Consider the following 56162-nt stretch of genomic DNA (forward strand, 5'->3'; position numbering starts at 1 on the left):
GCACCAACCGGCCGGTTGGTGCTGGGCCTGGCGACGGGGGGTGCGCGGTTCGGCGCCGGGGTGACAAGGGTGACGCGGACAGCCTGCCTGGCGGAACCTGTGGTCGATACCGCGTGGCCATGCGAAGATGCTGCGGGCGATGTCGGCAGTGCCCGCGATTCGCAGGTGCGCGGGCCGGCGCCGGCCCGCCCGGCCATCACGCGCGATTCGCCGATCGGTCTCGGCACCTCAGGAGTAGAACAGGCGTGGTCATGTCACCGCCGTCTGTCCGTCCTGGTAGCCATAGACAACCCGTTCCAAGCGGACACCTGTCACTCCAGGTCCTCGGTCCGTTGCGGCTCTGGCGGGGCGGCGTGGAGCTCGATGCCGGACCCCGCCAACAGGCGTACCTGCTCGCGCTGCTCCTCGTTCGCGCGGGCCGACCGATCAGCACGAGCGAACTGATCGATCTGATCTGGGACGACGACGTCCCGGCCTCGGCGCTCAACATTCTCCAGAAGTACATCGGCGCGCTCCGGCGCCTGCTGGAGCCCACGCTGGCAGCCCGCGAGACCGGCTCCTACCTGCGGCGGCGCGGCAGCGGATATCTGTTCGCGGTCGGCCCAGGGGTGCTGGACCTCGTCAGATTCCGGGAGCTGGTCGACGAGGCCAGGACGCACGTCGTCCAGGGGCGCCTCGACGCGGCGCTCGACCGCTACACGCAGGCGCTGGAGCTCTGGCACGGACCCGCCGGCGACGGGTTGCTCCACGGATCGGCCGCCCTCTCCCTGTTCACCGCGCTCAACGACGAGTTCTTCGCTGCGTGTGTGACGGCGGCCGACCTCGCGGTCGCGCGGGGCCAACCGGAGCGTGTGCTCCAGCCGTTGCGCCTGGCCGCGGAGATGGCGCCGTTGCACGAGACGGTGCAGGCGAGTTTCATCGGCACCCTGGCCGCGGGCGGTCGGCAGGCGGAGGCACTGGCGGTGTTCGGGACGATCCGCGCCCGGCTCGCCGACGAGCTGGGCCTTGATCCCGGGCCCGTTCTGCTGGCCGCGCATCTGCGGGTGCTGAGCCAGCCTTCGACCGAGCCGGCCGGCACTGACGGCGACGAACCGAGCGGAACGGCTCCCGGGCCGGTGCCCGTCCGGCGGCCGCCCGGGCCACCAACGTTCGCCGGACCCGCCGAGGCGAGGCCATCCGAGCGGCCGCGGGCCTCCGCGGTCGTCGCGTCGCGCGCCGGCGGCCTCATCGGTCGAGCCGAGGAGCTCGAGGTGCTGCGGCGCGCGGTGGGCTCGGCGTTCACCGGCGGCACGGGATTGGTCATCGTCGAGGGCGAGCCGGGGGTGGGCAAGACCCGCCTGTTGGAGGAGGCGAGCGCCGAGGCAGATCGGCGTGGCGCGCTCGTCGTCTGGGGTCGCTGCCTGGAGGGCGACGGGACGCCGTCGATGTGGCCGTGGGTGCAGACGGTCGGCGCCGTCCTCGACGGCCTGCCCGCCGCGGAGCGGGAGAAGTGGCGCGCCGGCGAACTCGGCCACCTCGTAGCGCCGCGTGGCGACTTCCTCGCCGGACCGGGGCTGCCGGACGGCGGCGCCCAGTTCCGCCTGTTCGAGTGGGTCGTCGCACTTCTCGGCCAGATCTCGGCCCGGCGGCCGGTGGTACTCGTCGTCGACGACCTCCAGTGGGCCGACGTCGCCTCGCTGGAGATGTTCAGCCACCTGGCGGCCCGGCTGCCGCATGGCACCGCGATCATCGGCGCCCTCCGCGACCGCGCACCCGCGCCCGGCTCCGAGCTGGCGCGGATGCTCGCCGCGGCCAGCCGCCTGCCCAGGCACCGCCGGATTCGGCTCGGCCCGCTCGACCTGACCGAGGTGGCGGAGCTCGTTCGCCGCGAGACCGGCCACATCCCCGGCACCCGGGCCGCCTACCGGATCCACATCCGCACTGCCGGCAACCCGTTCTTCGTCCGGGAACTGTCCCGGCTCCTCGCGGACGGCAGGGTGCTCACCGAGAAGGCCGCCGCGCAGGCCGGTGTGCCATCCACCGTTCGGGACGTCGTCCGCGATCGGATGGCCGGCCTCGACGAGGACACGCGAGGCCTGGTGCAGATCGCCGCGCTCATCGGCCGGGACGTCGACGTCGGCCTGCTCGCGGGCGCGGCCGGCCTGGACACGCAGACCTGCATCGACCGTCTCGAGCCCCTGGACGCGCTCGGCCTGCTCTCGCCCCCGCCCGGCGACCCGTTCTCGTTCCGCTTCGCGCACGACCTGGTCCGCGAGTCGGTTGTCCGCACGACGCCGCCGCCCCGCGCCACCCGGCTGCACCTGCGCGTCGCGGACGCGCTGGAGCGCTCCGTCGTGGGCGGCGAGGCCGTCGACGAGCGCCTCGCCCACCATCTGTGGGCCGCCGGCCCGCTCGCGGACCCGGCCAGGACCGCGGCCGCGCTGATCCGCGCTGGCCATGGTGCCGCGGTCAAGGCCGCGTTCGAGGCTGCCGCACAGCAGCTGGAGTCGGCCGCGCGGGTGGCCCGGACGGCGGGTCTGGCGGAGCTGGAGCTGTCCGCGTTGTCGCTGCTCACCGCGGTCGTCGGAATGCGGTCCGGGTACGCCGGCTCCCCGGCCGAAATGCTGGAGCGCGCCGAGGACCTGGCGCGCGGCCTCGGCCGGGAGCGGGAGGCAGCCGACTTCCTCTTCTCCCGCTGGCTCGCCTACGCCCAAAGCATTCAGCTCGACCAGGCCGGCCCGCTGGCGCGCCGGCTGCTCGAACAGGGCGAAGCGTCCGCCGACTCGGTCGTACAAGCGTATGGCCGACATGCCTGGGGAATCCACCAGTGGGGTGTCGGCAACATCGGCGAGGCGTTCCGGTACCTGAGCCAGTCCAACCTGGCTATGCGCCTGGCCCAGCATGAGGAGGAACGGCTCCGGCACGACCTGCAGCTTCTCTCGCCGGTGATGCTCGCGTTGATGACCGCCTTGCACGGTGACGTCGCCGGTGCGCGGGCGCTACTCGACCAGCTGGAGGCTGCGGCGGGCGACAACCCCTATGCGGTCGCGGTCTGGTCCGCCTTCGCCGCGACCGTAGCGGCGCTGGCCGGCGACCCGGCCTGGGCGCTGCGCGTGGCGGAGCGAGGGATCGCGGTCGACCGGGATCTCTCCTTCGCCTTCCTCGGCAGCTACCCGCGGCTGGCCCGGTGCTGGGCGCGGGCCACGGCCGGCGAGGAGGCGGCCGGCAGGGCGGCGGCCGGCGCGGCAGCCGCCGCGGAGGAGATCATCGAAGCGACCCTGCTTGACCCGCCCCGCTCGTGCCTGGCCTCCTGGTACGGCCTGCTCGCCGAGATGTGGCTGGCGGCCGGGATGCCGGCCGAGGCCGCCGGCGCCCTCCACCGGGCGCAGGAGCTCCTCGACACCTACGGCGAACGCTACGCCGAAGGCCACATACTCCTGGTGCGCGCGCGGCTCATGCGGGTTCGCGGCGAGCCCACCGCCGCCGTCCGGGCCGCCGCCGAGCGGGCTCGCGCGCTTTCCACCGAGCGCGAGGCCCACCTGTTCGCCCACCGCGCGGAGGAACTGCTGGCCAGCCTGGCGGGGGCGGCGTACGACGGCTGATCGCGGCGCCACGACCCTTGCCGCCAGCGAACGCACGGTCATCGGTCCGCGTCCGGGCTCGGCGCGGCAGGAGGCAGCTCAGTGGGTGGACCTCACGCCGGGCCGCCGGTAGAAGGCCCAGACATGGAATCCCAGGCCGATTCCCCAGGCCACGATGGACCACAGCGGCCAGAAGAAGTGGTCCGGCGTGAGGGTAGCCCACAGCGCGACCTGGACAAGATTGGCCAGGATGTAGGAGAGAACGTGGGACCAGAGGCCCCACTTCAGCGCGGTATCGCTCTTTGTCGACCTCATGCCCGTAGGTTAGATCGGCGAACTTGACGACGAGTGAACCGCCAGTTCATCGGCGGCTCAGGTCCACTCTGACTCGTTCAGTGGCCGTCAAGAACCCGGCTCTATGTTTGGATCTCGATCGCCACCGAAAACAACGGGCATTGAAGGGTCCATATCGATGACGACAACTCGCCGGACGATCCTGGTTGGATCCGCCACGGTCGCGACCGGCGCCCTGGCCGGCGCGCCCACCGCGCAGGCACTCACCCAGCCCGCCAAAAGGCAGCGCCCCACGGTGGTACTCGTGCACGGCGCGTTCGCCGACGCCTCCGGCTGGAACGGCGTCGCCGCCCGGCTCGTCCGCGACGGCTACCCGATCATCGCGCCACCGAACCCGCTGCGCGGCGTGGCCACCGACTCCGCCTACCTGGCGAGCATCCTCGCCACCCTCAGCGGCCCGCTGGTCCTGGCCGCGCACTCGTATGGCGGGATCGTCGTCACGAACGCCGCGGCCGGCAACGCGAACGTGAAGGCGCTGGTCTACGTGGCCGCGTTCGTCCCCGATCAGGGGGAGACGCTGTTGGGTCTGCAGACGAAGTACCCGGGAAGCAAGCTGAACGAGACGGCGCTGGACATCCGTGCCTACGGTGCGGGCGTCGACGGATACATCAGGAAAGACGTCTTCCGCGACGTGTTCGCCGGCGACCTGCCGCGGCCGACCACCGACCTGATGTGGGCCGGCCAGCGGCCGAGCGACGTGCGCGCGCTGCAGGAGCCGGCCTCAGGCTCGCCGGCCTGGAAGGCCATTCCCTCCTGGTATCTCGTCGCCCGCAACGACAATGTGCTGCCCGCCGCAGCGCAGCGGTTCATGGCGCAGCGGGCCGGCGCACGCACCACCGAGGTCAACGCCTCGCACGTCGCGATGATCGCGCAGCCCGCCGTAACCGCCGAGCTCATCAAACGCGCCGCGGGCTGACGAATTACGCGGCCGCGGTGACACATTCGACCGCTTTCCGTCAAGGATGGACGATGCATCAGAGTGCATATGAAGGCCAGTGCGCCGAGGAGAAACGACACGCCTACGCCGGCTCACCCGCCCGCAGTCCCAGGATGACGTTGTTCGCACTGGCACTCGGCACCTTCGCGATCGGCACCGGCGAGTTTGGTAGCAACGGTGTCATCCAGCTGTTCGCGTTCGATCTGGCCGTGTCGATCCCCGTCGCGACCCATGCGATCACCGCATACGCCTTCGGAGTGGTGATCGGCTCCCCGGCGATCATCCTGCTTGCCGCCCGGGTCAACCGGCGCACGCTACTGCTCGGCCTGATCGTGCTGTTTCTGGTCGGCAACGGGCTGTCCGCGCTGGCACCGAACATCACGCTGCTCGTCCTCTTCCGGTTCGTCGCCGGCAGCGTGCAGGGCGGGTTCTTCGGCGCCGGCGCCGTCGTCGCCGCGTACGTCTACGGCCCGGGCAAAGGCGGCAGGGCGTTCGCCACCGTGATGGGGGGGCTCACCATCGCCACCATCGCCGGCTCACCGCTGGCCACCTTCGTCGGCCAGCACGCGGGCTGGCGGGTCATGTACTGGACCGTGGTCGGCGTCGGGCTGCTCGCCGGCGCCGCCCTGGTCGCCTGGCTGCCCCACACCGCCGACCTGAGCGGCGGCTCCATCACGAACGAGCTGAGCGCCCTGCGCCGTGTCAACGTCTGGCTGATGGTCACCGCCGCGGCGCTCGGAATCTCCAGCATCTTCGCCGTCTACACCTTCATCGGCCCGTTCATCACCGACGCGGCACGGCGCGACGCCTCGCTCATCCCGATCGCGCTCGCCGTCTTCGGCCTCGGCATGGCGGCGGGCAACTACTTCGGCGGCCATCTCGCCGACCGCTACGAGAACCGCGGGTTGCTCTGGGGCTACGGCGGCGTCCTGGCGTTCCTCGTGCCGATCGGAGTGGCCGGCGACAGCCTGGTGGTCCTGCTGCCCTGCCTGTTCGGCGTCGGCGCGACCATGATGGCCGCGATTCCCACCATCCAGGTCCGGCTGACCGGCTTCGCGCCGGACGCCCCGACCCTGATGGGGGCGCTCAACCTGGCCGCACTCAACCTGGCCAACTCCCTCGGCGCGATCGGCGGCGCCGTCGCGCTCGACGCCGGCTGGGGAACCCTGTCCACCGTCTGGGCTGGCGTCGTGCTTACCACCGCCGGTCTGCTCCTGTACGCCGCGACCATCGCCCGGGCGAAGACAACGCCCGTTCTGATTCCTGCCTGAACGGTCCGGGGCACACGAACCATGCGGCCCACAGGGCCCAAGTGAAACGAGCAGGTCTGATGAGCCCGGAGAACGAGAAACCGCGGGACGAGTTCCCGGTCCGTGCGCGCCACCTGCTGCGGCAACGGGCCGTGTGGGTGCTACCGCTGGTCCTGGCCTCGGTCGTCGTCGCCGCGATGACCGCGCTGTACCTCGGGTCGGCAGTAGATCCGCAGGTTCATGTGCGCGGCCTGCCGGTCGAGGTGGTCAACGGCGACCGCAGGGCCACCCTGGGAACAGAACACGTCGACCTCGGCAAACTGATCGAGGACGGCCTGCGGACCAGCCCCGCGGTGTCCCACCGGCTGCGCCTGGAGCTTGTGACCCTGCCCGAGGCCGAACGAGCCATGAGCCGCGGGCACGCGTACGCGACCATCGTGATTCCGCCCGACTTCACCGCCTCACTCCTGGCGAAGGCCGGCCTGCCGACGACCGGGACGACCGGCGACGGGTCACTCCAGCTGCTGACCAACCCGCGTGCCGGCACGCTGGCGGTGAGCCTGGCCACCGGCATCCTGCAACCCGCGGTCGCCCGCGCCTCGCGGGCGGTCAGCGCCCAGCTGACGGCGGCCGCCGGCGCGGGGACCCAGGACGTCGCGACGACGGCGTTCCTGGCCAACCCTGTGACGGTCACGACCAGCCAGTTCCACCCCCCGCCCGACGACAGCGCGCTGGGCCTGAGCGCCTTCTACCTGGCGCTGCTGACCCTCATGTGCGGGTTCCTGACCGGAACAATCCTGCACGGCACGGTGGACGCGGCACTTGGCTACGGCGCGTCCGAGGTCGGCCCCCGGTGGACCCAGCTCCAGCCGAAAGCGATCAGCCGCTGGCGGACCCTCCTGATCAAATGGGCGATGGTGGCGGTCCTGACCGCGGTCGTCACCGGCTTCATGATCGCGGTGGCAGCCGGCGGCCTGAGCATGGACGCTCCCCACCCGCTGCTGCTGTGGCTGTACACGTGGCTGTGCGCGGCCAGCGTCGCGGCCGGGACGATCGTGCTCTTCGCGGCGCTCGGCACCCCGGGGCAGCTGGCCGCCCTCCTGCTCTTCGTCTACGCCGGCCTCGCCTCAGCCGGCGGGACCGTGCCCATCGAGGCACTACCCCCGTTCTTCCGGCTGCTCAGCGAGGCTGAGCCGCTGCGGCAGATCCTCACCGGGGACCGGGCCATCCTGTACTTCGACGCGCAGGCCGACGCGGGCCTGACCCGTGGCGTCGTGGCGGCCGCGATCGGCCTGGCCTGCTGGCTCCTCGCGGGCACCCTGATCGTCCGCTGGTACGACCACCGCGCGATGCACCGGATGACCCCGGACCTGCTGGCCTACGTCGGCCGCGCCGTCGAGAACTACCAGCCCCACGAACGGGACGAAGCCGACCGCGCCGCAGCCAAGGCCGCCGCCGACGTCGTTCCCCGCCGCCTTCCGCCGGCGCCACCGCCACCGCCACCGGCCGACCCACCCGCTCTACCGCCTCCTGACAATCTCACGGCAGATGGTCCAGGACTCGACCCGTAGAACGACCTCGGCCGCGACACCCACAGAGCCGAGAAAGGTCGGCGAGAGGAGGGCATGCGCTCGCAGCGCACCCGCAGCGCGCAGCTCTCGTCCCCCATGAGCCAAGCCGAGCGATGTCGCTGTCAGTAGCCGACGGCCATGGTGGGGCCCGTGGCGACGGGGTGACTCGTGGCGCGCGTGGTTAGTCTGCCTTGGTCTTCCGCTCCATCTGGATCCCCGTCAAGGCGGCCATCCTGAACCTGCTGTCGATCTCCGCCGCGCTCGGCCGTGGTCTTCGCCGCTTTCGTGCTGAGCTCCGACCGGATGCTTCAGCAGTTCGAACTCGGCCTGGCCGTCGCGATCCTGCTGGATGCCGCGGTCATTCGTTGCCTCATTGTCCCAGCCGTCCTGCAGATGCTCGGTAAGTGGTCATGGTGGCTGCCCGTACCGCTCACCCGAAAGTTGCCCACGGTATCCATCGAACGCCCCGCGACCTTTGTGGACTGACGAGCCGACCAGAGTCGACACCGATCCGCGGGCCTGGCGCGATGTGCCCGTTCAATCTGCCACGTTCACATCGGTCCTCGCCGTCGCGCCACGGACCTCGTGAACACCGTTCAGAAAGAAGGGCCAGGCTGGTGAACAACGGGTACGCACACTCCGGATCAGCATCGGCCGGGCCGGAGGTCACCGGCGGCGCGGCTCAGGAAGATGCACCACCTGCAGGCGTCGCACCACTGCGTACGTCGAGGACGTCGAGGACGCCAAAGGGCACGGGACCGTATCTGCGGCGCCGCCGGCAGATTGCCGCGATCGCGCTCTGCGTCGTCAGCTGCGTTCTCTGCGTCGTGTCCGTGAGCGCCCGCTGGCTGCGCGGCGAGGTCCTCGACACCGGCCGCTACCTCGACACCGTCGCGCCGCTGGCGGATAACCCCTTGATCCAGGACGCGGAGTCGTCGACGGTGGCACCGTGGTCACTGCCGGCCTCGAGGGAGTCGACGACCTCATGGAACATCTGACCGGCCGCTGAACCTCTGCCAGCGCCACGTCCGTCAAATGCCGGCTATGCTTCTTTCCGTGACGCGCAGAGGCCGTAGACGCACAGGGCTGATCATACTTTTCTTCTGCGCGCCAGCGAGTGCGCTCCTGGTGGCCGGCTGCTCCGTCCTCTCTGATCGAGACGGGGATTGCACCGCCAGAGACCGACGCTTTGCTAAAACCCTGAACAACCTTCCCATACTCGAATTGCGCCCTTCGGACGTTCCCCTGGAGGACGACGGCGCCTATTTTGGTTGCACGGACAGCACAGGCTTCCCATACGCAGGTCGGACCTACCGTCCCGGTGACAACACGGTCAAGGATGTGGCGAATTTCTACCGCCGGGCCGCGCCGGCAGCAGATTGGAAGCTGGAGCACTTCGCCGAGATTAATCCTGATCAGCCAATCCACAGGGCGCTTCTGTGCTTTTCCAAATCCGTCGAAGGTGTCACTTCTTTTCTAAGGGTGTCGTTTCCAGGCGACATCGACAGCGGGCCGGACGATGTGCTCGGACCAGATCCCATCGACTTCAGCCTGACCGTGTCCGCGGATCCCGACGGCGGGTATATCTCCTGTTGAGGATCATCGTCCGGAGGTGACACACCTGATACCCCTGCCGTCGGCCCCTCCCACCAGACACCGCGCCGGGCGACGGCGGGCCGAGGTATCCCAGACCGGCGCCACCGGCGCGGAACAGGTCGAGGGCGCACCCGGCGTGGACCCACTGGGACAGCAGCAGGATGCCCAGCCCGGGGATGGGTCTGGTGGAGTGTGGCGGCCGCCTGCAGACCTTCGTCGGGGTGCGTGGGCGGTCGAAGTGCGTGTGCACGGCGATGTTGCGGAACCCTGTGAGGCTCCTGATGTGTCCCGCGCCTGTCGACGGCGTGATTAGGCGAGGCGGCGCGTCCTGCGGGCGGAGGGGGCGGGTTTTCCTCGGCGGCTGGCGCCGGGCCGCGCGCCGGACTCCCGGCTCGGCCGTTCGGGGCGCAGGTTGAGGGGCTGGCCAGCGATGCGGGTGCGGGTCAACGCCCGCTGGGTGTCCCTGGTCAGGTCGGCGGGAAGTTCGACGAGGCTGTGCTCGGCCCGGATGTCGATCCGGCCGAAGTCCGACCGGTCCAGGCCGCCCTCGTTGGCGAGCGCCCCGACGATCTGGCCCGGGGTGACCCGCTGGCGATGCCCGACCCCGATCCGGTAGGTGGCATAGACCGGCCGCGGTCCGCCCGCGCCGCGGGCGGGCCTCTCGCGGGCAGGCGGGGCGGTGTCCGGCGGGAGGAGGAACTCCCCCGGTTCCTGGCGGGTCATCACGGCCAGCGCTGCGGCGATGTCGGCGAGCGGTACGTCGTGCTCGTGGGTGTAGCCAAGGATCAGGTCCCTGAACACGGCGTGGGCCGGCGCGTCGAGCGCGGCGGTGATCGCGCCGTGGAACTTCGCGACCCGCCGGGCGTTCACATCCGCCGCGGTGGGGAGTTCCATCTCGGCGAGCGGCTGGCGGGTCGCCTTCTCGATCGCGGCGAGCAGGCCCTTTTCCCTGGGGGTGACGAGCAGCAGCGCCTCACCGCTGCGCCCGGCGCGGCCGGTACGGCCGATGCGATGGACATACGACTCCGGGTCGGTGGGGATGTCGTAGTTGACGACGTGGGTGACCCGTTCGACGTCGAGGCCGCGGGCGGCGACGTCCGTGGCGACGAGCAGGTCGAGAGAGCCGTCGCGGAGCTGGGCGATGAGCTTCTCGCGCTGCGGCTGGCTGAGGTCGCCGTTGATCGCCTCGGTGGCGAACCCGCGGCTGCGCAGCCGCTCGGCGACGTCCTCGGTCGCCGACTTCGTCCGCACGAAAATGATCATTGCTTCGAACGGCTCGACTTCGAGGAACCGCGTGAGCGCGTCCATCTTGCGCGGCCCGGCGACGGTCAGGAACCGCTGCCGGGTGTTCGCGGCGGTGACGGTCCGCGCCCTGACGGTGATCTCGACCGGGTCGCGCAGGTACTGCCGGGAGATGCGGCGGATCGGCGCGGGCATCGTCGCGGAGAACAGCGCGACCTGCTTGGCGTCGGGGGTGTCGGCGAGGATCCGGTCGACCTCCTCCTGGAAGCCCATCCGGAGCATCTCGTCGGCCTCATCGAGGACCAGCGTGCGCAGGCTGCCCAGGTCGAGCGTCCCGCGTTCCAGGTGGTCGATAACCCGCCCGGGAGTGCCGACGACGACCTGCGCGCCGCGGCGGAACCCGGCCAGCTGGGGAGCGTAGGCCTGCCCTCCGTAGACGGGCAGCACACGCAGGCCGGTGAGGTGGTGGGCGTACCGGCCGAACGCCTCGGCGACCTGCAGGACCAGTTCCCGGGTTGGGGCGAGCACAAGCGCCTGGGTGGCGGCGCTGTGCGCGTCGATCCTGGACAGGATCGGGAGAGCGAACGCGGCGGTCTTGCCGGTCCCGGTCTGGGCGAGGCCGACGACGTCGCGGCCCTCGAGCAGGGCGGGGATCGTGCCGACCTGGATCGGCGACGGCACCTCGTAGCCGAGTTCGGTGAGGGCTCGCAGGACCGGGGTACCAAGCCCGAGGTCATGGAACGTCGGCTGATCTTCGGACTCGGTCACACCTGAGAATACGGCTCCTGTGTGGCAGCCTGGTGAACCCGGGGCCCAGGTGGCCGGGGCAGGCCGGCCAGGATCGCGTCGATGACAGCGACGAGTTCTGCCCGGTCCAGCCCGATCCCGATCAGGGAGCTGATGCCCCGGAAGCCGACGACCAGCAACGTCGCCAGCGTGACCGGCTCGGCTGCTGGATCGAGGTCGCCGTTGCGCTGCGCGGCCCGCAGGCAGCCGGCCAGGGCCGCCCGCTGTGCGTCGAAGCCGTGGCGTAGCCGGGCCGTGGCCTCCTGGTCGCGCCCGGCCAGCTCGACGGTGAAGCGGCTGGCCATGCAGGCCAGCTGCTCGGGGTCGTTCAGCTGCCGGTCGACCGAGTCGATGAGGTAGGCCCGCAGGCGCTCCATCGCGGTCTCGTCCGGGCCTTCCAACGCGGCCGCGTCAGACGCCTCGTCCTGGTCGCAGTAGTCCCCCAACGCGGCCAGGAACAGCGCGTGCTTGTCGCCGAAGGCGGCGTAGAGGCTGCCGCGGCCGAGCCCCGTCGCGGCCGAGATGTCATCGAGAGTCGTCCCGTCGTAGCCGCTCTTGCGGAACTCACGCTCGACGGCCGCCAGCACCTCCCGCCGGTCAAAGCCAGGTGGGCGCCCCATCGGGCGATGGTATCCACGGATCTGGTTGTTGGCGGAATAGTCCAGAACCGTCAGGGTTCTTTACTGAACAGTCCAGATCGTTGGGCCTCCATGCCGACCGGGCGCCGCGCGCACACGCCGGGCCCCCGACCGCGAGATGCGAGCCACCTCATGACTCAGCAGGACGCCCAGCCCGACCGGGCCGGTCCCAGCCCCGGCGCCGTCCCGTCCATCCCGAGCCAGCGCCGTGTGGGCGCCGAAGCCCGGCCCGTCTCCCCGGCCCTGCTGCTGGCGATCCTGTCGATCGCGAGTTTCCTGGCCCAGCTCGACGTGTGGGTCACCAACGTGGGCCTGCCCGCCATCGGGCGCGGCACCCACGCCGGTTCCCTCGCCGACCTGAGCTGGGTGCTCAACGGCTACGCGATCGTCTACGCGGCGCTGCTGGTGCCGGCCGGCCGCCTGGTGGACCGGTTCGGCCGCAAGGGTGGCTTCCTGCTCGGCCTGACCGTGTTCGCCGTCGCCAGCATCGGCGCAGGCCTGTCCGGCGACATCTGGGTGCTGGTCGGGTTCCGGGTCCTGCAGGCCGTCGGCGCGGCCCTGCTCACCCCGGCCAGCCTCGGCCTGGTGCTGCTGACCGCGCCGGCGGCGAAGATCGGCAAGTACGTGAAGATCTGGTTCACCACCGGCGCGCTGTCGGCCGCCTCCGGCCCGGTGCTGGGCGGCCTGCTCGTGGAGGCGTCCTGGCGGTGGCTGTTCCTGGTGAACATCCCGGTCGCGGCGGCCGCGATCGCGCTGGGCGTCCGCTACCTGCCCAGCAGCCGGGACGCCGGCGACCACCTGCCCGACCTGCGCGGCGGCGGGCTACTCATCGTCGCGATCGGCGCACTGGCCCTGGGGCTGGTCAAGGCGCCGGACTGGGGCTGGTCGAGCGGCCGGGTGATCGTCGCGTTCGTCCTCGTGGCGGTCGCGCTGGCGTTGTTCCTGGCCAGCTCCGCCCGCCACCCGGCGCCGGTCGTCACCCTCTCCCTGTTCCGCAACCGGGTGTTCACCACTGCCAACCTGGTGGCCACCGTCGCCTTCGTGGCCTTCGGGATTGAGCTGCTCTCGACGATCCTGTGGCTCCAGGGTCACTGGCACTACTCGGTGATCCGCACCGGGCTGGCCTCCACGCCTGGCCCGGTGATGTTCGCCGTCGGCTCGGCGGTCGCGGAAACCCTCCAGGCGCGTACCCGGCTGCGGGCGGGACGGATCGCGGTCGCGGGCGCGCTGCTGGCCGTCATCGGTACGTTCATGCTGACCGGCCTGGTCACCGACGAGCCGCGGTTTCTGGCCGCGTTCCTGCCGACCTGGGTGGTCCTCGGCCTGGGTTACGGCCTGGCGGTGCCGACCGCGATCACCCGGGCGACGGTCGGCCTGCCGCCGGAGGACTCCGCGACCGGCAGCGCGATCGTGACGATGGCCACCCAGCTCGGCTCGGTCATCGGGATCAGCCTCCTGGTGGCGATCCTGGGCCGCGCCTCCGGCGCGGCGAGCGAGGCGGTCTTCCAGCACGCCTGGTACGTGTCGGCCGGGGCGCTCGTCGCGGCGGCCGTCGCCTCGTTCGGCCTGGACTCTCGACCCACGGCGGCGGCTCGACCGGACCTCCCGCCGGTCGCAGCGGGCGCCGCCGACGTCGGCGATCCGGAGGCTGCGGCCCGGGTGTGAGGACGCCGCCGACTTAGGCCGGCTCGGTGTCCGCGGCCGCCGGCGCGGCGGGCGTGGCATCCGGGCCGGCCGCCGGGCCGGCGAGCCGGTCCGCGCCGGCGATGCGCGGCCAGGCCGCGTCCGCCTGCCGGTAGTGGCAGGCGCACAGGTGCGGATGCACGCCGAGCGACACCCACGTCTCCGCCTCCTGGATGAAACGCCGCTTGTCGTCCCGCTGGTTTCGCCGCCAGGCGGCGTCGACGCGTCACCGCTGCCCCGTGCCCGTGGCGTGCACTCACGGGCGATGGAGATCCTGCGCGTCTGCGGCGTCGAACCGGACCTACGCAAGGTGGAGCTGCCGATCACGCCACCGGGGCACCGGTCGACAGCCATGCGATCACCGAACCGAACTGGCCGAGCCTGTATGGCGTCGCGCCCGATGGGGCGGTCCTCGTCCGCCCCGACGGGCATGTCGCGTGGCGCAGCCGGACCTCCTCCGCCGATCCGGTGACGGACCTCCAGACCGCCCTGATCACCAGCGCCGGACGGTGACTCCGGCCCACCAACATCCAGACGACGGACTTTCCGCAGACGTCGGCGACGTGGCCGGGGAACGACCAGGCCCCTGTGCAACAGAGCCTGCCGAGGCGGGCGTGCGGTAGACGACCAGGATGCGGTCGCGGCCGTCCATGTGGGCGGCCAGGTGGCGGTACATCGTCGGGCAAGGGATACCGAAGGCGCCGGTGATCCCATCGATGGTGGGCTCGGCCCGGTGGCCGTTTCATCGGCAGCTTAGTAGGGAACGGCAGTACTGGTGGCAATATGCGGAACTGTGTATATCCGACAGTGCCCGCCGGTCCGGCGGGCCGATGAACGAAGTGCGAAATGGGCAGAAAGGACCCGCAGGGCGGCGCCGGAGTCTTCCCGGATCCTCGCGATGCCTGGCGGGACGAGGCAGACCCCGGGCGTGGTGCGCGTGGGATGGCTCAGGTTTTCGCCTCTGGCGGCGAGGTGGGCCAACTGATGTCGGCCATGGACTGGTCCGCCACGCCGCTCGGACCGCTGCGCGGCTGGTGCACCGAGCTGCGTATGGCAGTGAGTATCTGCCTGGAGTCCCGTTTTCCGATGCAGGTCCTATGGGGGCCAGATCTCATCATTATTCAGAATGATGGAATAGCTCCGTATATGGGGGAAAAATACCCAGAGTGTATTGGTCGTCCCTATCATGAGGTCTTTGCGGAGGTAATGCCAGTCGTCGGGCCGCTACTCGGCCAGGTGATGTCCGGCGGCGGGGCCACCTGGTCGCAGGATCTGCCGGTCCTGCTCGACCGACACGGGTACCTGCAGGAGAGTCACTTCACCTTCTCCTTCAGCCCCATTCGGCGAATCCCGACCGCCGAAGTACTGGGGGTGTTCTTGGCGGCACACGAAACGACAGGGCACGTCGTGGGGCTGCGGCGACTCTCCTGCCTGCGCGAGATCGCGGGTGTCACCGTCCACGCACAGACCTCCGGGGAAGTGTTCACGGACGCGGTCGGCGCGCTGAGCCATACCTCGGCGGACGTCCCGTACTGTGTGATCCTCCTACGGGATCCCCGCACCCCTCGGCTGGTGCTGCGGCCTGTGGCGACGGCCGGCCTGGCCGCGGTGCCGGACGTGTTCTCCCGCCCGGGCACGCTCGACCCCGACGGCCTTCTGCCCGAGTTCGGGGACTCGCTGGTCTCCGGCCGGATGCTGATCTCCAGACGGCTCCTCGACCGGCTCGAGCTCCAGCCCATCACCGACGTCCCGTCCGCTGACCGCGCGCTCGTCGTCCCCCTCACAGCAGGAGGGGACGATCCTCCCATCGGACTCCTCGTGGCCGGTATCAGTGATCGTCTTCCTCTGGACGGTGACTACCGCACCTTCCTCACGTTGGCCGCCACCCAGATCTCCAGCGCCGCGTCGATGGCCCACAACACCGCCGAGGCCCGCTATCAGTCTCTGCACGACACACTGACCGGACTACCGAACAGGGCCGCACTGTTCGATCACCTCGGACAGGTCATCGTCGAAGCCCAGGAACACGCACGGCGCCTCGGTTTCCTCTTCGTCGACCTCGACGGATTCAAGGCCGTGAACGACTCGCTAGGTCATCAGGCCGGGGATGATCTGCTGTGCGCCGTCGCGAATCGGATCCGCCGGGCCGTCCGTCCCGGCGACTTCGTCGCCAGGCTCGCCGGTGACGAGTTCGCCGTCCTCTGCCAGAACATCACCTCCACAGACGAGATCGAGGCGGTCGCCAAACGAATTCTCGTGGCTGTCTCGACATTCAGCTCCCACGAGACACCGGCGAGGACTGTGACCGCAAGTATCGGCATCGCCTTGTCCGGTCCCACGACCTCCACTCCCGACGAACTCGTACGCGCCGCGGACGTCGCCATGTACACAGCCAAACGGCAGGGCCGAGACCGCCACCAGCTCTTCGACGGCGCCACGCTCTAGTACTACACAGTCCCAGCGGCTGCCATGTGGTCCTTGTTCGGGGGTGCGGCGCGCCGGGTGGCATGGGGCGGCCACCGCGTGATCTTCATGGCTTGTGAATACACATGAGGATGCGACGGCGGCCGCGCCGGGCAGCGTATCCGAGACGGACGTCGCGGTGTGGGATGCGGAGCTGGAAGAGCTGTTCGCCCGCTTGAAGGGCTGTTTCCGGTCCGAGCAGCCTCGTGCGCAGGCGCAGGCATATGTGGCAGGGTTGTTGTCTCGGACGGAACGGAAGAACGGGTGGACGCTCGCGGAGTTCAGCCAGGACATAGATCGACGAAATCCATTTTGGGAAACTGTCATGCCTTTTGAGAACCCTTACTCACGTCCCTCGACGAGTGGGAGCACGACGGCCGCCAGGCCGAGCGTCACCAGCACCGTGCCCACAATGTCGAGCCTGCCGCTGCCGTCGGCTCGGGACTCCGGCACCACCCGGGGGGTCAGCAGCAGCGCCAGCACGCCGATCGGCACGTTGATCAGGAAGCAGCTGCGCCAGCCCAGGCCGGCCACATCGGCCTTGATCAGCAGCCCGCCGATCAGCTGGCCCCCCACCGACGCCGACGCGAGCACGAGTCCGTACGCGGTGAAGGCGCGCTGCCGGGCGAGCCCGGTGTACGCGGTACCCAGGATGGTCAGCACCTGCGGTGACAGCACGGCGGCGGCCACGCCCTGCACTACCCGGGCGAGCATCAGCACGACGGGATCCGGGGCGAGCCCGCACAGGAGCGACGACACCGTGAACAGCAACAGCCCGATGGCGTACAGCCGTCTGCGGCCGAAGATGTCGCCGAGCCGCCCGGCCATGATGAGCCCGGACGCATAGGCCAGGCCGTAGCCAACTACCGGGCCGGCAGAACCGGCGGGCCGAGGCCCCGTACACGGCCTGGGAGCCGTTGGTGGAGGCCCTCTACGACGCCGTCGAGGATGAGCTGGACGGCCGGCCGTTCGCTTTCTTCGGGCACAGTATGGGTGCTCTGCTCGCCTACCGGCTCACGGTGGCGGTGGAGCGCGAGGGCGGCCCCGCCCCGCGTCTGCTCGCCGTCTCGGGCTGGTCCACGGCCGCGCACCGCGGTGGTGAGGTAGCCGTCGACCAGCTGTCGGACGAGGAGTTCCTGCGCCAGGTGCGGGAGTTTGGGGCGTTGCCGACGGAGGTCACCGAGTAGGGTGGGCGACTGGCGCGGTGGCATCTCGCTTTAGGCACATGGTCCGGTACCTTTGTCCGCGCGGTTTCCCGCACGTTTTTCATCCCGGCCGTCCCTGGCATGCTCCGTCTCCAGCCGCCCCCCGTCAATCCGTGCATGAGGTTCTCCCTCACACGGCTTACCGACGTCGTTCACCGCCGGCATTCGGTTTCTCCCACCAGGGCTTCCCAGCCCTGGGCGAGACAGTTATCCCAGACAGGCTGACCAGTCCGAGGTCAACCGGCCGTGAGCTCACGAGAACCCACCAGCCGAACCCCATGCTGCGCCGGTAGCGAGCCCGGACGAACCGGGCCAGCCGCCCCCGCGCAAACCACCAGATAGCGACAAGGCGCCGGGCAGAGTGCCCGAAGCGGAAGTACCCAGCCCAGCCCCGAAGAAAGACGTTGAGCTGTTCCACGATCACCTCCGGCGACAGCAGCTGCTGAGACCGGGCGGTTATCTCCCGTATCCGGTCCCGAGCGTGCCGCATCGCCCTGTCCGAAGGCCAGCGCGCGAGAAACGTCACCTTCGGCTTCCCGAGAACTCCCCGGGACCGCACCAGCCGATGATGAAAGCCGAGAAAATCAAGCCCCCACCATCAGGCTGGAGGTGCACGATACGGGTCTTTGCCGCTTTGGGCGTAAGGCCCAGATCGGCGAGCAGGCGGATCAGGCGCTCCAACGCCCGCTCCGCCTGATCTCGCGACCAGCACATCACCAGCAGATCGTCGGCAAACCTCACCAGCGCCCCGTCACCCTCATCCCACTCCCGGTCAAGCCGGTGCAGGTAAACGTTGCAGAGCAACGGCGACAGCGGACCCCCTTGTGGAGTCCCGCTAACCGGCCGCCTCACCTCACTGCCACCCATCACCCCGGCGCGCAGGACCGCACGCAAGAGCCTGAGCAGCGACTGGTCGCAGACCCGTTCCTCGATCGCCCGCATCAAACCGTCGAACGGGATCGCCGTGAAACAGTCGGCGATGTCCGTCTCCACCACCCACCGCCTGCCCCGATAGCACTCGTCGACGAGTACCTGCAGGGCGTCGTGGGCCGAGCGTCGCGGGCGGAACCCGAACGAACACCCGGCCATGTCGGCCTCGAAGACCGGCTCGAGCACGATCCTGAGCGCCGTCTGCACGATGCGGTCTCGAACAGCGGGAATCGACAACGGCCGCATTTCGTCTTTCCCCCCAGGTTTGGGGATCCAGACCCGCCGCAGCGGCATCGGCCGGTACGCCCCTTCCCGCAGCTCGGTGGCCAGCTCGCCCAGCAGCCGGGTCACCCCGTACTCCTCAACCTGGGCCACCGTGGTGTGGTCGATGCCAGGAGCGCCCCTGTTGGCACGCACCTTGACCCACGCACGCTCCAGGACGTCCCCGCGGTGAACCTTGTCCCAGAGCGCATGAAACTTCCGTCCGGGATCGGCCTTGGCCGTCCGGTAAAGCGTGTGCTGCAAGGCACGGACCGAATCCACATCGGATCCATCGGCGGCGGGACTAGCAACCATGGCACTCACCGGGCCCCTCCTTTCCAACTCCACGCATCGACGAAGCAGCGGCCCTTCCCTCACCGCCGGTTGTGTTGTCCGGTCGGCTCGATCGGTACTATGGCCGCCTCCGACGCCCGCCCGGCCCGCCACCCACTTCCCGGGATCACCGGTTATAAGGCACGGCTTTCCAGCAGATTTCCGCAGTCTGCCGGGCCGGGGAGGGCCTCCCCAGTTCCCGCCGCCACTATCAGTACGTTCCGCGCCCCTTACGCCGGGGAGTTCCTCACGGCTGCGACTCCAGGGTCTTCACCGCTTCCATGGCCTTCACCTCGAGTTCGAGAGGCTCGGCACTCCCTTGCCCCACCCAAAGGACGAGTGAATAACGACGCCGCAGGCTTCGCGTGATGCTACGGACCGCACTGTCGCTCCCCCTAACAGGGCTTTCGACGCTGGGCTTCGACCCCGCCCGTTTCCAGACGAAGCCGCCAGCCTGCTACCGGGCCTCCTGGCAGCTACCCGGACCGGACTCTCACCGGCAAGCGACGACAGGCTTACGACAGTCAGACCAGCCGCTTACACGGCGTCACCTCCCGTCTCCTGGGCACACGAACAAGGTCCACTACATCCGCGATGTGTCATTCGGCGAAGACGCCTCCACCCTGCGCACCGGCAACATCCCGACCAACATCGCGACCCTGCGCTCCACCGTGATCAACAGGCTTCGCCGAGCCGGCTACCAGTTCATCCCACCCGGCCGCCGCGGACCTGTGACTGTCCGAGGCTGACGACTGCGGGACCTGTAGGCACACCGAGCCGGCTGCATTCGTCACGGCTCCCGGCCATTCGGTCACGGTGCGAGTTATCGTGATCCCTCGGGTGTCCGGCGCCGCCGGACACCCGAGGGATGCCTCGGGCGGGGGGTTTTGGTGGGTGGTGCGCCGGATCCCCGGCCGGAGTTCGCGGAGCGGTTGCGGGCGCTGCGGGATGCCGCGGGTCTGTCGATCCGGGATCTGGTGGCCGCCAGTGCGAAGACCCCCCGACGGCGGCCCGGGGAACCGCCGTTGCGCCTGAAACGCAGCACCGTCGACGGAATGATCAGCAGAAGCCGGCCGGTGCGGCCCACGCAGGATCACCTCGAGGTGTTCGTCGACACCTGTATCCGGGTCGCGCAGGAGTCCGGTCGGCCGCTGCCTGACGATCTGGGGGACCGGCAGCGCTGGGACGACGCCTACCGCGACCTGCTGATCAGGATGGCCGGCCTGCGCAGCGTCAACCGCTCGGCGACGGAGGCGGCCCGGCGGTTGGCCCGGATCGAGCCGCAGGCCGCCGACCCGGGACCGGCCTCGGTGTCCGACCTGCGGCCGGGTCGGCCGGGTCCGGGATCCGGCCTGGCGGCTGGCGCCATACCGGACGCACTGCTGGTGGATGGTGGGCCGGCGTCGTTCGTGGGGCGGCCGGAGGCGCTGCGTCAGCTGCGCCGGGCGGTCGCCGATGTCCACGGCGGGCGGCCGCGGGTCGCGCTGCTGGAGGGCCCGGCGGGAATCGGCAAGACGGCCCTGGTCCGTCATCTCCTCGGCGAGGCGGATGCCGGCGCCGTGCTGTGGGCGAGCGGCGAGGAGGAAGAGACGGGTCTCAGTTTCGGGGTGCTCGACCAGCTGACCGCCGAGGCGGCCCGGGTCCTCCGAGCGGACCAGCCCTCCCCGAGCGGTCCGGGTGAGCTGACCGGCCCCGCGGGATCCATCCGCGGCCCGTCGCCCGATCCGCTGGTCGCCGGCGCGGCTCTGGTCGAGCTGCTCGGCGAGCTGCAGCGGTCCGGCCCGGTCGTGCTGGTCGTCGACGACGCGCACTGGGCGGATCGGCCGTCCCTGCAGGCGCTGACGTTCGCGCTGCGGCGGTTGCGGGCCGACCGGGTGCTCGCCCTGATGATGGTCCGGGATCTGGTGGACGCGCGGCTTCCGGACGGGCTGCGCCGGCTGCTGATGGACGAGCGGACCGTCCGCCTCCTGCTCGAGGGGCTGGACGACACCGAGCTGCGGGCCCTGAGCTCCGCGCACGTCACCGGGCCGCTGTCCTGGCGGGCGTGCGCCCGCCTGCGAGCCCACACTGGCGGCAATCCACTGCACGCCCGGGCGCTGCTCGAGGAGGTCCCGGCGGAGGCCTTCGACAATCTCGACGTGCCGCTGCCGGTGCCGCGCTCGTTCGCGATGCTCGTCGTGGCGAGGCTTGCGGCGGCGCCGGCCGGGGGCCGGGAGCTGGCCACCGCGGCCAGCGTCCTCGGGGCGCATCCCACTCTGGCCCAGGCCGCCGCCGTCGGCGGGGTGGACGAGCCGCTGCCCGCCCTGGAGCAGGCGATCGCGGCGGGTCTGTTGATGGAGCGGCCGGTCGCGCGGGGTCTTCGGTTCCCGCATCCGCTGGTGCACGCCGCGATCTACGAGCAGGCCGGCCCGGCGCGCCGCGCCGAGCTGCACATCCGTGCGGCGGCTCTCGCTGAGGAGGTGGCCCTGCGGCTGCACCATCTGGCCCGTGCCGCCACCGGGCCGGACGGCAGGCTGGCCCTGGAGCTGGCCAGGCTGGGCCGGGAGCAGGCGACCGCGGGGGCGTGGGCCGCCGCCGCGAACCAGCTGTCCGCCGCCGCCCGGCTCGCCCCGTCGCGCACCGACTACGAGCAGCTGACGCTGGAAGCGGCGGACTGCCAGCTGCTGGCGGGTGACGTGCCTGATCCGCTCGGGAAGGTCGGTGAGGTTCGCGGTTTCCGGCCGACCGCCTGGCGTGACTACCTGCTGGGCCGCTTCGCCTTCCAGCGCGGTGACGCGGACGAGGCCGAGACCCGGCTACGGAGCGCCTGGAAGCGCTGCGACCCGGACGGTGGTGCCGACGCCGACCCGCTGCTCGCAGCCCGGGTCGCCGGCTGGCTCGCCGCCCTCTGCCAGACGAAGCTCCTCGGCGCGGAGTCCGCCGAGTGGGCCGGGCGGGCGCTGGCGCTGAGCCCCGGCAACGCGGCGTTCGACCTCATCGGGCAGATCCGGATGGGCGGGCTGGCGATGAGCGGGCATCTCGACGCCGTCCTCGAGTCGGCCGCCGACCTGCCGGACCCCGCCGTCGCCTCCATGGCTGACCTGGACATGCTCGCGGGCAGGGGTTCCCTGCACGCTCTCGTCGACGATTTCGCCGGCGCGCGCCGGGACCTCGGCGGGGTCCTGGCCGCCGGCCGGGGCCGCTCGCTCCTGTTCCGGGTGTCGGTCACCACCACGCTCGCCCAGGCCGAGTACCGGGCGGGGCTCTGGGACGATGCCGCGATCCACTGCGATCACGCGTTGTCGCTGATGGCCGACTCCGACGACGGCGCTCTCCTCCCGTACTGCCATCAGGTCGGCGTCCTGGTGCCCGCGGCTCGTGGCCACTGGGTGCAGGCCGAGGAACACGTCCGGACGACGCAGGCCTTCGCCGAAAGCGGGTTTCCCTATCTGGTCGCGAGCGCGGCCATCGCCACGGCCCACCTGGCACGGGCCCGTGGCCTACCCGCCGAGATCGTCGCGGCTCTCGAACCGCCGGTCCGGTCCGGGCTGCTGGACCTTGATGCCGAGCCCGGGACCTCCGGGTGGCAGGACACCCTGGTCGACGCGCTGGTGGAGGTCGGTGACCTCGGACGGGCCGAGGAGGTGCTGATCCGGTTCGAGGCGGCAGCCAGACAGCGTGGGCGCCGCGCCACGATGGCCGCCGCCGCCCGCAGCCGCGGCAACCTGGAAGCACGCCGAGACAACACGAGCGCAGCCGACAGGGCCTTTCGTGCGGGCCTCGCCGAATGGGAACACGTCGACCTGCCGTTCGAGCAGGCGCTGCTCCACCACTTCTACGGTGCCTTCCTGCGCAGGGCAGGCCGGCCCGCCGACGCCGTCAGGCAGCTCGGGGCCGCCCATGGCACCTTCAGCCTGCTCGGCGCCCGCCCCTATCTGGACCGCTGCGAGAACGAGCTCGTCGCCGGCGGATGGACGCCTCGGCAAGGCCGCAGCCGGGAACCGGACGCATCCCGCCTGACCACCCCGGAGCTCGCCGTCGCCAAGCTGGTCGCCGCGGGTCTCACCAACCGTCAGGTCGCCCGGGAGCTCGTCCTCAGCGAGAAGACCGTCGAACACCGTCTGCGTGCCGTGTTCGGGAAGCTGGATGTGACGGCGCGAACCCAGCTGTCCGGCCTGATGAGACACGACACGGTCCGCACCTGAGCCGATCCGCACCTGAGCCGATCCGCCGTGCGAGGGCAGACTCTCCGTGCGACAGCGCGCCCGGCGTCCGGCCGCACCGGACACGGACACGGACACGCCTGCACGGCCGAAGGGCCCGCACCGGCGTTTCCGGACGGTTCCCCGCGCGAATGCGTCCGGTGAGATCGCCGGACAGCACGACCGAAGCCACCATGTCCTCAGAGCACGAAAACGGCGACGCAGGCCCATGTACCGGCCTTCTCTCCACCGTGCTGGTCGGATTTCCTGAGGAAAGGCTGCACCGTGCGTGTTGCAATCTTCGCGATGGGCACCCGGGGGGATGCCCAACCCGCGGCGATAATCGGCGCCGAACTGGCCCGGCGCGGTCACGAGGTGGTGTTGGGCGTGCCCGGGGACCTTGCCAGTTTCGGTCTCAGAATGGGACTCGACACAGCGTCGATCGGCATCGACGCGCATGAGTTCATGGGCTCGGAAGAGGTACGGGCCTGGCTGGCTTCAGGTGACCTGTGGAAAATCATGAACGGATTCAGTCGGTACAAACGCCAGCAGACGGAACGTATCGCAGACGCCATGGCGGACATCTCCGCCGGCGCCGATCTCATCGTGTCCGGTGTCACCACCGAGGACGAGGCGGCCTGTATCGCGGAGTGGCGGGGGGTGCCGATGGCATGTCTGCACCACGCGCCGATGCGGGCCAACGGAGATTTCCCCTTCTTCATCGCCAGCACCCGCCGGCTGCCGCGGGTCGTCAATCGCCTGATGTATCCGGCGGTCGAGCTCGCCGGGTGGCGGGTCCTCGCCGCCGACGTCAATCGGCTGCGTGCGAGGCTGGGCCTGCGGCCGGCCCGGGAACCCACCCCACGCCGGCTGGCGCGGGCCGGCTCGACGGAGATCCAGGCCTACAGCCGGTTCCTGGTGCCCGAACTCGCCGACTGGGGTGAGCGTCGCCCGCTGGTCGGTTTCCTCACCCTGTCGCCCGAGCAGCGCCGGCTGCTCGGGGAACACCAGCTCGACCCCGCCGTCGACCAGTGGCTGGACGAGGGTGAGCCACCCGCGTACTTCGGATTCGGGAGCATGCCGGTCCTGGATCCGCCCCGGATCCTCGAGTTGCTCAGCACGGTCGCCGACCGGTTGGGGCTGCGCGCGCTGGTGAGCGGGGCGTGGGCCACGACCGGCGTCAGCACCGACCGGCGAGTGTGCGTCGTCGGAGACCTCGACCACGACACGGTGCTCTCGCGTTGCCGCATCGCCGTGCACCATGGCGGCGCCGGCACCACAGCGGCCTCCGTCGCAGCCGGACTGCCGACCGTCGTGTGCTCGGTCATCGGCGACCAGCCCTTCTGGGGCGCCCGGCTCGAACGCCTCGGTGTCGGCGCATCCCTTCGCTTCCCCGAGATGAGCGAGCGGGCCCTCGTCGCCGCCGCGGCCCCCCTGCTGGCCCCCGAACCACGGGAACGTGCAGCGCGGCTGGCCACCCGGCTGAAGACGGAGAACGCGGCTAGCCATACCGCCGACGTTCTCGAAAAGATCCACAGGTCCTGATTTCTCTCCGGCCCGGACACGATCGGCCGGAGAATCCACCGATCACCCGGCGGGCCGGCCACGACCCGGCCGCCGTACAAGGGAGCCACCGATGGACCGCAGCGAGCTCATGGACCTCACCCGGCGCGCGCTCAAAGTCGCCATGGACCGGACAACCGACATGGAGCCGGCTGAACGCCGTCAGCCGGCCGATGCCTACACCAGCCAGCAACGTTTCGAACGTGAACGCGAACTCCTTTTCGGCTCGCCACAGCTGGTCGGCTACCGCTCGGAGCTGCCGACCGCCGGAAGTTTCTGCACGAAGACGGTGATGGACGTTCCCGTGCTTCTGACCCGGAGTCAGGACGGCACCGTCAGGGCCTTCCACAACATCTGCGCTCATCGCCAGGCACCGGTCGCGGTGCGCTGCGGCACAGCCGAACGGTTCGTGTGCCCGTACCACGCCTGGACGTACGACGCTGCGGGCCGCTTCGTCGGAGGGCCCGGCCGTGAGGGTTTCCCGTCACTGGCGGCCGGCGGAACAGGCCTCACGGAACTGCCGGCCGCGGAGCATGCCGGGTTTCTGTGGGTCGGCCTCCAGCCGGAGAACGGGCCCCTGGACATCGAGGCCCATCTGGGGCCGCTCGGTCCGGAGCTTGCCTCGTGGGGGATCGGCGACTGGTCGCCGGTGGGTGAGCGGGTTCTCGACTCCCCGATCAACTGGAAGCTCGCTCTGGACACTTTCGCCGAGAGCTATCACTTCTCCACCCTGCACCGCGACACGTTCGCCCAGCTTGCCCTGGGAAACTGCGCGCTTTTCGACTCGTTCGGCCCGCACCATCGGCTGGTCGTTCCGTTGCGGCACCTCACGGGCCTCGCGGACCGGTCCGCCGAAGAATGGCAGCCGCTGGACAACCTGTCGATCGCCTACGCGCTGTTTCCCAACATCGTCGTTTCGGTGAGTGCCGCCAACAGCGAGGTCTTCCGGATCTACCCCGGCAACGGGCCCGGGCACTCGGTGACCTGCCACCAGAACGCCTCAAAGCTGGACCTTGCGGACGAGACCACCCGGGCGGGCGCGGAAAGACTGTTCGACTTCGCGCACTCGACAGTCCGCGACGAGGACTATCAGCTCGCTGTCGAAATCCAGAAGAACCTTTCCTCGGGCGCGCGGTCCGAACTGGTCTTCGGGCGCAACGAGCCGGGTCTCCAGCACCGTCACTCGGTCCTCGACGCGAGGATGAGCGCTCAGCCACGGCCAGCCGGGCAGCCAGGGAGAGTGGACCTTGCTCATCGTTCATGACCTGGGCCTGTCGAGGTGCGCGAGGACAGCGATCTGGTGTCTCGTTGGACCTGGCCTATCCGGCTGGATTTGCGGGGTGTGCGATGGGGGTGCACTCGTCGGATCATGGCCGGGTGGGGGTGGCGGGGGGCTGACGGTGGACGGATGGCGCGTGCTCCTCGTCATCGGTATCCGTCGGATCTGTCGGACTCGCAGTGGGCGTTGGTCGGGCCGTTGCTCCCGCCGCCGGCGGTGGTGGGTCGCCGGGAGAAGCATGATCGGCGCGATGTCGTCGACGCGATCCTGTACGTGGTGCGTAACGGCTGTGCGTGGCGGGCGTTGCCGTCGGACTATCCGCCGTGGCAGACCGTGTACTACTACTTCGCCCGCTGGCACGACCTGGGTGTGACCGAACGTGTTCACGATGCGCTGCGGGAGCAGGCCCGCGCTCAGGAAGGCCGGGCCCCGGAACCGACCGCGGGGATCATCGATTCCCAGTCGGTGAAGGGCGCTGACACCGTCCCGGCGTCCTCCCGCGGCTACGACGCCGGCAAGAAAATCGACGGCCGCAAGCGGTTCGTCGTCGTGGACACGATGGGCCTGCTGCTGGCCGTGCTCGTGGTCCCGGCGAGCACGCATGACACCGCCGGCGGCCGGCAGCTCCTGCTCGACGGTTTCTTCGCCGGCCGGCGGCTACGGCTGGTGTTCGCCGACGCCGGCTTCACGGGCACGTTCGTCGACTGGGCTGTCCGGATCCTGACCCTCACCGTGCAGGTGGTGCGTAAACCCGCCGGACAGAAGGGCTTCTCCGTCCTGCCACGCCGGTGGGTCGTCGAGAGAACTCCGTCGTGGATCACCGGGCACCGCCGGCACGCCCGCGACTACGAACGCCGCCCCGACCACGCCGAATCCCTCATCCGCCGGTTGAGGTCGATAGATGGCCCCATATCATGGTAATGGGGATGCTGGTGCGGCGGCCGCCGTCGTTGGTCAACCTGCGTGAGCCGAGAAGCCGCGTTAGCGTAACTGCCGTGTGATTGTGCAGGAAGACAGCGGAAGGGTGAGCACTATGGCCCGTTTGTCCGAGCAACTGGCCTACCTTTCAGGGCGCGCCAAGGCAGCCGAGGATGCCGCGGGCACGGCCGAGGCCGAGACCCGCGAGGAGTTGGCGGCCAAAGTCGAGCAGGCTCGTGCCAACGCCGAGCAGCGCGCGGGCGAGCTTCGCGAGAAGGCGGCGGACGTTACCCAGGAGGCTTCCAGTCGGTGGAGCGAGATCCAGGACCGCTGGAAGGACCATGTGAGCGAGGTGCGTGCCGAGGTCCAACAGAAGCAGGCGGAGCGCGACGCCAACCGTGCCGAGCGGCGTGCGGAGTACGCGGAGGACGACGCCGCCTGCGCGATCTCTTTCGCCATCTCCGCTGTGGAAGAAGCCGAGTACGCCGTCCTGGACGCCACCTTGGCCCGCGCCGACGCTGCGGCCGCCCGCGCCTGATCCTCCTCTCATTTCCCCGGATCCGGTTGGTGACGTCGGGGTGAACGGAAGGGGCGACCCGGGCGTCGGAATGGCAGGACGGTGGATTCCTCGACGGCGCCGGGGTTCAGCAGCCGTGGGAAAGATGCTTGCGTGACCTGTTCGTCGATGCGGCGTTGAGCTCATTCGGCGCCCGCCCAGCCGGTGTGGCCGGCCGGCCCGCTCGCTCGCCGACGCGGACGCGCACCGGAGTGCCCCGGCCAGGACTCCACGCTGGCCCGCTGGCTGGAGTCCGGCCGGGGCGGGATGCACCGGATTGGGAGCCCGGTTCCTCCCCCGGCACCCCCCAGATGCTCATCATGGCCGCGATGCGGACCCGCCTAACGGGGTGGGTGGCGTTCGGCTCATACCCAAACGCATCGCGCTGCGGATGTTCACCGGGCTGGCAAGGCGTCGACGCCGGCTGATCGCCCGTCACGGCGACGACCGCGCCTACCGGCCGGCGTGTGCGCGTCGGTGGGCGTTGATCAATAGGAACGATGCCGGGTATCCGTGGGAGGAACGATGACCGAGCAGAGCACAGTGCAGACGCAGGTGTGGCCGCGGTTGCGGCTGCGGGACTGGAGCGACACGAAGGACACGCTGCACATGTGGACCCAGATCGTCGGCAAGATCCGCATGGCGCATGCGCCGATGATCAACCACTGGTGGCATGTCACCCTATACGTCAACCCGCGCGGGTTGACCACCTCGACCGTCCCGTACCGCAATGGGGATTTCGACATCGAGTTCGACTTCCTCGACCATCAGCTACATATCCGTACCAGCGACGGCCGCCGCCAGCAGGTGGCGCTGGCGCCTAAACCGGTGGCCCAGTTCTACACCGAAACCATGCAGGCTCTGGATGACCTGGGCATCCAAACCCATATCCATGCCAGGCCAAACGAGGTCGATCCGGCCATCCCGTTCGCCGACGACTACCAGCACGCCTCCTACGACCCGCACGCGGTCGAGCTATTCTGGCGCCAGCTCCTGCGGGCCAACCGGGTCATCACGGTGTTCCGGTCCCGGTTCATCGGCAAGGCCAGCCCAGTGCATTTCTTCTGGGGCGGCATGGACATGGCCTGCACCCGGTTCTCCGGACGCACCGCCCCACCCAACCCCGGCGGAGTCCCGAATCTCCCCGTGTGGGTGACGCGCGAGGGCTACTCCCACGAGTTGGCCAGTTGCGGATTCTGGCCCGGCGGCGAGGAAGGCGCATTCTACGCCTACGCCTACCCCGAACCGGCCGGCTACGCTGTCCATCCGGTCCGCCCGGACGCCGCCTACTACGGCCCCAGCGGCGAGTTCCTGCTCCCGTATGAAGCCGTGGCCGCCGCCGCGAACCCCGACCAGGTCCTCGCCGACTTCCTGGACACCACCTACGCCGCAGCCGCCGACCTGGCCGGCTGGGATCGGGGCGCGCTGGAGGCCGACCTCCACCGTTGCGACCACCGGCGCCAGCAATGAACACCGCGCAGGCCGCCCTGGGCTGGCCCTGAAATCACTGTTCGGCCGGTCGCTACCCGGGCCTTGGCCAGGGATGATGTCCAGTGATGGCGCCGGTCGTTAGATCATCTGCCGAATCGAACGGGCGTTCCGTAGACCTGGTAGTCGGCACCGCGACCGCCCGCGGCTTGGTCACCCAGCTCAGAACCGACACGCACAACGCGCTCGACGGGCAGGCTCATCCGGCGGCGCCCCAGGAAACAGATCCGGCTCCGTCTCGGCCGGCTCGATGTCGCCCCGACCCCCTCAAGATGGCCGGGCCCGCTGGCACACGGTCCTGGCGAGCGGGGCATGGCTCAGAGGTCGGCGTGCTGGGGCCTGGTCTCGACCACGATCACGGTGGGGGTGTTGGTCTCCAGCGCGGCGGTGAGTTCCTTCTCCAGCTCGTCCACGGTCTCGACGTCGACGCCCCGGCAGCCGAAGCCGCGTGCCAGCGACACGATGTCCAGTCCCGGCAGGTCGAGCCCTGGCACGCCTGGGGCGTTCTCCAGTTCGGCGAAGGACTTCAGCACCGAGTACTCCCGGTTACGCAGGACGACGTACGCGATGGGCAACTCGTGCTGCGCGGCGGTCCAGATGGCCTGCACGGAGTACTGGAAGGAGCCGTCACCGATGACCCCGATCACTGGCCGGCGTTCGCCGCGCGCCCGGTCGCCGAGCGCCACGCCGACTGCGGCCGGCACCGCCCAGCCGATGCCGCCGCTGGCCGTCGCGAAGAACGAGCCGGGCTCGACCGTCGGCAGCCACTCGTTCTGCAGGGCCATCGTCGAGGTCGACTCGTAGACGAGGACGGCGTGCGGCGGGCGGGCCGTGTTCAGCGCCGCATGGACCTCGGCCGCCGTCAGCGGCCTGCTCGGCCCCTCGGGCAGGGTCCTGGCGCGCCGCGCCGGCTCAGGGGGTGTGCGTCGCGCGCCCTCCTCCACCAGCTCGGTGAGCAGTTCGAGGGCGATCCGCGGGTCGCCCAGCACGCTGTCGCCGGCGCGCGCGGACGCGGCCACCGCCGGGTCGTCCGTGATGTGCAGCAACGCGGTGCCAGGAGGCAGGACGACGCCGGGCACATAGGGGTAGTAGCGGAACACCTCGGCGCCGGCAACGACCACGAGGTCGTGCCCCCCGAGCCGGTCGCTCACGGCTTTCAGGGAGATCCCGAGCGGCCCCTGGTAGAGAGGATGGTCCTCCGGGAACGAGATCCGATCCGGCAGCGGCGGCCCGTAGACGGATGCCCGCAGCTTCTCGGCGAGCGCGATGGCCGCGTGCCAGCCGCCACGCCGGTCGACGTCGGGACCGAACACCAGGGCCGGTCGCCGGCTGGCGGAGATGCGCTCGGCGAAGCCCCGCAGCCTCTCGACGTCGGGCGCGACGAGGGTGCTCACGCCACGCACGACGGCCGGGCCGGCCAGCGGAACGTTCCAGTCATCGAGCGGGATCGAGAGATAGACGGGGCCGGCCGGGGGCTGCACCGCCATCGCGTAGGCCCGCATCAGGGCTGCGGGGACATCCTCGGCGCGGGCCGGCTCATAGGCCCACTTGACCCAGGGCTTCGGCAGGGTCGTCGCGTCGCGGTTGCCCAGGTAGGGTTCGCCGATCACCATCTCGCGCTGCTGCTGGCCCGAGGTGACGACCAGCGGTGTGTGGCCATGGTAAGCCGTGACCAGGTTGCCGATGGCGTTCCCCACGCCCGCCGAGGAATGCAGGTTCACCAGCGTTGGCCGCAGGGTGACCTGCGCGAACGCATCTGCCATGGCGATGACGGAGGCCTCCTGCAGGCCGAGGACATAGGTGAAGTCGGCCGGGAAGTTCTGCAGGAACGGCTCCTCCGTCGATCCCGGGTTCCCGAAGACGGTCGTCATGCCCAGCGACCTGAGCAGGTCGTACGTCACACTGTGAACGGTTGATCCGTGGCCCATCGGTACGCAGCCCCGCCTCGTTCGCTGGACGCCACGACGGTTCGATCGTCGCGCGACCGGCCGTGACTGGCCAGTCGCCAGATGTTACCGTCCGGTTCCCGCGCCCGCCACGCCCGCGTGGGGCGAGCGGGTTCAGTCGCATGCGCCTCGGCCCCGACGGGTTCGAGGCGGTTGGTTGGCCGCCGTGCGCTGGTCGCCGCGTACCAATCACCCAAGGCGGGCCGCCTGACGTTCCAGGTAGTCGCGCTCCGGGGTGCTCTGCGCCGTCGCGGCCGCCGCGGCGAACTCCGCCCGCGCGCCGGGCCGGTCGCCGGCCATGTCCAGCAGGTGCGCGCGGGTCGCCTGGTATCGGTGGCCACGCCGCAGCCTGGCGTCCGACCCGACGGTGTCGAGCAGGCGCAGCCCGGCGTCCGGGCCGTCGCTCATGGCCACTGCCACCGCCCGGTTCATCGTCACGACCGGGCTCGGGTCGAGCGTCTCGAGGACGGTGTACAGCGTGGCGATCTGCGCCCAGTCGGTGTCTGCGACCGTCGCGGCCGCGCAGTGGACACCTGCGATCGCTGCCTGCAGCTGATAAGGCCCCGGCGGTGCGGTCGAAAGCGCTGAGCTGATCAGCGTGTTCGCCTCGTCAATCTTCGTGCGGTCCCAGCGGGCGCGGTCCTGGTCGGCGAGCAGGACGAGGTCGCCACTCCCGCTGGTCCGGGTGTCGCGGCGGGCGTCGGTGAACAGCATCAGCGCGAGCAGGCCGGCGACCTCGCCGTCGCCGGGCAGCGCCGCGCGCAGCAGCCTGGTCAGCCGGATCGCCTCGTCCACGAGATCGGGACGGTGCAGGGCCGGCCCGGCACTGCTCGTGTACCCCTCGTTGAAGATCAGGTACAGCACCTGCAAAACGACCGGGAGCCGGGTAACCCGCTCGTCGTCGGACGGCACCGCGAACGTCGCGCCGGCGGACTTGATCTGCGCCTTCGCGCGACTGATCCGTGGCCCCATCGTCGCGGGCGGAACAAGGAACGCCGCGGCGATCTCCTCGGTGGTCAGGCCGCCCACCGCGCGCAGGGTGAGCGCGACCTGCGATGCGGGTGTGACGGCGGGGTGGCAGCACAGGAACAGCACGGCCAGCGTGTCGTCGGTCTCGGTGGCCGGCGACGGCGCCTCGGGGGCGTTGCCGGCCAGCGCGGCGGCGGTCTCCTCGCGGCGCCGGCGGGCGGCGTCGCTGCGGATCTCGTCGATGAGCCGGCGCGACGCGACGGAACGCAGCCAGCCTTTCGGGTTCTCGGGCATGGTGTCCTCGGTCCACGAGGTGGCGGCCGCGACGAGGGCCTCCTGTACGGCGTCCTCGCACGCGTCGAACTGGCCGTACCGGCGGACCAGGCCGGACAGCACGTGTGGGGCGAGCTCGCGCAGGAGCCCCTCGATGCGGGTGACCACTCAGTCCAGCCCGGCCTCGAACATGACCTCACGCACCTCGACGCCCATGCCATCGATGGCGGCGTCCGGGATGCCGGCGGCGAGTTCGAGCGCACGCTCGCGGTCCGCGACGTCGAGCATGTAGAAGCCGCCGAGGAACTCCTTGGTCTCCAGGTAGGGGCCGTCGGTGACCGCGGGCTGCCCGTTACGGACCCGGACGACGGCGCTGCGGGACGGGTGCTGCAGCGCCTGGGTCACGATCAGCTCGCCGGATCGCTGCGTCTCCTGGATGAAACGCGCGTGGCCGTCCTGGAGCGCCTGCCGGCCGGCCGCGTCGAGGGCCTCAAGGGCTGCCGGGTTGTTGTGCAGCATCAACAGGAACTTCATGTCCGTACTCCTTTTCCTGCTACCGCGCCGGTCGCGGCTCGCACACAGGGGTCGGAGCCGGCCGGCGGGATTTGCGCTCGCGGCCGGCGCAAAGCTCGCAGGCCGGCTCCGACTCTGTCATGACGACGGAATCGACAAAAGGAACTCACCGATGACCATCGATCTCCACCACGAGGTGCACGGCGACCCGCGTCCCGGAACGGCGCCGCTGCTGCTGATCCACGGCGGCGGCTCCACGATCGGGACGAACTGGGGTCTGCTGATCCCGGAGGTCGCCCCGACCCGGCAGGTGATCGCCGTCGAGCTACAGGGGCATGGGCACACCCCCAGCCACCCGGAGCGGGCCGCCAGCTTCGAGCACTCGGCCGACGACGTGGCGGCGTTGCTGCGCCGGCTCGACATCGGCCCGGTGGACGTCCTCGGCTTCAGCAACGGCGGCAACACCGCGATGCGCCTGGCCATGCGCCACCCGGAGCTCGTCCGGCGGCAGATCGTCGCGTCGGCGCTGTACCGGCGCGACGGCATGATCGACGGGTTCTGGGACGGCCTCGCCGCCGGGGCGGACGTGTCAGCGATGCCCGACACGTATCGCGAGGCCGACCGCGAGATCAACCCCGACGACCCGGACCACGAGCGCCTGCTGTTCGAACTCGACCAGCGGCAGATGCTGAACTTCGCCGACTGGGCACCGGAGGAGCTGGCCGCGATGGCCGCGCCCACGTTGTTCGTCGGCGCCGATCAGGACGTCGTCCGCACCGAGCACACCGTCAACCTCGCGGCGATTACGCCGGGCGCGCGCGTGCTCATCGTCCCGGGAGTCCACGGCGACTACCTCGGGGAGCGGATGGCCGCTGCGGGCGACCCGTCGGCGATGCGGCGGACGCTGCCCTGGCTGCTGGCGTTCCTGAACGAACCCGAAGGGCGGTGATGAGCCGCCGAACGCCACCGACCGCGTCGCTGGCGCTGGTCGCGGCGGTGTTGGTCGCAGGCCGGCTGGTGCAGGGGCTGGCCGCAGGCATGGTTGCGGCTTGTTTGTGCTGCGTGCACAGGTTCTGGGACGCTGTGTCCATGGCGGACGGGGGATGTCGTAGCTGGTTCGGCCCCTGCGCAATGGATGGCCGCACGGGATGGCCGGCAGGGTTCGGGCGCCGCTGCGGGGCGCGCATGGAAGTGGTGCGATGACAAGTTTGGAGCAACTGCGGGGCTACGTCCTCGAGGAGGTACTGGCTCGTCTTCTTTATGAGAGTGGGTATCGGTTGCTGGTGTCCGAGACGCAGGACCCTGAGGCCCTCAGGCAAGGCGCGCATGGGCTTCTCGTTCGCGGCCGGGGCACCGATCATCAGGCCGACGTGCTCGGCGAGTTGACCTTACCCGTGCCGTTCTCGCTACCTCTGCGCGTGTTCGTCGAGGCGAAATATCGCGCCGCGAAGACGGGTCTCGGTGACGTGCGGAACGCGCATGGAGTCATCCACGACGTCAACGAGCATCACTCGACAGCCTCAGCGGGTGCCCGCGCGATCCCGATGCGGCGCTACCACTATCGGTACGTGCTGTTCTCCACCTCCGGATTCACCAAGCCGGCCCAGCAGTTCGCGCTCGCCCAGCAGATCTCACTTGTGGACCTGTCGAGCCCGGGTTTCGCCGGGCTGCTGGGCGCCGCCGACCGCGTCGCGCAGGGACTTCATGACCTGGCCGAAGAAGCACAGGTATCACCATTTCCCACCGGACAGGTCCGCACCGCACTCAGGCTGGCATTCGACACCTGGACCAACGGGGAATCCGACGACATCGATGACGTAGACGCCGGTGACGCGGTGAGCTTCCAGCGGCGCGCGAGTCGAGCCCGATTGGCAAACCAGCTGAACCCGGCGCAGCGGGAGTTTCAGACACTTCCCCTCGATCGATTGGAGTCCCTCACGGCCGAGCTTGCCGGACGGCTTGACGCGAATCTGGTCTTCGCCTTCCCGTCCGCGCCCTTTGTGCTGGCTCTGCGGCCCTCCGATCTCTCCGCGCTCGATACCTACGTCGCTCGCCGTGGCCCCGAGGTAGACGTGAACATCCAGTTCGTGACCAGACGCGAGGTCACCGGCGACTGGATGATCGTGCCCGCCGACAGTTCACGAGCCTTTCAGCTCCAGTTCTCACTACCGGCGCTACTTGAAGACTGGATTCTTCACGACGAACGCACAGCGGCGCGTCGTGCACGCGGCATCAAAGCCGAGTTGCTGTCCTCGATCTCGCTGTTTCGAAATGGCCGCCTCATCCGGCTACAGTACGAACGACCACCTCGTGGGTGACAGCAACCGGTGCGATACCTGGACGACCATGGGGCGGGTTTCCGTCGCCAGCCACCAGGGTGGGCGGACCGGCATCGAAGAGTGCCCGCCAGGCGCACTCGGTGACCGCGGCTTCCCAGTCGAGCAGGGCTTCGTAGGCGTCGAGGTTTCCACACGTGAACCCCGACCAGCGCGGTCCAGACCGCTTCCGATCGCTGCCGGCGCCTCCTGCGGGGACGCGGCGAAGAACTCGACGACCCGGATCTTCGGGGCCGACTGCTCCTCACCCGACCCGACGTAGCCGAACTCGGCGGGGTTCTTCTCGGTATCGAGCACGCCGACATCGAACCCGTCGATCGCGAGCAGCAACCGGCCCCGCAGCCACGCCCCGCGTGTGGACAGCGTCGCGCCATGCGTGGGCCCACGCCGTCGGGGGCGGCTGCGGGCTGGTCCTCGGGGTAAGCGCCCTTGCCGTCGGGCCGTTCGGGCTGGCTGCGGCATTTGCCACGTTCTGCCTGGCTGCGGCGGCCTACCTCCTACAGCGCTACGGACCGGAACGTGCGACGAGCGCGCTGCGCGACGAGGCGTTGCGGCGCGAATCCGAGCTACCCGACCCGCGCCTGGCACGCCCCTGGACGCCGACCTCCTTCCGCAAGGACGTCCATAGGCTCATCGAGATGCACTTCAGCCCGGCGCGGCCGCACCGGGCAGGGAACTGGCCCGACCACACGGCGGGGCTACGTGCGCATCTGGAAGAACGTCTCGTGCGGCGCTACGGAAACGTCGGGGTGGGCGTGGAGCCCGATCAACTGGACTGGCTGATCCTCAGGTACGCGCGGGACGCGGCGGACACATGGGATCCGGAAGCTCCGCCTTCACCGTCCAGCGCGCCGCGACCCGGGCCGACGCGGACCGATGCGCTGTTCTACCTGGGCGCGGCGCTGACGGGCCTCGCCGTGGCCCTGCTGGCCGCGAGTGGCCGATGGCTGGCCGCGGCGCTCTTCGCCGCCTCCATCGCTTCCGACAGCAGGTCGACATCCGAGGAGTCGGTGTCCTCGCCGCGCGCCACCGAGCCGAAGACGGACAGCTCGGCGACGCCGTAACGCCGGCACACCTCGGCGATCCGGCTGTCACGCAGGTCGACGGTCACCCGACCATTATCGCCTCCAGACGACGATGACCGCACGACCCAGGCACCGCCGTACGTGCGGCGCCCGCCGACATCCGACTGCCGCGCGAACCACTCCGCGGGCGGCGAGCATGCGCGAGCCGAGGTCGTCGCCCCGGCCGCCGGTGCGGCCGATGAACGGTTCTTCCTGGCTCGCACGCAACCAGCCGGCTGCCAGGACATAACGCCAGACATCGTCGGGGTACCAGGCCAGCGCATGGCGCCGCGCGGTGAGCAGATCGAGCGGGTCGTGCAGGACCACGCCGCCCGTGAGGCTGGCCAGGATCTGCGTTGGAGCCAGCAGCCAGTCCGCCACCAGGCACCACCGGGGCGAGTTGTCGATCTTACGAACGGCCTGATCGCCGCAAACGCGCAGGTCAGGGGGTGTGGACCATATGCACCAGCATCCGAACCGATTGATCTTGGTTGCTGGCCCTGACATCACTTCGGGTTCGGTCAGGCCTCGCCAAGTTCGACCTCGTGCGGGGGCTTTGCTGCTGTTAGGTTGCGGACCAGCTCCTCGCGGTGCTGCCCCGAATCGTGAAAGCGCCACATCGGCGTGCCGGGGGCAGAGCGCCAGGAGTCGCTCAGCGGGCTGTTGTCGACGGTGTCGAAGCCGAACTGGTCGTACAGTCGCGTGACGAGCTCGACGGCTTCCGGGTAGTCGCTCGAAACAGCCAACGCCATGCGGTCGGGGGCTCCGGCGGGTCGGCCAAACCGCAACAGGTTCGGAGCCTGGATGTGGGTGAACGCCTTGGTGACCTTCGACGTCGGAAGCTGTTCCTGCCGCAACTCGTGAACAGTCTTGGTGCCTGAATCTATCAAGGGGATCTGGCCGTCGCGCCAGACCATGTAGTTGTTCGTGTCGAGCACGATCTTGCCGGCCAACTCTTCGACGGGCATGTCGTTGACGACTTTGAGGGGCACTGCGACGACTGCGAAGTCCCCGGCGGCCGCAGCATCTTCGGCACGGGCGGCGTGCGCGGATGGTCCCAGGTCGGCGATGAGACCCTTCAGGGTCTCCGGTCCCCGGGAGTTGGCGATGACGACGGTGTAGCCGTTCGCGATCGCTGCGCGGGCGATCTGGCTTCCGACCTCGCCTGCGCCGATGATTCCGATGGTCGTCATGTGTGCCTCAGGGACTCGTGCTCGGTGTTTGAGGTGGGCAGGGCAGCGGAGGCCAGCAGAGCCAGCTTGTCCGCATCGCTGGAGCCAGCGTCCGGGTGATATACGACGAGCATCAGGCCCTCGGTGCCGTTGATAGCCAGTCGCTCTCGGTTGAGCGTCATCTCCCCGACCTGCGGGTGGTTGATCCGGAGGGGGGTTCCGCGCTGTCCACGTACTTCGTGCCGGGCCCAGAGCTGACGGAATCGCGGGCTTGCGAGGGAGAGCTCGCCGGTGAGTTCGATGAAGCGGGGATCGTCGATGTCGGTGCCCACGGCCTGCCGCAGACTCGCGATGAAGCATTCGGTGACATTCTCCCACTCCGGGTACAGTGCCTGCTCGGCCGGCTCCAGGAACAGGTCTCGCAGCTGGTTGCCCCCGACGGCCAGGCCCGGTGAGAGCGCGGTGGCCATGCGGTTCGCGGCGAGGACGTCGAAGTACCGGTCTTCGATGAAGGCAGGCTGCATGAGGGAGTCCAGGAGCTTCAGCGAGCCAGCGGGTGGGGGCTCCTTGCGCGGTCGGCGTTTCCGCTGTCGGGGAACCTCTGCAACTAGTGCCAGCAGGTGGGCGAAGTGGTCGTCGTCGAGCTGGAGCACGCGTGCGATCGACTCGAGCACGTGTACGGAGGGGTTGCGGTCGCGGCCCCGTTCCAGCCGTAGGTAGTAGTCGGCGCTGACGCCGGCGAGCATGGCGACTTCTTCCCGCCGCAGCCCCGGCACACGGCGCACACCGGCGTCGGGGATGCCCGCCTGCTGCGGCATGACCAGGTCGCGTCGGGCACGCAGATACCCCCCGAGGGCATTCGTCGACTCGCTCATGCGGCGAGCCTAAGCCGCTGCGCAGCGGTCAGGGGGGGTCGTGTCACACCCCAGGCTGCGGAGGGCTCTGGGTGAGTCGGTGTGCCGCGCATAGCGTGCACAACGGCCTGGTCGGGCCATGCATTTCGAGAGGACAGACATGACCGTCACACTGATCACCGGAGCCAACAAGGGCATCGGTTACGAGACCGCCAGACAGCTGCTGGAACTGGGGCACGACGTCTATATCGGTGCGCGGGATGTCGCGCGGGGTGAGGCCGCCGCAGCGGCGCTCGGGGCGCGCTTCGTCCAGCTCGACGTGACCGACGATGCCTCTGTGAGCAGCGCGCTGACGGCGATCGGCGCGGCCGAGGGCCGTCTCGACGTCCTGGTGCACAACGCAGGTGTGCTGGAGACCGGGCTCGACGGCCCCGCGGCTCTGCGCTCCTTCGACACGAACGCGGTGGGCATCGTGCGCGTCACCGAAGCCGCGCTGCCCCTGCTTCGCAAGTCGTCGAACCCCACCGTCGTCACCATCTCCAGCAGCGCCGGGTCGTTCTGGGCAGTGAACAATCCCGAGCGGCCGGAGTTCGGTCTGCCGCTGGCGCTTTACTCGGCGTCCAAGTCCGCCGCCACCATGCTCACGGTCCACTACGCCAAGTCCCAGCCGGGCATCAAGTTCAACGCCCTCGAGCCGGGCACCACCGCCACCGACATGACGGCCGCGTTCGGCATCGGACGACCGGTCGAGGAGAGCGCCCGAGTCGTCGTGCGTCTGGCCACCCTGGACCCGACCGGCCCGACCGGGACCTTTCAGGACGAGGCAGGAGAGCTGCCCTGGTGAGCACCTGCGAACAACTGGAGCTTGCCGATACTCGCCTGCGCGTGGCGGGCGGACGCGGCGAGACGGCCGGAAATCCGGCCTGGGCCGGTGTCGTCTCGCTGAGCCTGGGGATCTTCGCGATCGTCATGTCGGAGTTCCTGCCAGCGAGTCTGCTGCCACGCGTCGCCGAGGACCTCCGCGTGTCGGCCGGCGCGGCGGGGCAGGCCGTCAGCGTCACCGCATTCGCTGCCGCCCTGGCGGCTCTGTTCATCTCGGTGGTCCTGCCGCGTGCCGATCGGCGCCACGTCATGATCGTCCTCACCGTTCTTGCTGCCGTCTCCGACTTGATCGTGGCGATCGCACCCAACCTCTACGTGCTGCTGGCCGCGCGGCTCCTGCTGGGTGTCGCGCTCGGCGGGTTCTGGGCGATGGCCGCCGCGATGGCCGCGCACCTGGTGCCCACCGACCACGTCGGTCGAGCGCTGACCGTCATCAACTCCGGCGTCTCGGGCGCCACTGTCGCAGCCGTTCCGCTCGGCGCCTGGCTAGGCGGGGTCTGGGGATGGCGGGGGGTGTTCTTGCTCGGCGCCGGCGTTGCGGTGCTCGCTGTGATCGCGCAGGCGGCGACACTGCCGAACGTCACTCCCGCAGCGGCAGGCGGGCTTCGGGCGCTCGGATCGGTACTGCGCTCCAGCATAGTCCTGGTCGGCCTGTTCGCGATACTGCTGATCTTCGGCGGGCATTTCAGCGGATTCACCTATATCCGGACGGCCGTGCAGGACCTGTCCGGCATCGACGACGCCGGCTTCGCGGTGCTGCTGCTCGTGTTCGGTGTCGCCAGCTTCCTCGGCACGGTGCTCAGTGGTCCTCTGGCCGACCGCGCTCCCCTGGTGGGCGTGTTCCTGTTCCCTGCTGCGCTGGGGGTAGGGATGCTCGTCATGCGCCTGACCGGTGGCTCGGTCGTCGGCCTGTTCATCGCCGCCGCGGTGTGGGGTCTCGCGTTCGGCGGTGTGCCGACCACGATCCTGAGCTGGGGCGCCCGGACCGAGCCGGCACGACTCGAGCAGATCGGTGGGGCCATCGTGACGGTCTGCAACATCGGGATCGCCGTCGGCGCAACCGTCGGTGGGGTACTCGTTGACGGCGTCTCGGCCAGCACACCGCTGCTGGTCGGTGGCGTCGCGTCGATCGGAGGCGCCGCGGTGCTCGTGACCGCACGCAGGCGGCGCCAGCGGTAGTTGCGACGGATCAGCGGCGGGCGGCGGACTGGGGCTGCTGGCGGTGTTCCTGGCCGTTACGGTGCCGCTGGTGGTCGCGCCGAGGACGTCCTGCACTGGCAGCACCGCCAACGCCCAATCTCCGCTGAGACGTTGCGCAAACGGCTGCACGTCGGCGCCGACACCGCCCGCGGCCTGGTCGCGCAGATCCGTAGCGACACGCATCCAACACTCGACAACCAGCCGCCAGAGGCGGCCTCAACCTAGCCCGCGCCGGTCGACGAGCATAGGACCGTGTCGGCGCGCGCCGACACGGTGCTATGGGCTCTGGTGCCGGCCGCGCCTACTGCGCCTCGCTGAGATGGACCATGGCGTCGTACAACTGCTCGTACGTCATCGGCGGCTCGGGGATCGGATGTGCCCGCTCGGCCCGGTAGGCGTCGAGCATGAGGTAGAGGTAACGCCGCCAGGCGTTGGGCGCCGTGGCGCTGGTGGCCTCGATGATCCTGCCGTTCGACCAGATGAGGTTGACGATGTCGGCCAGGGTGATATCGCAGCGAGCCTCGCCGGCTTCTTGGGCCCGGGTGAGCATGTCCACGATCTGTTGGCACATCTCGTCGTGGATGCGCTCGGTCTCGGCGCTGTCGGTGAAGCGGCGGGAGAGGAAGTCGTTGAAACCCCGGTCTCCCGCCTGCATGCCGAACAGGTGCTCCAGGTAGTAGACGAAACCTTCCCACGGGTCGTTCATCTCCAGGGCCTTGTTGGCCCCGTCGAGGAACTCCTGAAGCCGGGGCTGGAAGGCGGCCATGAGCAGGTCCAGGCGGGTTGGGAAGTGGCGGTACAGGGTGCCGATGGCTACGCCGGCGTCGCGTGCGATCTTCTCCAGGGAGGCATCCACGCCGTGTGCGGCGAATTCGCGCTGCGCCGCGGCGAGGAGCTTGTCTCGGCGCTCCCGGGCGTCGCGGCGCAGGGGCCGTCGCATCTGCTCCACGTCGCGGCCGCTCACTTCGTCAGTTTACCAGCGATGGTGAGGGCGACCTCCCTTTCCGCGCCGCTCAGGAGCCCGGCCGAGCGCGGTTGACCTCGGTGAGCTCGTCGGCATGGTCGTGCGCGACGTGGCTGACGGCGCGCGGCAGCACCGTGGCGGCCCAGCTGGCTGACGATCCCGGTGGCCATCCCGCGAGCATGACGTTCGTTCGGCGCCCTGGGCGCGGCGGCAGGGCCGAGAAACAGGCCGGGTGGCTGCCGGGACCGGGCGGTACCCGGCCTGGATGTCCCCGCCGTCGCGGGCAGCGTCCGCGACCAGGCGGCGAGGGGCACCTCGTCTCCCCTCATCCCTCTGGTGCCGCCAGATGTCGAGGCCCGAAACTGCCGCCAACTTGAGGCACCCCTCCGGAATATGGTGAGGTACCCCTCCGTTCAGGTAGACAGCAACGACCGGAGGGGTGCCTCATCTTGGTGCTCTGACCTGACCGCACGAGGAGCGAAGCAGATGAGCACTATGGAGCCGTCCGCCTCCGGGGCGCAGGCGCCTGCGCGGCCCGCGGAGGCCGTCGGAGCGCGCCTGGCCGCTTCGCCCGATCCCGATGACGAGCGGCGCTGGATGGCTCTGGGTGTCCTCGTCATCGCCCAGATCATGATCCTGCTGGATGCGACCGTCGTGAACGTTGCCCTGCCCTCGGCGCAGGCCGACCTCGGCTTCTCCGACGCCAGCCGCCAGTGGGTGATCACCGCCTACGTGCTGGCCTTCGGCAGCTTGCTTCCGCTGGGAGGCCGGCTGGGCGACGTGCTCGGCCGCAGGACCATGTTCATCGTGGGACTGCTGGGGTTCGCGATTGCCTCCGCTGCCGGCGGCGCGGCCCCGAACATCGGCACGCTGATCGCCGCCCGGGCCGCCCAGGGCGGGTTCGCCGCAGTTCTCGCGCCGGCGGCGTTGTCGCTGATCACGGTGATTTTCACCGACCTCAAGGAGCTGAACAAGGCGTTCGGGATCTTCGGTGCGGTGTCCGGCAGCGCCGGCGCCGTCGGCCTGCTGCTGGGCGGGCTGCTGACCGACTACGTGGACTGGCGCTGGTGCATGTACGTCAACATCGTCCTCGCGGTCGCCGGGATCATCGGTGGCCTCACACTGCTGCACAACTCCGCCGAGCCCGACAAGCCCAGGCTTTCCGTGCCGAGCACGGTCGTCGGCTCGGCGGCGGTCTTCGGGTTGGTCTTCGGGTCGGCCAAGGCCCAGACCGACGGCTGGGGTTCGGCGGTCACACTGACCCCGCTCATCGCCGGCGGTCTCCTACTGGCCGGCTTCGTCGTGCTCCAGCAGGTCGCCCGCCACCCGCTCATCCCGCTGCGGGTGGTCGCCGACCGCAACCGTGGTGCCGCCTACCTGACGCTCTTCCTGGCGAACGCGGCGGTGTTCGCGCTGTTCCTGTTCCTGACCTATTACTTCCAGGGTGTGCTGGGCTACTCGCCGATCATGACCGGCGTCGCGTTCCTGCCGATGATGGCGGCGATCGCCGTAGTCGCCACGCTGACCCAGGGCGTGCTGCTGCGGCACCTGACCATGCGGGTCATCGTCGCCGCCGGCTTGATCGCCTCCGGTGCCGGAGCCGCGTTGCTGACCCAGGCCGGTGTGGGCAGCCCGTACGCGGCCTGGGTGCTGCCCGGGCTGGTCCTGGTCGGGACCGGCATCGGGTCTGCCGCCGTCGTGGCAGTCGCGGTTGGGCAGCAGGGTGTCGATCCGCGCGACGCTGGTACGGCGGGGGCGCTCAACAACGTCTCCCAGCAGCTCGGCTCGGCGCTCGGCGTCGCCTTGATCAGCACCTTCGTCGCCAGCGCCACCAGCCACTACCTGACCCGCCACGGCAGCACTGCCGTCGTCGGCGCAACCGTGCACGGGTTCACCGTCGGCTACTGGTGGGCCGCTGGCATCTTCTGGGCCGCTGCCGTCCTCTGCAGTGCCCTGATCCGCGGCGGCACCCGGCTCCATCACGAGGCCGGCCAGCCCGAGCCCCTCGACGAGATCGCCGGCGGACTGATCTGACAGCCCGTGGCGGGCGGCGCCCCGGTGGCAGGACGGATCGCGGCGCCAACCACCAAAACACAAACCACAACCAACAGAAAGGCCAGTTCACCATGCCCAAGCTCGATGGCAAAGTCGCAGTGATCACCGGAGCGACGTCTGGGATGGCGCTAGCAACGGCCAAGCTGTTCGTGGCTGAAGGCGCCCACGTGTTCATCACCGGACGACGCAAAGACAAAGTGGACGAGGCGGTCACCGCCATCGGCCACAACGTAACGGGCGTGCAGGCGGACTCAGGAAACCTGAACGACCTCGCCCGCTTGGCCGACACCGTGCGGGAGCATCACGGACGAGTCGACGTCCTGTTCGCCAGCGCCGGCATCGGCTCGGTATCCGACCCGCTGGGCAGCATCACCCCGGACTCGTTCGACACGCTCGTGGCCGTCAACTTCCGGGGCACCGTGTTCACCGTTCAATACCTGCTGCCGTTGATGAGCGACGGCGCGTCGATCATCTTGAACGGCACGACCAGCGCGACCAAGGGCATCCCCGGCGCCGGGATTTACTCGGCGAGCAAGGCAGCCGTTCGCTCACTCGCGCGCACCTGGGCCGCGGAGCTGAAGGACCGCGGCATCCGGGTAAACGTCATCAGTCCCGGCTCGATCGACACCGCGCTCTTCAGCACCGTCACCCCGGAATTCCGGGAGCAGATCACCTCCGCCATCCCCCTGGGACGGCTGGGGACCAGTGAAGAGATCGCGGCCACCGCGCTGTTCCTCGCCTCTGCGGACGCCGGCTTCATCACCGGCGCAAACCTGGTCGTCGATGGCGGGTTCAGTCAAGTCTGAGCCATCCGGCCGGGCAGCTGACCCCCGGTCCCTTCAAAGCAAAAAGTTCATCCCAGACTACAGAAAGTGAGTACCCGTCCATGAGTGGCATCAGCTTCGTCGGCCTGGGCGGCATGGCCCGCGCCATAGCCGCCCGCGCAGTCGAGGGCGGCAACGCCGTCGAGGTCATCGGCCGCGACCAGGCCAAGGCCAAGGACCTGGCCGCCGAACTCGGCGGCGGCGCGACGGCCGGGACATTCGGCACCGTGCCGGCCGGCGACATCGTCATCCTCGCCGTGCCCTACACCAGCGCCGCGCAGGTCCTCGCCCAGTACGGGGACGCACTGGCCGGCAAGGTCGTCATCGATATCTCGAACACCTTCAACGCCGACGCCACCGCGCTGGTCACCCCTGACGGCTCGTCCGGCGCGCAGGAGATCGCCAAGGCCGCCCCGGCCAGCGCGCATGTCGTGAAGGCGTTCAACACCGTCTTCGGCCACGTCCTGGCCCAGGGCGGCCCACTGGACGTGCTCATAGCCGGCGACGACGCGGACGCCAAGGCGAGCGTGTCGGCGTTCATCGAGAGCCTCGGGCTGCGCCCGCTGGATGCCGGCGACCTGGCGGCGGCGCACTGGCTGGAGGCGGCGGGCCCGCTGCTGATGGGCCTGGCCAGCCATGGCGCAGGGTTCAACATCAGCCTCGGCGTCAACGTCCCGGACTGAAGCCCGCTTGCAGTTCCAGCGCCGCGCACTGGCACCAGGCGGCCATCCCGGGCAGGCAGGGTTCCGCCTGCCCGGGATGTCGGCGGCCCCTGTGCCATCCGACCTGCAGGCAATCGACTCTGACGACCCGGGACTGCCCGCGTCCGGCACCGGCGAAGACGTCATCAAACAGGTCGGCGACAACATCTCATCGTGGCTGGCCACACACGAAAGACTGAAGGAGACACCCGTGCCTGACTACGGCCATCCTCTGCGTTTCGCAACGTTCATCTCTCCCGCCAACTCCCCGGCGGACCGTCCGGTCGAGCTGGCGCAGCGCAGTGAGCGGCTCGGTTTCGACTTCGTCACCTTCCAGGATCATCCCTACCAGTCGAGTTTCCTCGATACCTGGACCCTGCTGAGCTGGGTGGCAGCGCGGACCGAGCGCATCGGCGTGTCCGCCAACGTGCTGAACCTGCCTCTGCGCCAGCCCCCCGCCGTGCTCGCCCGCGCGGCTGCCAGCCTCGACCTGCTCTCCGGTGGACGGACGAGCCTCGGGATCGGGGCCGGCTTCTACTGGGACGCCGTACAGGCGGCCGGCGGACGGCGGCTGACCCCGCTGCAGGGCGTGGCGGCGCTCGGCGAGGCCATCGACGTGATCCGCGGGATCTGGGACGTCGACGTGCCCGGCACCCTCAATGCCGACGGCGAGTTCTACAAGGTCCACGGCGCCGAGCGCGGACCCGCGCCCGCTCATGAGATCCCGATCTGGCTCGGCGCCCACAAGCCGAGGATGCAGGACCTGGTGGGACGCAAGGCCGACGGCTGGCTGCCGTCGCTGCCGGTCATGGAGCCCGGCGGCCTGCCCAAGGGAAACGCGATCATCGACGACGCCGCACGGGCCGCGGGCCGCGACCCCCGCGAGATCACCCGTCTGCTCAACATCTTCCCGGACCAGCAGACCCCGGAAGCACTGGCCCAGATGACCCTCCAGGACGGCGTCAGCATCTTCATCCTGGCCAGCGACGACCCGGACGTGCTCGAACGCTTCGCCGCCGAATCGATACCCGCCGTACGCGAACACGTCGCCCGGGGACGCAGATAGCACGCGTGCCCGCTTCGGCATCGCTCACGCGCCGGCCGCCGACCGGACTGAGCTCCACCTCGAAGCATTCGCGACCTCCCGTCCGCATGCCGGCCGTGAGGTCGGCCGGCATCTGCTCGCCGCGGTCATCCGCGAGGCGAACTCCCGCGGCGCCGAACAAGTACGGGCCGACTGCTGGGCCGGCGGCGAAGGACGACTCGTTCGCTACCACGAGCAGCGCTGTGAGGAGTCCCGCGCGGGAACTCGGACCTACTTCCTTGACTGCGGTCCTTGATTGTTTGGCGAGGATGCGGTGGCGGTGATCCGGAATGGTCACGCCGCTCAGGGCGAGAGCGCGGGTTCGTCTGGGGTGGAGTGTTCGGGGAACGGGTCCTCGGCGAGGTGGCCCAGGATCCGTTCGTTGAGGGCGGTGAGGATGTCGAGTTCGGCGGGGGTGAGCAGGTCGATGAAGTGCCGGCGGACGTTGCGCACGTGCTGGGGCGCGGCGTCCTCGATGGCGCGGCGTCCAGCGGGCAGGAGGCGGATCATGGAGCTGCGGGCATCGGCTGGGTTGGTTTCCCGGACGATGAACCCATGCTCCTGCATGCGCCGGGTCTGGTGGGAGAGGCGGCTCTTCTCCCACTGCAGCAGGGCGCACAGTTCCCGAGCGGGCAGACTGCCCGTGGCGTGCTCCGAGAGCACAGCGAGGATTTCGTAGTCGGCCTCCGTCAGTCCGGAGTCCTCCAGAAGGTGCCGGCGCAGACGGACGGCGAGCTGGTGGTGCGCGTGCATGAAGGCCCGCCAGGCGCGGTCTTCACGGGGGCTGAGCCAGGTCGGTTCCGTCGGCATGCGGCGATATTACCTGCTGGTTGACACGTCAACCAAGAGCCAATACGGTCGACGAGTCAACCAAGATCTCGGCGCTCCGGGAAACACATCGTGAGCATCGTCGGCCTGCACAGCCAGAGCCACATCTCCATCGCATCCGGCGCGTGACGCCATCCGGCGGGGTCGTCCCGCGCCGGGCACGCCCGGATCCCGGCTGCTCCCACGCCCCCGCTCAACAGGAGTGACCCATGAAGTTTGGAATGATCGGCGCGGGAACGGTCTCGCGCGCCATCGCCGGCCACGTGGTCAAGGCCGGTCACGACGTGGTCTTCAGCAACAGTCGCGGTCCGGGCACCCTCGACGCCGTCGTCGACGCCTTCGGTCCCCGCGCGTCGGCCGGCACCGTCGCCGAGGCGGGAGCCGCGGACTTCGTCGTGCTCGCCGTGCGCTGGACACGGGTGCGCGACGCGGTAGGCAACCTGCCCACCCGCGACGGCCGGATCGTTATCGACGCCACGAACCAGTGGGCCAGCCTGACCCCCACCTTCGTCGCCGACCACCTCGAGATCGGAGGCAGCGAACTGGTCGCCTCACTGATCCCCGGCGCCCACGTCATCAAGGCCTTCGACAACATGTACGGCCCCTACATCGCCGCCGACCCCGTCACCGACGCGGGCCGCCGGATCCTCTTCTACGCCGGCGACGACGGGACCTCGAAGGATCTCTTCCGCTCCGTTGTCGAGGACTTCGGATTCGCGCCCGTCGACCTCGGCCCGCTTGAGATGGGACGCCTGATGCAGGTGGACGGCGGACCGCTGAGCGGACTGCACGCCGTCCGAGAAGACCGCGCCCTGCAGATGGTTGACGCATCATCTAACCAGCCGTAAGTTGGTTGAGTAATCAACTTTCCACCACCATCGCGAGGAGCGGCAGATGTCCGACACCGCCCAGCCCATTTCCGATCTCATCGGCGAGTACGTCATCGACCCGGCCCGCACTCGCATCGGCTTCGTGGCTCGCCACGCCATATAGGGACGAAGGTCCGCGGCTCGTTCACCGAGTTCGCGGGCACGGTCCGCCTCGATGAGGAGATCCCGGCGAACTCGAGCGCGCAGATCGTGATCAAGGTGCGCAGCATCGACACCGGCAACGCCGATGGCCGTCATCCCCGGCTCCCGACAGCCCAACCCGAGCAGATCACTCCGCTCTACTGGGAGCTACACACCACCGACCGTGACGAGGCCGAGCGCGTGAACGGCCTCTGACACCACACCAGCCACACGTGGCTCGCCGGTGCCTGATCGCGCCGCAGCCCACGGGCCGAGGCGCGATCCGACGCGACGGTTCCCGCCTCGATGACGACTCGCACCGCGATGCGTCCTGGCCGTGCTACGCGAGACCATCCGCAGGCGGCTCGTTGGCGGTGCCTACAGTTCCGCCGGCTCTGCCCGGCTACTGGGCGGGGCGTCGGCAGTGCCGGCGGTCAGGTGTCGGCGTCGCTTCCCGTGTCGCCTTCGTGGTTGACCTTCTCATACGCCTCGCCGAGGGCGTAGACCTCGGGGAACATCAGCTCGTCCACCTGGCTGATCAGTGCGAGAGACGAAGCCGCGCACCTGTTGCGCCTGGTCGGTCACTCCCAGAGACGGAGACAGCGGTCGAACGTCCGCGGTAGTGGCAGTGGAGGGACCCGTGTACCGGCACCCAGGAGCTGCCGGTACACGAGTCCCTGGGGGATGGGACTGGTCAGGCTCCCACGCGGACGAGAGTGATTGAGGTGAGCCCGGAGACGTACCGGCCGCCCTTGGTGTCATCGGGCACAGTCAACCGTGGGCCCTCGGTAGCCAGGGAGCGGCCGTCCTCACTGGAGGCGAGCAGCGCCTGGGTGCCGCCGAAGCCGTCGACGAGCTCGGGCCAGGACAGGACCGCCTCGTAGCCGTCGCTGGCGTGCACGAGGACCGCGTAGCGGAGCAGGTCGTTCTTGACGTCGGCACGGAAGGCCGGGCCGGCAGCGGTCAGGATGTCGATGAGCTTGGCCCCGGTGTAGGTGTGCGTCTGGGGCCCGGTGCCGCTCTGGAAGGTCACATGCTGGGTGTACTGCGGGTACCGGGCCAGGTCGGCGACGGTGAGGCGGGCAGGGTGGGCGACCTTGCCCTTCACGAAGAAGATGCCCTGGGCTGGGATCGGGGGGTGGTGCCCCGCGGGCGGGCGGGCGGCGGTCTGGGTGCTCGGCGTGGTCCCGGCGGCCTCGGCGGCCGTCCCCGGCAGGAGCGCGACCGCGCCCGCGATCAGGAGCGCGGGGACGGCGAACAGGACGGTGAACCGCCGGGTGAAGACCCGGCGGAGGGGATGCGACGACATCTGCACGTTTCTCTCTGGTCGGGGGAAACAGGGGCGGGTGGAGCGGGCTCGCGGGGGTGGGGGGTGCCTACGGGGCCGGGCAAGAGCCCCGGCACCGATGCTCCGAAGCGTTTGCTGCCCGCAGCGTAGTAAGTATCCGCAGATGAGGAGCATCCGTCTCGGTCTCCCCCGCAGTTGCGGCAACGACAGAGCCTGCCCCACCCTGCGAGGCAGCCCGGTCCTGACATACAGGTCATCTAGGTCTAAATGGTGTAATAACGGACGACCCTGGGTTTCGGTGAACGTCGACCTCGACTGGTTTTACAAGCCGAGTACCTCGGGAACACCGGGCCGTTACCGGCGCGACCCGGCAGCGCCAGAAACCGCAGATCAGGGGACGGCTGGCGCTGACAATCCGCAGATGCGGAAGTTATGCTCTTCTTGTTCCGCTCCTAAGGAGAAGCGACGGCGCCGGCTCCCCGCCCCAGCCGTGGCGGCGCCCTACCCCGCGCGCGGACGCACCACCGGTAGCCAATTGATCACTTTCTGATTGTCAGGTCATGCCCATGGTCGGGGGGAACACGTGAGACCACGGTCCATCCGCATTCCGCGGCACTCGCTCGAAGCTTGCGGCGGAAGCCCTGAGCGTGACCGGCCGCAAGCCCTCCGCCCGGGTCCCCTCCGGATGGGCGGCGGCCGGGTGTGCGTCCGCCGGGCAACGGTCGGATTGTGGCGCCCGCGGTCACCGTCACGATGGCCGCGCTCGTCGCCGGATGCGGCGACTCCGAAGACTCCGCCGATTCCACCGGCCGTCAAGGGCAACCGGCTTCGCTTCAACCCACAGGGCCTCTGCCCGTGGGACCGGTTCGGCCCCGAGGAGGCGCTGCAGATCCAGTGGGCGCCCCAGGCGCTGCACCCCGACCTGTTCACCGACCTCGACATGTGCGCCGAGACCCGCGACTTCTACCAGAAGTTCTTCCACTACGAACCAACCGAGGCCGATCGCGACCTGATCCTGCAGGTCGAGGACAAATGATCGTGACTACCGACATGCGATTCGGTCTTCCCGGTGGCCGCGGCGACCTCGAGACGGGCGGTCCGACCTCAGTCACGGAGCTGAGCCGGACCGCCGAGGCCCTCGGCTTCGACAGTCTCTGGTTCACCGACGGCCATCTCACCTCGGTCGGCTCCCGCACACTGCGGGCACAGCCGGCACCGATCCCACTCGCGGCGGCGGCCGCAGCCGTCACCAGCCGGATCAGGCTCGGGTTCACGGCGCTGCACGTGGCGCAGTACGACCCGATCCGGCTCGCCGCGGATCTCGCCACCCTCGACCGCCTCTCCGGCGGCCGGGTGATCCTGGGCGTGGGCTGGCCCGTCGCCGACTACGCCCGGGTCACCCGGTGCCCGGGCGGCGACGCCGACCTGCCCGAGGCGCTCGACACCGTGCTCAGGTACTGGCGGGGGTGCTCCGTCGTCGCCGACGGGGCGCAGTACCGCGTCGGGCCGACGCCCGTGCAGCACCCGCATCCGCCCGTCGAGATCGCGGCCCACACCGACGAGTCGATCGTCTGGGCGGCGGGCAGACGCTACGGGCTCCTGCTCGCCGCCACCGGGACGACCCAGGCGATGGCCGAGCAGGCCGCACTGTACGTCTCCCGAGGCGGCCGCACCGCGGACCTGCGGGTCGAGCGGTTCTGCCTGGTCGCACGAACCGACGGGGAGGCGGACCAGATCGCCCGGCCGATCGTGGAACGGCTCACCGGACGGCTGGCGTCCCTCGGTGGCGACGAACACGGCCATCGGACAGCCGGTCCCCCCGAACTCGACCCAGTCCGGTTCCTCCGCGAGACGGCGATCGTCGGCGGCCCGGAGACCGTGGCCCGGCGGCTGACCGCGCTACGGGACGAGCTGGGCGTCGAGCAGGTCAACATCCGCCCCTCGTTCAGCGGCACTGTCCCACTGCGGGTGCAGCAGAACTCCGTCCGACTGTTCGCCAGTAAGGTGCTACCGATCATCAGGGGCCTTCCGACCAGGCAGGCGGCGCACCAGTGAGCGCGCCACCGACCATCCCATCGCCGCCCGCGGTCCCACCGCCGGCGGTCCCACCAGCAGCGGACGAGACGACGGCGGACGAGACGAGGGCGGACGAGACGACGGCCGAGTCACAGTCGGCGGACGCACGCCAGAAAGCGGTGCCGGCGAGGCCGGTCGAAGCTGCCGAGCCGGTCAGAGCGCAGATGCGGCTGTGGCCGGCGGACAGCGGGCGCACCATCCTGCTCGGCGTCGTGCTGCTGGTCCTCGTGGTGATCTCCTTCGGCCTTGGCCGATACTCGCTGAGCCCGGTGACGGTCGTGCGGATCCTCGCCCACGAGGTCGCCGGCATCGGTGCCGGTGTCCAGGGCCAGGACCGGGCGGTGGTCATGAACATCCGCCTGCCACGCATCCTCGCCGCGCTGCTGGTGGGGGCGGCGCTCTCCTCATCGGGAGCGGCCTACCAGACGATGTTCCGCAATCCGCTGGTCTCCCCGGAGGTGCTCGGGGTGGCCGCGGGAGCGGGCTTCGGCGCGTCGGTGTCGATCCTGATCGGCCTCCCGACCGCGGCGCTGCAGACGATGTCGTTCGGCTGCGGGCTGCTCGCGGCGGTGCTGGCCGTGACGATCGCGCGGGTGGTGGGGCGCGGTTCACTGATCATCCTGGTGCTCGGCGGAGTGATCATCGGAGCGATGTTCAACGCGCTGATCTCGAGCGCGCAGTACCTCGCCAACCCGGAGACCACGCTGCCGGAGATCACCTTCTGGCTGTTCGGGAACCTGGGCCGGGCCAGCATGCACAGCCTGATCCTGCCCAGCATGATCATCGGGGTATGTCTCATCGTGCTCTACGCGGTGCGCTGGCCGCTGACAGTCCTCGCCACCGGCGATGATGAGGCCCGCTCCCTGGGGGTGAACCGGACGAGGATCTGGGCAGTGACGATCACCGCGTCCACGCTCATGACGGCGACCGCCGTCAGCATCGCGGGCATCATCGGCTGGGTCGGTCTCGTCGTCCCCCACCTGGCACGGTTCGCCGTCGGGCCGTCGTTCAACCGCATGCTTCCGATGACGACGATGCTCGGCGCCGCCTACCTGCTCGTCGTCGACGACGTCGCGCGCACCGCCACCACGCTCGACCTGCCGCTGGGCATCCTGACCGCACTCATCGGCGCGCCGTTCTTCGTCGCGCTCCTCGCCAAGGCTGGCCGCCAGTGGCTCTGACCTCCGAAACGACGCCCGAAGCGGCCGCGGGGACACCCCCTGAGGCGGCGCGCGGAGCGAGGGCGAAGGCGGGCGGGCCCGCCATTCCGCGCGTTCAGCTCGACGATCTTACCTTCACCTACCCCCGCGGCGGCCACCGGCTGACCGGGGTGACGCTGACCGTCGAGGAATCCGAGGTCTGCTGCCTGCTCGGGCCGAACGGGGCGGGCAAAACCACCCTGCTGAAGTGCCTGCTGGGCCTGCTCCGGCCACGGCGAGGCACCGTCCAGATCAGTGGACATGACGTCGTCGCCCTCTCGGCCCGCGAGCTCGCGAGGCTGGTCGCCTACGTACCGCAGAGCGCGTCAACACCGTTCCCGTTCACCGCGCTCGACATCGCGGTCATGGGCCGCACGCCGCATCTCGGCGCGCTGGCCTCGCCCAGCCCGGCTGACCGGCGCGGCGCGCTCGAACAGCTCGACCGGCTCGGGGTGGCACGACTCGCCGACCGCTCGTTCGCCCAGCTCTCCGGGGGTGAGCGCCAGCTCGTCCTGCTGGCGCGCGCCCTCGTCCAGCAGGCACCCGTGCTCATTCTCGACGAGCCAACCGCCGCCCTGGACTACGGCAACGAAGTGCGCATCCTCCAGGTCGTCACGGAGCTCGCCCAGGACGACCATTCGGTGATCATGACGTCCCATCAGCCGTCACACGCCCTGACCTACTCTGACCGGGCGGTGCTGATGAAGGACGGGCAGGTCGTGGCGAACGGACATCCGGACGAGGTGGTGACGGGCGAAAGCCTCAGCAGTCTCTACGGCGTTCCGGTGCACGTGACCGGGGTCGATCTGCCTACCCTCGATGGCAGCCGCGAGGTTCGCACCTGCGTACCGATTCCCGCCCGGCTCGCCCCGGGTCAGAACGGCTGAGGCGACGACGATTCCCATGACCTCGACAGGCTGTGTGCGTTCGGCGTGCCTGGCACGGCGTAGGCACGGCAAACAACTCGACCCACGAAGCGCGAATTTTCTTACCTCTCAGCCCTTCCCTATCCCGGCCGGGCACGATAATATTCGTTCACAGCAGATCCGTTCGGTCAGCGGATCGGGGTAGCCGGAGAAAGATATCCCCGGCCACCCCTGAGAGCAACTGCGGCTCCCTGGTTCCTGACGCACACCGCACGACGACGGTGCCGTTGATGCGTCAACCAGATACGCAGAACCGTGGCACGAACATTTATCTCACACGGTCGAAGGCGACCGAGGAGATGCATCCTCAATGCGAGCAGCGGCCCGCCGGGAGACGGGCGCCGCCAGCCACCCTCGCCTCGGAGGAAATTCCATGCCAGAACTCGTCGTTGACCCCACGAGAATTCGCCAGTTCGGCGATCCCTCCGGCACCGAATTCTGCCTGGTGACGAACACGTCGCTGCTGGAGTCGGTGCGAGTAGTAAACACCGACGGTTATCTCGGCCATCGGGTCATCGTTTTCACCGGCGGGAACACCGATTTCGAACGTATAATGCGAGAGGACGTCCCGGAGCAGGCCCACGTGCTGGTCATGTCGCCCGACTGCTTCTTCGAGTCGCCGCCGCAGGACGTTCTCGGCCCACGCCGGAAGCTGCTCGGCATGGCGTGCAACTCCACTCCCACCGACCACGCCACACTGGAACATTTCCTGCGCTGTGTGGAGACGACTGACCCGGACGCGCAGGAGGCTTTCTCCGACCGCTTCTTCGAGCTGGCCGAACGCGGCGACCTGCTCGAGTATCGGGACGAGCGGTTCGGCACCGTTGCGCGCCTGCGGCTGTGGGAGCGCGAGCTGGTGTGGAACCAGCAGGCCGGGCGGGTTGACTGGGGCGAGCAGCAGATAGTCCCCGGCGGGGAGATCAGCGTTCTGCCGATTGACATCAGGGAGTTCGGAGAACACCTGCGGCTCCCGCTCGACGGCGAGATCGTCATCGGCGGTTTCCCGATTCTGCATTCCGGCACCCCGTCATTCGCGCGCCGCGACCAGAAGCGCATTCACAGCGAACTCTGGCCCTTGCGCAACCACCCGGTAACAGCTACTGTCGAAGACGGCGAGATAACACACCTCGCCGCCACCGACCTGGGCGGCCAGAGGGTCATCGAGATGCTCGAAGCCCTTTTTCTGGTCGACTCCCGCTACCGGCTCGTGTGGGAGATCGGCCACGCCGTAAACACCACCCACGAACTGCTCGCCGGGAACCACGCGATGAACGAGGTGTTCGGCGCCGAGAACGGATGCCTGCACTGGGGAATCGGGCTCACTCCGTTCACCCAGTACCACCTCGACATCATCGCCCCCGGCACCGTCGTCACGAACGGCAACGGCGAAGTACTCCTCGGCACCCCGGACCGCGAGGTCACGGTGGTGCCGTCCCAGACTCCGGTCGGCCTGGCCAGCTGATCGGCGCGACGAGCGCACTGTCCGGCTCGTCGACAGCCCGACCCTACGGGATGAGAAAAAGGAGGTGACCAGCATGGAGCAGCAGAAGAAGATCCAGGTCAAGAAGAACGACCGCTACCTGGGCACCCTCCTCGGCTGATGCCGTCGACTGGGGTGGGTCGGCTTTGACCGGGCCGACCCACCCCAGATCGAGTTCCACCACCGCACGCCTTCTCTCGGCACATTTCTTTCCGATGTGCATCGCGACGCTTTTCTCCACGAATTCACCCGCGCAATTCTTCCCGAGCCCGGGGGTGGCCCTGTGACCCTGTTCGTCGTGCATCCGGACCGGCACCGCGAGTTCGGGAACCCCAGCGAGACATTCCTGCTGCTGACCCAGGCCGACCGGGTCGAGAATTTCGTGCTCGCCCCGAGCACCCGGTATCGGCACTGCGGAATCGGCGCGATCGACACCGACGAGTCCCTCGAGGCGGTGCTGCTCTCCGGCCGCTGCCCGGCCGACGCCGACATCTTCGTGGTCTGCCCGGACCGTTTCGTCACCTCCCCGGAGCCCGCCGCGATCGGCCCGACCCGGCGAGTCGTGGTCATGCCCTGCGGATCGACGCCCGTCACCGATGCCCAGGTCGCCTACTTCCTGACCGCAGTGGAGCACACCGACCCCGTCGCCCTCGAGGCGCGGGCGGACCGGCTGTTCGCCGCGCTCAGCGAGACCCCGTTCGTCTGGCTGACCGCGGCGCGTGAGTCGACATCCGCGACCTTCACCGTCTCCGGCGACTACGAATGGAACCAGCAGGCCGGCCCGCTCGCGCCCGGCGAGCAGCAGATCGCGCCGTCGGGTGAGGCAAGCGCCGCGCCGACCGGGCTGTACCTCTTCGACACCTCACGGCGGCTCGGCCTGAACGGGTCGGTCACGCTGTACGGCGCGCCGATCGTGCACCGCGGCGACGACCTGGTATGCCTTGCGGAGCAGGCCAGACTGTTCGAGGACCTCGACGTCCTGCGCGAGAGTCCGGTGATCCTCGACCTGGCCGACGGCATGGTGACGGACGTCCGCCCGGCCGAGCCGGCGGCGAAACGCGCGGTCGCGGCCCTGACCGACCTCTACGCCGTGGACGACGCCTACCGGATCGTGTGGGAGTTCGGCATCGGCCTCAACCCGGTGCTGCACCAGCAGCCCGGCAACTGCGGCCTGAACGAGATGTACGGCGCGAGCAACGGCGTGGTGCACCTGGGCTTCGGCCTGACCCCCACGACCCGGTACGCGCTCACGTTCACCTGCGCCGACACCGTCATGACGGACGAGGACGGGAGCACCGTCGCCGGGCCGGTTCCGGCCCGGCGGCTGCGGCGGCGGCGCACCCCCGACTGCGGCTGCTGACCCCCGCCCGGTAAAACCGCGCCCCGTGAATCTCCCGCTCCGAACCACACCGTGCCCCGCGCCACCGCGCCCGCGCCGGACCGAACCCCCCGAGAGGAGACCTCGATGGACGACAACCCGCGCGACTGGTTCGGCGAGCCGCGAGCCGCGGCTCGCGCCCGGCCGGCGACCACCACATCGGATTTGCGCAGCCAGGTCGACGAGCTGCTCGACGCCAAGATCGAGAAGTTCTACGCCGAAGTGCCGTACGCGGACCACCAGAGGTCCGGGTCGGACATCAACCTCGAGTACTACAAGCGCCACAACATCGAGACGATCCTGCGGCTACGCCGCAAGCGGACCGTCGACGCGCTCGCGATCGGCT

54 protein-coding genes and 3 pseudogenes (1 of these 57 only partly in view) are annotated in these 56162 nt (G+C 69.7%); 38 read left to right on the forward strand and 19 right to left on the reverse strand.

Features of this window, described 5'->3' with window-relative positions:
* Positions 1–251: 251 nt before the first annotated feature.
* Positions 252–3581 (forward strand): ATP-binding protein, encoded by a 3330-nt coding sequence (locus AC6EXY_RS04065; RefSeq protein WP_499816649.1) that lies wholly within the window; start codon positions 252–254, stop codon positions 3579–3581.
* Positions 3582–3659: 78 nt separating this feature from the next.
* Here the strand turns inward: AC6EXY_RS04065 and AC6EXY_RS04070 are convergent, their stop codons facing one another.
* Positions 3660–3875 carry a 2TM domain-containing protein gene (locus tag AC6EXY_RS04070; RefSeq protein WP_499816608.1) on the reverse strand — a complete coding sequence of 72 codons (216 nt, stop codon included), beginning with the start codon at positions 3873–3875 and terminating at the stop codon, positions 3660–3662.
* 157 nt (positions 3876–4032) lie between these two features.
* Between AC6EXY_RS04070 and AC6EXY_RS04075 the strand changes: the two genes are divergently transcribed.
* The 6 genes from AC6EXY_RS04075 to AC6EXY_RS04100 all read left to right on the forward strand — a co-directional run bounded on the left by AC6EXY_RS04075 (position 4033) and on the right by AC6EXY_RS04100 (position 9268).
* Positions 4033–4830, forward strand: coding sequence for an alpha/beta fold hydrolase (locus AC6EXY_RS04075; RefSeq protein WP_101831455.1), 798 nt, complete (start codon positions 4033–4035; stop codon positions 4828–4830).
* Between the two features lie 53 nt (positions 4831–4883).
* Complete coding sequence (locus AC6EXY_RS04080) at positions 4884–6122, forward strand: MFS transporter (protein WP_101831454.1); 1239 nt, start codon at positions 4884–4886, stop codon at positions 6120–6122.
* Between the two features lie 59 nt (positions 6123–6181).
* The gene (locus AC6EXY_RS04085) at positions 6182–7672 is read left to right on the forward strand and encodes a YhgE/Pip domain-containing protein (RefSeq protein WP_101831453.1); all 1491 of its coding nucleotides are present in this window, start codon (positions 6182–6184) and stop codon (positions 7670–7672) included.
* Between the two features lie 267 nt (positions 7673–7939).
* Positions 7940–8158 (forward strand): MMPL family transporter, encoded by a 219-nt coding sequence (locus tag AC6EXY_RS04090; protein ID WP_499816607.1) that lies wholly within the window; start codon positions 7940–7942, stop codon positions 8156–8158.
* 131 nt (positions 8159–8289) lie between these two features.
* Positions 8290–8670 carry a hypothetical protein gene (locus AC6EXY_RS04095; RefSeq protein WP_499816606.1) on the forward strand — a complete coding sequence of 127 codons (381 nt, stop codon included), beginning with the start codon at positions 8290–8292 and terminating at the stop codon, positions 8668–8670.
* 130 nt (positions 8671–8800) lie between these two features.
* Positions 8801–9268: a hypothetical protein gene (locus AC6EXY_RS04100; protein ID WP_243407431.1), complete on the forward strand. Its 468-nt coding sequence runs from the start codon at positions 8801–8803 to the stop codon at positions 9266–9268.
* A 309-nt stretch (positions 9269–9577) separates the two neighbouring features.
* Here the strand turns inward: AC6EXY_RS04100 and AC6EXY_RS04105 are convergent, their stop codons facing one another.
* Together AC6EXY_RS04105 and AC6EXY_RS04110 are read right to left on the reverse strand one after the other, a co-directional pair.
* On the reverse strand, positions 9578–11278 hold the full coding sequence (locus AC6EXY_RS04105) for a DEAD/DEAH box helicase (RefSeq protein WP_101831452.1): 1701 nt from the start codon (positions 11276–11278) through the stop codon (positions 9578–9580).
* The gene (locus AC6EXY_RS04110; RefSeq protein ID WP_101831451.1) at positions 11275–11916 is read right to left on the reverse strand and encodes a TetR/AcrR family transcriptional regulator; all 642 of its coding nucleotides are present in this window, start codon (positions 11914–11916) and stop codon (positions 11275–11277) included. Before AC6EXY_RS04110 ends, AC6EXY_RS04105 begins: the two co-directional genes overlap by 4 nt.
* A 150-nt stretch (positions 11917–12066) precedes the next feature.
* Between AC6EXY_RS04110 and AC6EXY_RS04115 the strand changes: the two genes are divergently transcribed.
* On the forward strand, positions 12067–13599 hold the full coding sequence (locus AC6EXY_RS04115; RefSeq protein WP_499816605.1) for an MFS transporter: 1533 nt from the start codon (positions 12067–12069) through the stop codon (positions 13597–13599).
* Positions 13600–13612: 13 nt separating this feature from the next.
* On the opposite strand, the gene AC6EXY_RS04120 is transcribed toward AC6EXY_RS04115, so the two are convergent.
* Entirely contained in the window at positions 13613–13771 is a 159-nt protein-coding gene (locus AC6EXY_RS04120; protein WP_165818334.1) for a hypothetical protein, read from the reverse strand.
* 128 nt (positions 13772–13899) lie between these two features.
* Here AC6EXY_RS04120 and AC6EXY_RS04125 point away from each other — a divergent pair, with 128 nt between their 5' ends.
* The 3 genes and pseudogenes from AC6EXY_RS04125 to AC6EXY_RS04135 all read left to right on the forward strand — a co-directional run.
* The gene (locus AC6EXY_RS04125) at positions 13900–14130 is read left to right on the forward strand and encodes an aromatic-ring hydroxylase C-terminal domain-containing protein (RefSeq protein ID WP_499816648.1); all 231 of its coding nucleotides are present in this window, start codon (positions 13900–13902) and stop codon (positions 14128–14130) included.
* A 429-nt stretch (positions 14131–14559) separates the two neighbouring features.
* Entirely contained in the window at positions 14560–16062 is a 1503-nt protein-coding gene (locus AC6EXY_RS04130) for a GGDEF domain-containing protein (protein WP_101831449.1), read from the forward strand.
* A gap of 94 nt (positions 16063–16156) precedes the next feature.
* A pseudogene (locus tag AC6EXY_RS04135) lies at positions 16157–16372 on the forward strand (hypothetical protein); the annotation flags it as partial.
* 50 nt (positions 16373–16422) lie between these two features.
* Here AC6EXY_RS04135 and AC6EXY_RS04140 read toward each other — a convergent pair.
* A complete protein-coding gene (locus AC6EXY_RS04140; RefSeq protein ID WP_499842294.1) occupies positions 16423–16932 on the reverse strand; it encodes an MFS transporter in 510 nt (169 codons plus the stop codon).
* A gap of 68 nt (positions 16933–17000) precedes the next feature.
* Between AC6EXY_RS04140 and AC6EXY_RS04145 the strand changes: the two genes are divergently transcribed.
* Positions 17001–17267: a thioesterase II family protein gene (locus AC6EXY_RS04145; RefSeq protein WP_243407429.1), complete on the forward strand. Its 267-nt coding sequence runs from the start codon at positions 17001–17003 to the stop codon at positions 17265–17267.
* A 157-nt stretch (positions 17268–17424) separates the two neighbouring features.
* Here AC6EXY_RS04145 and AC6EXY_RS04150 read toward each other — a convergent pair whose 3' ends face one another.
* Positions 17425–17775, reverse strand: a complete 351-nt coding sequence (locus AC6EXY_RS04150) for a group II intron maturase-specific domain-containing protein (RefSeq protein WP_499816647.1) — start codon at positions 17773–17775, stop codon at positions 17425–17427.
* A 32-nt stretch (positions 17776–17807) separates the two neighbouring features.
* Positions 17808–18791 (reverse strand): group II intron reverse transcriptase/maturase, encoded by a 984-nt coding sequence (ltrA, locus tag AC6EXY_RS04155; protein WP_499816646.1) that lies wholly within the window; start codon positions 18789–18791, stop codon positions 17808–17810.
* 614 nt (positions 18792–19405) lie between these two features.
* Between ltrA and AC6EXY_RS04160 the strand changes: the two genes are divergently transcribed.
* The 7 genes and pseudogenes from AC6EXY_RS04160 to AC6EXY_RS04190 all read left to right on the forward strand — a co-directional run bounded on the left by AC6EXY_RS04160 (position 19406) and on the right by AC6EXY_RS04190 (position 28776).
* Complete coding sequence (locus AC6EXY_RS04160; RefSeq protein ID WP_165818333.1) at positions 19406–19558, forward strand: hypothetical protein; 153 nt, start codon at positions 19406–19408, stop codon at positions 19556–19558.
* A 141-nt stretch (positions 19559–19699) separates the two neighbouring features.
* Positions 19700–22993 (forward strand): ATP-binding protein, encoded by a 3294-nt coding sequence (locus AC6EXY_RS04165; protein WP_499816604.1) that lies wholly within the window; start codon positions 19700–19702, stop codon positions 22991–22993.
* Positions 22994–23275: 282 nt separating this feature from the next.
* Positions 23276–24535: a glycosyltransferase gene (locus AC6EXY_RS04170; protein WP_101831446.1), complete on the forward strand. Its 1260-nt coding sequence runs from the start codon at positions 23276–23278 to the stop codon at positions 24533–24535.
* 91 nt (positions 24536–24626) lie between these two features.
* Positions 24627–25817 (forward strand): aromatic ring-hydroxylating oxygenase subunit alpha, encoded by a 1191-nt coding sequence (locus tag AC6EXY_RS04175; RefSeq protein ID WP_499816603.1) that lies wholly within the window; start codon positions 24627–24629, stop codon positions 25815–25817.
* Between the two features lie 168 nt (positions 25818–25985).
* Positions 25986–26717 (forward strand): annotated as a pseudogene (locus tag AC6EXY_RS04180) (IS5 family transposase); the annotation flags it as partial.
* Between the two features lie 148 nt (positions 26718–26865).
* A complete protein-coding gene (locus tag AC6EXY_RS04185) occupies positions 26866–27288 on the forward strand; it encodes a hypothetical protein (RefSeq protein WP_101831540.1) in 423 nt (140 codons plus the stop codon).
* Positions 27289–27831: 543 nt separating this feature from the next.
* Positions 27832–28776, forward strand: a complete 945-nt coding sequence (locus tag AC6EXY_RS04190; protein WP_499816602.1) for a DUF5996 family protein — start codon at positions 27832–27834, stop codon at positions 28774–28776.
* 335 nt (positions 28777–29111) lie between these two features.
* Here the strand turns inward: AC6EXY_RS04190 and mdlC are convergent, their stop codons facing one another.
* The 3 genes from mdlC to AC6EXY_RS04205 form a co-directional block, all read right to left on the reverse strand.
* Positions 29112–30722 carry a benzoylformate decarboxylase gene (mdlC, locus tag AC6EXY_RS04195; RefSeq protein WP_499816601.1) on the reverse strand — a complete coding sequence of 537 codons (1611 nt, stop codon included), beginning with the start codon at positions 30720–30722 and terminating at the stop codon, positions 29112–29114.
* A gap of 207 nt (positions 30723–30929) precedes the next feature.
* Complete coding sequence (locus AC6EXY_RS04200) at positions 30930–32150, reverse strand: RNA polymerase sigma factor (protein WP_499816600.1); 1221 nt, start codon at positions 32148–32150, stop codon at positions 30930–30932.
* A complete protein-coding gene (locus tag AC6EXY_RS04205) occupies positions 32151–32516 on the reverse strand; it encodes a YciI family protein (protein ID WP_101831441.1) in 366 nt (121 codons plus the stop codon). It lies immediately after the preceding gene.
* A gap of 151 nt (positions 32517–32667) precedes the next feature.
* Here AC6EXY_RS04205 and AC6EXY_RS04210 point away from each other — a divergent pair, with 151 nt between their 5' ends.
* Positions 32668–33444, forward strand: coding sequence for an alpha/beta fold hydrolase (locus tag AC6EXY_RS04210; RefSeq protein ID WP_101831440.1), 777 nt, complete (start codon positions 32668–32670; stop codon positions 33442–33444).
* Between the two features lie 250 nt (positions 33445–33694).
* A complete protein-coding gene (locus AC6EXY_RS04215) occupies positions 33695–34813 on the forward strand; it encodes a restriction endonuclease (protein WP_165818332.1) in 1119 nt (372 codons plus the stop codon).
* Positions 34814–35717: 904 nt separating this feature from the next.
* On the opposite strand, the gene AC6EXY_RS04220 is transcribed toward AC6EXY_RS04215, so the two are convergent.
* The 4 genes from AC6EXY_RS04220 to AC6EXY_RS04235 form a co-directional block, all read right to left on the reverse strand.
* A complete protein-coding gene (locus AC6EXY_RS04220) occupies positions 35718–35978 on the reverse strand; it encodes a nucleotidyltransferase family protein (protein WP_499842292.1) in 261 nt (86 codons plus the stop codon).
* On the reverse strand, positions 35950–36276 hold the full coding sequence (locus AC6EXY_RS04225) for a DUF4037 domain-containing protein (protein ID WP_243407427.1): 327 nt from the start codon (positions 36274–36276) through the stop codon (positions 35950–35952). The genes AC6EXY_RS04220 and AC6EXY_RS04225 overlap by 29 nt, the downstream gene beginning before the upstream one ends.
* Before the next feature lie 140 nt (positions 36277–36416).
* Positions 36417–37088, reverse strand: a complete 672-nt coding sequence (locus AC6EXY_RS04230; RefSeq protein ID WP_101831438.1) for an NADPH-dependent F420 reductase — start codon at positions 37086–37088, stop codon at positions 36417–36419.
* The gene (locus AC6EXY_RS04235) at positions 37085–37942 is read right to left on the reverse strand and encodes a helix-turn-helix domain-containing protein (RefSeq protein ID WP_101831437.1); all 858 of its coding nucleotides are present in this window, start codon (positions 37940–37942) and stop codon (positions 37085–37087) included. Before AC6EXY_RS04235 ends, AC6EXY_RS04230 begins: the two co-directional genes overlap by 4 nt.
* A gap of 139 nt (positions 37943–38081) precedes the next feature.
* Here AC6EXY_RS04235 and AC6EXY_RS04240 point away from each other — a divergent pair, with 139 nt between their 5' ends.
* Positions 38082–38765, forward strand: a complete 684-nt coding sequence (locus AC6EXY_RS04240) for an SDR family NAD(P)-dependent oxidoreductase (RefSeq protein ID WP_101831436.1) — start codon at positions 38082–38084, stop codon at positions 38763–38765.
* The gene (locus AC6EXY_RS04245; RefSeq protein WP_499816599.1) at positions 38762–39982 is read left to right on the forward strand and encodes an MFS transporter; all 1221 of its coding nucleotides are present in this window, start codon (positions 38762–38764) and stop codon (positions 39980–39982) included. The genes AC6EXY_RS04240 and AC6EXY_RS04245 overlap by 4 nt, the downstream gene beginning before the upstream one ends.
* Before the next feature lie 322 nt (positions 39983–40304).
* Here the strand turns inward: AC6EXY_RS04245 and AC6EXY_RS04250 are convergent, their stop codons facing one another.
* Positions 40305–40967 carry a TetR/AcrR family transcriptional regulator gene (locus AC6EXY_RS04250; RefSeq protein WP_499842293.1) on the reverse strand — a complete coding sequence of 221 codons (663 nt, stop codon included), beginning with the start codon at positions 40965–40967 and terminating at the stop codon, positions 40305–40307.
* 49 nt (positions 40968–41016) lie between these two features.
* Positions 41017–41148: a hypothetical protein gene (locus tag AC6EXY_RS04255; RefSeq protein WP_279354613.1), complete on the reverse strand. Its 132-nt coding sequence runs from the start codon at positions 41146–41148 to the stop codon at positions 41017–41019.
* 305 nt (positions 41149–41453) lie between these two features.
* On the opposite strand from AC6EXY_RS04255, the gene AC6EXY_RS04260 reads away from it, so the two are divergent.
* The 5 genes from AC6EXY_RS04260 (at position 41454) to AC6EXY_RS04280 (ending at position 45887) form a co-directional block, all read left to right on the forward strand.
* A complete protein-coding gene (locus tag AC6EXY_RS04260) occupies positions 41454–43001 on the forward strand; it encodes an MFS transporter (RefSeq protein ID WP_101831433.1) in 1548 nt (515 codons plus the stop codon).
* Positions 43002–43093: 92 nt separating this feature from the next.
* Positions 43094–43828 (forward strand): SDR family NAD(P)-dependent oxidoreductase, encoded by a 735-nt coding sequence (locus AC6EXY_RS04265; RefSeq protein ID WP_101831432.1) that lies wholly within the window; start codon positions 43094–43096, stop codon positions 43826–43828.
* Positions 43829–43908: 80 nt separating this feature from the next.
* Positions 43909–44529, forward strand: a complete 621-nt coding sequence (locus tag AC6EXY_RS04270) for an NADPH-dependent F420 reductase (protein WP_101831431.1) — start codon at positions 43909–43911, stop codon at positions 44527–44529.
* Between the two features lie 229 nt (positions 44530–44758).
* On the forward strand, positions 44759–45613 hold the full coding sequence (locus AC6EXY_RS04275) for an LLM class flavin-dependent oxidoreductase (RefSeq protein WP_243407425.1): 855 nt from the start codon (positions 44759–44761) through the stop codon (positions 45611–45613).
* A gap of 19 nt (positions 45614–45632) precedes the next feature.
* A complete protein-coding gene (locus tag AC6EXY_RS04280; protein WP_423748062.1) occupies positions 45633–45887 on the forward strand; it encodes a GNAT family N-acetyltransferase in 255 nt (84 codons plus the stop codon).
* 47 nt (positions 45888–45934) lie between these two features.
* Here the strand turns inward: AC6EXY_RS04280 and AC6EXY_RS04285 are convergent, their stop codons facing one another.
* The gene (locus AC6EXY_RS04285; RefSeq protein WP_101831429.1) at positions 45935–46441 is read right to left on the reverse strand and encodes a MarR family winged helix-turn-helix transcriptional regulator; all 507 of its coding nucleotides are present in this window, start codon (positions 46439–46441) and stop codon (positions 45935–45937) included.
* Between the two features lie 227 nt (positions 46442–46668).
* Between AC6EXY_RS04285 and AC6EXY_RS04290 the strand changes: the two genes are divergently transcribed.
* The 3 genes and pseudogenes from AC6EXY_RS04290 (at position 46669) to AC6EXY_RS04300 (ending at position 47685) form a co-directional block, all read left to right on the forward strand.
* The gene (locus AC6EXY_RS04290) at positions 46669–47307 is read left to right on the forward strand and encodes an NADPH-dependent F420 reductase (protein ID WP_101831428.1); all 639 of its coding nucleotides are present in this window, start codon (positions 46669–46671) and stop codon (positions 47305–47307) included.
* 141 nt (positions 47308–47448) lie between these two features.
* Positions 47449–47517: pseudogene (locus AC6EXY_RS04295) on the forward strand (hypothetical protein); the annotation flags it as partial.
* Between the two features lie 30 nt (positions 47518–47547).
* Entirely contained in the window at positions 47548–47685 is a 138-nt protein-coding gene (locus AC6EXY_RS04300) for a hypothetical protein (protein WP_499816598.1), read from the forward strand.
* 478 nt (positions 47686–48163) lie between these two features.
* On the opposite strand, the gene AC6EXY_RS04305 is transcribed toward AC6EXY_RS04300, so the two are convergent.
* Positions 48164–48778, reverse strand: coding sequence for a molybdopterin-dependent oxidoreductase (locus AC6EXY_RS04305; protein ID WP_101831427.1), 615 nt, complete (start codon positions 48776–48778; stop codon positions 48164–48166).
* Positions 48779–49484: 706 nt separating this feature from the next.
* Here AC6EXY_RS04305 and AC6EXY_RS04310 point away from each other — a divergent pair.
* The 5 genes from AC6EXY_RS04310 to AC6EXY_RS04330 all read left to right on the forward strand — a co-directional run bounded on the left by AC6EXY_RS04310 (position 49485) and on the right by AC6EXY_RS04330 (position 54420).
* Positions 49485–49793 (forward strand): hypothetical protein, encoded by a 309-nt coding sequence (locus AC6EXY_RS04310; protein WP_207770180.1) that lies wholly within the window; start codon positions 49485–49487, stop codon positions 49791–49793.
* A 2-nt stretch (positions 49794–49795) separates the two neighbouring features.
* Entirely contained in the window at positions 49796–50812 is a 1017-nt protein-coding gene (locus tag AC6EXY_RS04315) for an LLM class flavin-dependent oxidoreductase (protein ID WP_165818243.1), read from the forward strand.
* Entirely contained in the window at positions 50809–52014 is a 1206-nt protein-coding gene (locus AC6EXY_RS04320; protein ID WP_243407240.1) for a FecCD family ABC transporter permease, read from the forward strand. The genes AC6EXY_RS04315 and AC6EXY_RS04320 overlap by 4 nt, the downstream gene beginning before the upstream one ends.
* Entirely contained in the window at positions 52005–52919 is a 915-nt protein-coding gene (locus tag AC6EXY_RS04325; RefSeq protein ID WP_243407239.1) for an ABC transporter ATP-binding protein, read from the forward strand. Before AC6EXY_RS04320 ends, AC6EXY_RS04325 begins: the two co-directional genes overlap by 10 nt.
* A 412-nt stretch (positions 52920–53331) precedes the next feature.
* The gene (locus tag AC6EXY_RS04330) at positions 53332–54420 is read left to right on the forward strand and encodes a hypothetical protein (RefSeq protein WP_499816596.1); all 1089 of its coding nucleotides are present in this window, start codon (positions 53332–53334) and stop codon (positions 54418–54420) included.
* A gap of 43 nt (positions 54421–54463) precedes the next feature.
* Here AC6EXY_RS04330 and AC6EXY_RS04335 read toward each other — a convergent pair whose 3' ends face one another.
* A complete protein-coding gene (locus AC6EXY_RS04335) occupies positions 54464–54742 on the reverse strand; it encodes a hypothetical protein (protein ID WP_165818242.1) in 279 nt (92 codons plus the stop codon).
* Here AC6EXY_RS04335 and AC6EXY_RS04340 point away from each other — a divergent pair.
* Both AC6EXY_RS04340 and AC6EXY_RS04345 read left to right on the forward strand, forming a co-directional pair.
* Positions 54722–55798 (forward strand): M29 family metallopeptidase, encoded by a 1077-nt coding sequence (locus tag AC6EXY_RS04340; RefSeq protein WP_101830522.1) that lies wholly within the window; start codon positions 54722–54724, stop codon positions 55796–55798. The two genes, AC6EXY_RS04335 and AC6EXY_RS04340, sit on opposite strands and share 21 nt — an antisense overlap.
* 105 nt (positions 55799–55903) lie before the next feature.
* Positions 55904–56162: the 5' end (the start) of an iron-containing redox enzyme family protein gene (locus AC6EXY_RS04345; protein ID WP_101830521.1), read on the forward strand. 536 nt of this gene lie beyond the right edge of the window; 259 of the gene's 795 nt are visible here — the first part of the coding sequence; its start codon is at positions 55904–55906; the stop codon falls past the right edge of the window.

Source organism: Frankia sp. RB5 (assembly GCF_059816245.1).

Excerpts from the sequence above, each read along its gene's own strand:
- AC6EXY_RS04115 (WP_499816605.1), top strand. The coding sequence starts at position 12,067 with ATGACTCAGCAGGACGCCCAGCCCGACCGGGCCGGTCCCAGCCCCGGC.
- AC6EXY_RS04265 (WP_101831432.1), top strand. The coding sequence starts at position 43,094 with ATGCCCAAGCTCGATGGCAAAGTCGCAGTGATCACCGGAGCGACGTCT.
- AC6EXY_RS04080 (WP_101831454.1), top strand. The coding sequence starts at position 4,884 with ATGCATCAGAGTGCATATGAAGGCCAGTGCGCCGAGGAGAAACGACAC.
- AC6EXY_RS04255 (WP_279354613.1), bottom strand. The coding sequence starts at position 41,148 with ATGCTCGCGGGATGGCCACCGGGATCGTCAGCCAGCTGGGCCGCCACG.
- AC6EXY_RS04215 (WP_165818332.1), top strand. The coding sequence starts at position 33,695 with ATGACAAGTTTGGAGCAACTGCGGGGCTACGTCCTCGAGGAGGTACTG.
- AC6EXY_RS04065 (WP_499816649.1), top strand. The coding sequence starts at position 252 with ATGTCACCGCCGTCTGTCCGTCCTGGTAGCCATAGACAACCCGTTCCA.
- AC6EXY_RS04330 (WP_499816596.1), top strand. The coding sequence starts at position 53,332 with ATGCCAGAACTCGTCGTTGACCCCACGAGAATTCGCCAGTTCGGCGAT.
- AC6EXY_RS04205 (WP_101831441.1), bottom strand. The coding sequence starts at position 32,516 with ATGAAGTTCCTGTTGATGCTGCACAACAACCCGGCAGCCCTTGAGGCC.
- AC6EXY_RS04070 (WP_499816608.1), bottom strand. The coding sequence starts at position 3,875 with ATGAGGTCGACAAAGAGCGATACCGCGCTGAAGTGGGGCCTCTGGTCC.
- AC6EXY_RS04075 (WP_101831455.1), top strand. The coding sequence starts at position 4,033 with ATGACGACAACTCGCCGGACGATCCTGGTTGGATCCGCCACGGTCGCG.
- AC6EXY_RS04110 (WP_101831451.1), bottom strand. The coding sequence starts at position 11,916 with ATGGGGCGCCCACCTGGCTTTGACCGGCGGGAGGTGCTGGCGGCCGTC.
- AC6EXY_RS04335 (WP_165818242.1), bottom strand. The coding sequence starts at position 54,742 with ATGCACGACGAACAGGGTCACAGGGCCACCCCCGGGCTCGGGAAGAAT.
- AC6EXY_RS04210 (WP_101831440.1), top strand. The coding sequence starts at position 32,668 with ATGACCATCGATCTCCACCACGAGGTGCACGGCGACCCGCGTCCCGGA.
- AC6EXY_RS04290 (WP_101831428.1), top strand. The coding sequence starts at position 46,669 with ATGAAGTTTGGAATGATCGGCGCGGGAACGGTCTCGCGCGCCATCGCC.
- AC6EXY_RS04150 (WP_499816647.1), bottom strand. The coding sequence starts at position 17,775 with ATGCGGCACGCTCGGGACCGGATACGGGAGATAACCGCCCGGTCTCAG.
- AC6EXY_RS04285 (WP_101831429.1), bottom strand. The coding sequence starts at position 46,441 with ATGCCGACGGAACCGACCTGGCTCAGCCCCCGTGAAGACCGCGCCTGG.
- AC6EXY_RS04230 (WP_101831438.1), bottom strand. The coding sequence starts at position 37,088 with ATGACGACCATCGGAATCATCGGCGCAGGCGAGGTCGGAAGCCAGATC.
- AC6EXY_RS04235 (WP_101831437.1), bottom strand. The coding sequence starts at position 37,942 with ATGAGCGAGTCGACGAATGCCCTCGGGGGGTATCTGCGTGCCCGACGC.
- ltrA (WP_499816646.1), bottom strand. The coding sequence starts at position 18,791 with ATGGTTGCTAGTCCCGCCGCCGATGGATCCGATGTGGATTCGGTCCGT.
- AC6EXY_RS04130 (WP_101831449.1), top strand. The coding sequence starts at position 14,560 with ATGGCTCAGGTTTTCGCCTCTGGCGGCGAGGTGGGCCAACTGATGTCG.
- mdlC (WP_499816601.1), bottom strand. The coding sequence starts at position 30,722 with ATGGGCCACGGATCAACCGTTCACAGTGTGACGTACGACCTGCTCAGG.
- AC6EXY_RS04190 (WP_499816602.1), top strand. The coding sequence starts at position 27,832 with ATGACCGAGCAGAGCACAGTGCAGACGCAGGTGTGGCCGCGGTTGCGG.
- AC6EXY_RS04305 (WP_101831427.1), bottom strand. The coding sequence starts at position 48,778 with ATGTCGTCGCATCCCCTCCGCCGGGTCTTCACCCGGCGGTTCACCGTC.
- AC6EXY_RS04270 (WP_101831431.1), top strand. The coding sequence starts at position 43,909 with ATGAGTGGCATCAGCTTCGTCGGCCTGGGCGGCATGGCCCGCGCCATA.
- AC6EXY_RS04185 (WP_101831540.1), top strand. The coding sequence starts at position 26,866 with ATGGCCCGTTTGTCCGAGCAACTGGCCTACCTTTCAGGGCGCGCCAAG.
- AC6EXY_RS04240 (WP_101831436.1), top strand. The coding sequence starts at position 38,082 with ATGACCGTCACACTGATCACCGGAGCCAACAAGGGCATCGGTTACGAG.
- AC6EXY_RS04260 (WP_101831433.1), top strand. The coding sequence starts at position 41,454 with ATGAGCACTATGGAGCCGTCCGCCTCCGGGGCGCAGGCGCCTGCGCGG.
- AC6EXY_RS04085 (WP_101831453.1), top strand. The coding sequence starts at position 6,182 with ATGAGCCCGGAGAACGAGAAACCGCGGGACGAGTTCCCGGTCCGTGCG.
- AC6EXY_RS04175 (WP_499816603.1), top strand. The coding sequence starts at position 24,627 with ATGGACCGCAGCGAGCTCATGGACCTCACCCGGCGCGCGCTCAAAGTC.